This is a genomic window from Streptomyces sp. NPDC058246 (assembly GCF_042881985.1).
In the GTDB taxonomy this organism is placed as follows: Bacteria; Actinomycetota; Actinomycetes; order Streptomycetales; family Streptomycetaceae; genus Streptomyces.
The window spans coordinates 176,141-231,209 of record NZ_JBHVWZ010000008.1; the positions used below are offsets into that span (position 1 = coordinate 176,141).

Consider the following 55,069-nt stretch of genomic DNA (forward strand, 5'->3'; position numbering starts at 1 on the left):
CCGCTGACCTTCTCCCACTCCGCACTCCGCCGCGAGGCACGTGACTTCCTGCACGACCTGATCTCCGACCTCACCGACCTGCACGACGACCTCGCCGAGAACCCGGCGATCTGGAGCCTCCAGGCCCGCTTCCCCCGCGTGCGTTGACGTGGGCTGACATGCGCTGACGTGCGCCGACCACCCGGCCTACAGGGACTCGGCCACGACCTCCTTGAAGAGCCCCTCGGTGACACTCAACATGGTGTTTCCTCCTCGTGGTTGGGAGAGCCCGCGGGCCGCACCGCCCCGCCCAGCAGGGCCAGTTCGTCCGCCGACGTCCCGTGGGGCAGGTCCCCCATGGACGTCGGGGTCGGCGCCGACGGGCTCGGGCCACTCCCCCATGACCCCGACCGCCCGCTCCACCTCGGCCGCCGCCGCGAGCAGCGGCACGACCTCCTCGTACGCCCGCGCCACCAGCACGTTCCCGTAGAACGAACCCACTTGCCTCACCCCTCTATCGAACCGACGTACGACGCCCCCCACGCCTCGCCCCTCACCCCTCCGCCGTACCGCCGTCCACCCGAAGCCCGATCTCCGCCGCCAGCACCGGCGCCAGGTCCAGCAGCTGGGCCGGGCTGATCACGGCGCCCGTCAGACGGCCCACCCCCCGCGCGATGTCCAGCTCCGCGGCCCGGCGCAGGTCCACGTCCGTGAGGGTCGCGTCGGTGAGGTCCGCGCCCTTCAGGACGCAGTCGACGAACTCCACGCGCTCCAGACGGGCGCCCCCGAAGTCCGGCTCGACCAGGACGCAGCCCTCGAAGACGACGTCCTTGAGGCGGGCCGCGCGCAGGTTCAGGTAGTCGATCTTGCCTCCGCGGATCAGGACCCGCTCCATGACGGAGCCGTGCAGCTGCACTCCGCCCAGCCGTGCGTCCACCAACTCGACGTCGCGCAGGGTCGACTCGGCGAGGTCCGTGCCCACGCCCCGGATGCCCGTCAGGACGGAGTCCAGGAAGCGGGCGTGGTGCAGCCGCGTCTCGTCCAGGGCGCAGCCCGTCAGCGCGCAGTCCATGAAGCGCGCGCCTGCGCCGTCCTGCCCGGCGAAGTCGGCCTCCCGGAACTCCAGCCCGTCGTAGTCCCCGTCCGGCTCGAGGCCGAAGCCGTCGTACGGCTCCAACGGCGGCAGCCGCACCTCCGGCCGTCGCGCCGCCTTCACTCCCGCCCCGGACCCCTTCACCCCCGTCCCGGTCCCCTTCACCCCCGTCCCGCCACTCGCACCGCGCCCACCGGTCCCACCCGCCGCTCGCCTCGCCATGACCCCATACTGCCCGCCGCCACTGACAATCCCCCTGACCTGCGAAGACACCGCCGACGTCACATTTCGGGGCCCTCGACCGGTCGTACTCGCAGAAAGGCGACCCCCGCAGGGCCGCGAGCACGACCCCAAGCACGGCCCGAAGCACGACCCCAGGCACCGCCCGAACCACGGCCCGAACCACGGTCCCAAGCACACCCCAACCCGAGGGAGACCGCCCGACCATGCACCGCATGCACCGCATCACCGTCATCGGCGGCGGCCTCGCCGGACTCACCGCCGCCATCACCGCCGCCGAGGCGGGCGTCAAGGTCACCGTGCACGAGGCGCACGACACGCTCGGCGGCCGGGCCCGCACCGCCGACGGCCCGTACCGGACGAACGAGGGCCCGCACGCCCTCTACAGCGGCGGCCCGCACTGGACTTGGCTCAAACAGCGGGACCTGATCGGGCCGCTCGCCCCGATCCCGCCCCTGGAAGCCGCCAGGCTGCGGCTGCGCCACCGGGGCGTCCTGCGCCGCACCCCGCCCCTGGCGATGCTCAAGCTGCTGCGCCGCTCCTCCCAACAGGCGCCCGTGGACGTCGACTTCCTGACGTGGGCCACCGAACAGGCCGGAGAGGAAGGGGCCCGGGCCGCCGCGTTCTACTCGGCGGTCGCCCTCTTCCACCACGACCCCGGTTCACTCTCGGCCGCGTTCGTGCAGGAGCGGCTGCGCCGTGCCACGAAGCTGCCCCCGGAGGCGCACTACCCGAGGGGTGGCTGGGCGAGTGTCATCGACCGCATGGCCGCCCGGGCATGGAATCTCGGCGTGCGCATGGAGACCCTGGCCAGGGTCGACACGCTGCCCCGGAACGGCCCCGTCGTCGTCGCCACCTCCCTCGCCTCCGCCCGCCGCCTCCTCAAGGACGACTCCCTCACCTGGACCGGCGGCCGTACCGCCCTCGTCGACCTGGCCGTCCGCACCCGGCGCGGCGACGCGTTCGCCGTCGCCGACCTGGACGCGCCCGGCTGGATCGAACGGTTCACGGCGCAGGACCGCACCCTCGCCCCGGCCGGCGAGCAGCTCGTCCAGGGCCAGTTCCCGATCGCCCCGCACGAGTCCAAGGCCGACGGCGTCGCCCGCGCCGAGCGCCTGCTCGACCTCGCGTTCGAGGGCTGGCGCGAGCGCGTGACCTGGCGGCGGGAGGCTGTGGCGCAGGGGCGTACCGGCGCGGTGGACCTGCCGGGGACCAGCTGGCGCGACCGGCCCGCCGTCGACCGCGGCGACGGCGTCTACCTCGCGGGCGACCAGGTCGCCGCCCCCGGCGTGCTCTCCGAGGTCTCCTTCAACAGCGCCCTCGAAGCCGTCGCGCTGGCCCTCAGGAGCCGGGAACGCCCCGACTTCAGGATCCGGGAAGACCTTGACCTCAAGCAAGCTTGAGGTTGAATCCTGGGCTTCTCACACCGCGCCGACGACGACTGACGACGACCACTGACAACGACGACTGACAACGGCCACTGACAACGGCCACTGACGACGGGGGAACCCACCATGCACGCCATCCGCCTGCACGCCTTCGGCCCGGCCGAGAACCTCACCTACGAGAAGGTGGAGGACCCCGACCCGGGCCCCGGCCAGGTCCGTATCGCCGTGGCCGCCGCGGGCGTCCACCTCCTGGACGCGGCCCTGCGCGAGGGTGCCCAGGGACCGGCCCCGGCACCCACACCGCTGCCGACGGTCCCCGGCCGCGAGGTCGCCGGCACCGTCGAGGCGCTCGGCGAGGGCGTCGCCGGACTCTGGCTCGGCAAGCGCGTGGTCGCCCACCTCGGCTTCGCCCCGGGTGGATACGCCGAACTGGCCGTCACCGATGTCGACCGCGTCCACGAGATCCCCGAGAACCTGGACTTCGCGCAGGCCGTCGCCATGATCGGAACGGGTCGTACGGCTCTGGGGATCCTGCAGTTCGCCGAGCTCGGCCCCGATTCCGTGGCCGTCGTCCCCGCGGCCGCCGGCGGCATCGGCACCCTCCTCGTGCAGTACGCGAAGCACGCGGGCGCCACCGTGATCGGCCTCGCGGGCGGCCCGGAGAAGGTGGCCCGGGTGCGCGAGACCGGCGCCGATCTGGCCGTCGACTACCGCGATCCCGGGTGGCCGGAGCGGGTCCGCGACCGGTTCGGGGACCGGCCGGCCACCGTTGTCTTCGACGGCGTCGGCGGCGAGGTCGCCCGCGCCGCCGTCGCCCTCCTCGCCCCCGGTGGCAAGCACATCGTCTTCGGCTGGTCCGGCGAGGGCATCCGGGACGGCTCCCCGTACCTCGTCGACGGTGTGTCGGAGCAGGTCCTCGGCCCCGTGATGATGCGGAAGGCGGGCGGCCCGAACCCCGTACGCACGCTGGAACTTCGGGCCCTCAGCGAAGCCGCCGCGGGCCGTCTCACCCCGGCCGTCACCCGCTTCCCGCTCGCCGAGGCGGCCGCCGCGCACCGGGCCCTGGAAACCCGCGGGACGACCGGAAAGGTGGTACTGGAGCCATGACCGGAAGCCCGAGCGGTAGCCCGACCGGAAGCCCGAAGGGACCGGCACCCCCAGGCACGCCACCCGAAGATGCGATACGACCCGTTTCATGGTCTTCTGGCCGGGTGAGTGTCACCCGAACAGGTGAACCCGAGGTCCGCGTCGGCGCCGATCCCCACCGTTGGTGGGGCCTGGTGATCATCGCTCTCGCACAGCTGATGGTGGTGCTGGACGCGACCATCGTGAACATCGCGCTCCCTTCCGCACAGCGCGATCTGGGCATGTCCGACGGCAACCGGCAGTGGGTCATCACGGCGTACACGCTGGCCTTCGGCGGGCTTCTGCTGCTCGGCGGCCGGATCGCCGACCTCGTGGGCCGCAAGCGCACCTTCGTCTTCGGCCTCGTCGGCTTCGCGGTCGCGTCCGCGCTGGGCGGCGCGGCCACCAGCTCTGGCATGCTCTTCGGCGCCCGCGCGCTCCAGGGCGCCTTCGCCGCGGTGCTGGCCCCCTCCGCGCTCAGCCTGCTCACCACCAGCTTCACCGACCCGAAGGAGCGGGGAAAGGCCTTCGGCGTCTACGGTGCGCTGGCGGGCTCGGGTTCGGCGATCGGCCTCATCGCGGGCGGTCTGCTGACCGAGTACCTGAACTGGCGCTGGTGCCTGTACGTCAACGTGCCCATCGCCGTCGTCGCGGTCGTCGGCGCGTTCGCGCTGCTGCGCGACCGCCCCGGCACCTCCGGCGCCCGGCTCGACGTACCGGGGGCGCTGCTCGGCTGCGGCGGACTGGTCGCGATCGTCTACGGCTTCAGCGAGGCGGAGCCGCGCGGCTGGACGGACCCGCTGGTGCTGTCGCTGTTCGCGATCGGCGTCGTCCTCCTGACCGTCTTCGTCCTCTGGCAGGCGAAGGCGCCGAGCCCGCTGCTGCCCCTGCACATCGTCAAGGAGCGCAACCGCGCGGGCTGCTTCCTGACGATGGCGCTCGCCGTCATCGGCATGTTCGGCATGTTCCTGTTCCTGACCTACTACCTCCAGGTCATCCTCGGCTACTCGCCCGTGCGGACCGGCCTGGCCTTCCTGCCGCTGACCGTCGCGATCGTCATCGGCTCGACGCAGATATCCGCCCGGCTGCTGCAACACGTCGCACCGCGCATGCTGATGGTCCCGGGCATGATCCTCGCGGCCGGCGGCATGCTCGTCTTCACCCGGCTGACCACCGGCTCCGACTACACGGGGCATCTGCTGCCGGGGATGATCCTGATGGGCCTCGGCATGGGCCTGACCTTCATGCCGGTCTTCGCCACCGCCACCGCCGGGGTCGCCCCGCGGGACGCGGGCGTGACCTCCGCGACCGTCAACACCTCACAGCAGGTGGGCGGTTCGATCGGCACGGCCCTGCTGAACACCATCGCCACCACCAGCGGCACGGCGTACATCGCCGCCCACCTCCACAACCCCGCCCAGCAGGCGCAGATCGTGAAGGAGGGCGTCGTCCACGGCTACACCGTCGCCATCTGGTGGGCCGTCGGCATCATGCTGCTGGCCGCCCTGATCGCGGGCCTGATGGTCACGGCCAAGGCCCCGAAACACGCACCGAGGGGCGCGCCCGTGCCCGAGTCGGTGCCCTGAGCCCGGGCTCACGGCAGCGGGAGTCGGCGCCGTGAGCCCGGCCCACACACGGACGGACTCACCGAGCGACCGCCTTCGTCGCCTTGCTCACCGCCGACCCGTCCTGGTGACCGGTGCGGTGCGCGATCACCTTCACGGTGATCTTCTTGCCCGCCTGGGCCGACTTCAGCACCAGCGTGGACTTGGTGGCACCGGTGATCGCCTTGCCGTTCGCGTACCACTGGTACGCGTACGAAGTGGCGGCCGGGCTCCAGGTGCCCTTGCTCGTCGTCAGTGTCCTGCCGACCTTCGCCGTGCCGCTGATCGCCGGCGCCTTCGTCGCCTTGGGGGCCGTCCCCTTGGCCACGGTGACCGCCGCCGAGGTCGCCGTCCCGCTCGTCCAGCCGCTCTTGACGGCCGTGACGGTCACGGTCAGCTTCTTGCCGAGCAGCGCGGCCGGGATCTGGTACGTCGAGGCCGTGGCGCCCGCTATCGCGGTGCCGTTCGCCTTCCACTGGTAGGTGTACGAGGACGGCGCCGCCGACCAACTCCCGTTCGCCGCCGCGACCTTGACGCCGACAGCGGCCGTGCCCGTCACCTTGGGCACGGCGGTGTTCGTCAGCTCGGGCCGGGTGACGGTGAAGCTGCCGCGCTGGTACTCCGTGCCGCCCTGGATGACGCTGACGCTCCAGGTGCCGGCAGCCACGCCGGTCAGGTGAGGGAGGCCGTCACGGTCCGGTTGTCCGCGGAGACGGACAGGGTCTTCGCGGTGAGGGTGCTGCCGCTCTTGGAGAGCCGGACGGTGGCGCCGGTGCTGAGGGCGGTGCCGGTGATGGTCAGCGTCGGCTTCGTCCCGCCCACCGCCGTGGTGGGACTGATCGCGGTGACATCGACGCGGTCGGGACCGCACAGCACGGACGAGCACGCCAGCCGCGCGCTGTAGGAGGTGCTGGACGCCTTCTCCGGCAGTCCGAGGACGAACACGCTCGGGCTGCTCCCGGCGGACGAACCGCCCGACGAGCAGCGGTAGCCGCTCGGGATGTACAGCGAGCAGCCGTTGGTCCAGGAGCTGTTGTAGAGCGCCGGTACCGCCGTGGTGGAGGTGCCGGTGGTGTCGGTGATCTCGGCGTCGAAGTGGTCGAAGCCCGCGGTGGGCAGCACCGCGCACACGGCGGTGTGCGACTCGTCGAGCGTGCCGGTGATCGGCCCGTACCCGTACGCGACCGAGGGGACCCTGGTGCACTCGGGCGCCGGCCCGTCGGCGCCGGCGATGCGCAGGGCGTCCAGGTGGTACTCGGGCGCGGCCTTCAGATTGACCGGGGTCTGCACGAGCACCTGGTGGGTGGTGGAGCCGGTGGCCGCGCAGGAGCGGTTGCGGAAGGAGCACTCGACGGTGCCGTCCCCGCCCAGGACCGCGATGTTGGCGGTGCCCAGCGCGTCCCGGACGTCGATGTGCACGACGTCGGTGGCGGCGCCGGTGGTGACCTGGTGGCAGCGCAGGGTGCCGGGGGTGTCGTACGCGCCGGTCACGGAGGGACCGCCGACCTTCGCGGCGGCCGTCCTCGCGCAGCCCGCCGAGTCGGCGCTCGCGGTCACGTCACGCCGGGTCAAGGTGTACGTGGCGGCCTGGTCCCGGCCGGTGACGAGCACCGTGTGGGCCTTGCCGGGGGTGAGGCCGCACACGGTCCAGCCGTTGGTGGTGGCGAAGCGGTCGCAGACCTTCCTGCCGGTGGAGTCGACCACCGAGAACTTCGCCGCGACCCCGCCGGAGGTGGCGATCAACTGGAAGACCTCCGTGCCCGTGTGGGCGCCCGCGGGAATGCTCAGGCAGTGCGCGAAGACGCCGTCGCCGGTGGCGAGCGTGGCCTTGGCCCCGCCGTCGGCGAAGCTTCCGGCGGGCAGCGCCGGGCAGTCGCTCTCGGCGTCCGTGCGGCGGAAGTCGACGGCGTACGTCCCCGTCGCGTCCTCGCCGCCGTCGTCGGTGTGCACCAGCGCCCGGTAGGGAGCGGTACCGGTGAGCGCGCAGTCGCCGTTCGCGAGCTTCTCCGCGTCGCACTGCGCGGTGCCGTCCCGGTCGAGGACCTCCACCTCGGCGTGGACCCCGGCCGAGGAGAGCGGGGTGAGCGCGGCGACCGAGGCGCCCCGCGGCGCGGACAGCGTCAGGCAGTCGTACTGCCCCGCCGAGCTCAGCTCCCCCTTGTGGAGGCCCATCCCGGTCGCCACGCAGCCGGAGTCGGAGGCGCGGTCGAGGACGATCAGCCCCTGCGGGGAGCCGGGGTAGGGGTACGAGCCGTCCAGGACCGCGGTGTACGTGCCCGCGTCCGGGATTCGGCACGGGTCCTCGGCCCAGCACACCGTCCGGCCGGAGGCGTCGTACACACGGACCGGGCCGGTGTTCCCGTCCTGGTCCACGGCGTGGACGAGGTACGAGCCCGCCTTGCCGGCGGTGAAGGTGTGGCAGGGGTTGGTGGTGAAGTCCTGCTGCTCCAGGGGACCGTAGGGCCGGACCGGCGCGGTGCGACAGCCCTGCGGGTCGTTCAGGCGGCGCACCTTGACGGCGAACTCGGCGGGGAAGCCCTTCTCGCCGCCCGAGACCTGGGACAGCACCCGGTAGGGGCCGTCGCCGGGCAGCACGCAGCTGTCCTCGCCGTCCTCGGGGAAGTGCGGGCAGATCCGGGAGCCGGACCCGTCGGTGATCCAGGCGACGTCCTCGCCGTACACCTTGGTGCCGTGGGTGAGCCGGATCCGCTCGCCGGGCTTCGCGTCGAACGGCTGGCAGTCGACCTCGACGGGCGTCACGGACGTCCGGCTCACGGTCGGCAGGTCCCAGCCGGTGCCCGTCCCGTCCGCGCAGCCCCTCGTGGAGCCGAGCGGGACGACGCTGACGGCGGTGTCCTCGTCCTCCCAGCCGCTGTTGCTCACCTTGACGGTGTAGGTGCCGGCGGCGGCCAGGTCGCACATGCCCTGTGTGGCGAACTCGCTTCCGTAGCAGTCCACTTCGGTGCCGTCGGCGGCGTAGACCTGCCGGTGCGCCTCGTTGTGGCTGTCGTCCAGCGACACCAGGTGCAGGCCGGGCTCGGTGACCGCGACGGTGAAGCAGGCGCTTCCCTCCGGCGCGACGGTGGCCTTGCCGATCGCGTCGCCCGGATCCCCGAACGGCGCGAGCGCGAGCGGCGCGCAGTCGGTGTCGGCGGCCGGTTGTGCCGCGGCACGGGCGGTACCGGCCGACGACGTCAGCAGCGCGACGAGGAGGGTGAGCGCGAGCAGCACCACCAAGGCGGGCGTGCGTCTCACGCGCGGACAGGCGTCAGGCATCGCAGGCATCGAGTCCCCCCGGACCAATGGTCAACGAATGGTCAATGAGGCGATGTTCGCACACAGGTCTGACACAGCACTCGTGGCCTTGGGCGGGGCCGCGAGCCAAACGTGCCGCATGCCTCGAGCCGTCAGTGCCGCCCCGCCACCCGGTCCGCCACCTGGGCCAGCCTCGACGACTCCGCGCTGTGCGTGGTCAGTTCGCGGCGGTCGGCCGTGCGATAGGTGGCGTACATGCCGTGTACGCCGATCCAGCGGAAGGGTTCCGGCTCCCACTTGCGGACCTTGTGGTTGACCCAGGGGAGGGCGGTCAGGTCGGTCGGGCCGGACTGGCCGGAGTCCTGCTGGATCAGGTCGCGCAGGGTGCGCGCGGCGAGGTTGGTGGTGGCGACGCCGGAGCCGACGTAGCCGCCGGCCCAGCCGAGGCCGGTCGAACGGTCCAGGGTCACCGTGGCGCACCAGTCGCGCGGGACTCCGAGCACACCCGACCAGGCGTGCGCGACCTTCACTCCCGCCAGCGAGGGGAAGAAGCGGACGAGGATTTCGTGCAGCGCGTCGATGGTGGCCTGCTGGGTGCGGCCGTCGTTGTCGGTGCGCGAACCGAAGCGGTACGGCACTCCGCGGCCGCCGAGCGCGATGCGGTCGTCGGCGGTGCGCTGCGCGTACATGTAGGCGTGCGCCATGTCGCCGAGGGTCTCGCGGCCCTCCCAGCCGATCGACTCCCACTGCTCGGGCGTCAGCGGCTCCGTCGCGATCATCGAGGAGTTCATGGGCAGCCAGGTGCGCTTCTGGCCCTTCAGGGATGCCGTGAAGCCCTCCGTGCAGCGCAGCACGTACGGCGCGCGGACCGTCCCGTACGGCGTCACCGCGTGCTTCGGCCGGATCTCCGTCACCGGCGTCTGCTCGTGGATGGTGACGCCGAGCGCCTCCACGGCCGCCGCGAGGCCCTTGACCAGCTTCACCGGGTGCAGGCGCGCCCCGTGCGGGGTCCACGTCGAGCCCACCGCGTCCGCGACCCGGATCCGCTCGGCCGTCTCCCGGGCGCCGTACAGCTCGCGGTCCTTCTCGCCGTACGCCAGCTCGTGCGCGTGGAAGGCCTTCAGGCGGGCCAACTGAGCCGGTGTGTAAGCCACTTCGAGGACGCCGCCCTGGTGGATGTCCGCCTCGATGCCCTCCTCGGCCGCGACCCGCACCACCTCGTCGACCGTCTCGTTCATCGCCTGCTGAAGGCGGACCGCGGCCTCCTGGCCGTGCAGCTTCGCGTACCGGTCGCGGCCCGCGATGCCGTTGTAGAGCCAGCCGCCGTTGCGCCCCGAGGCGCCGTACCCGCAGAACTTCTGCTCCAGGACGGTGATACGGAGGAAGGGGGCCGCCTTCTTCAGGTAGTACGCGGTCCACAGCCCGGTGTAGCCACCGCCGACGATGACGACGTCGGCGGACGCGTCGCCGGGCAGCGGCTCCCGCGTCCCGGGGAGACCGTCGTCCGCGTACCAGAACGAGATGCCGCCGTTGACCGTGCCGCTTCCTGTGCTGCTGCTCATGGCCGGGACGTTAACCCCTGAGAGCGGCCACTGTCTCCTTCGGATTCCATGCTTTTCCGCGCCCTCTGACCAGCGGATAGCAGGCCAGACCGATCAGCACGGAGGTGAAATGTCCGAGATCGGTGAAGGTGCGGCCGGTCGCGAGCGGCACCCCGTACACCGCGAGCACGACCACCAGGTACGCATAGCGCCAGGGCAACGCGATCCGGTACGTGAGCACGGCGATCACACCAGCCAGCGCGTAACTCACCCCGATGTCCAGCGTGTTGACCGCCGATCGCGGCGCCACCTCGTGCTGGATGGCCAGCAGCAGCGCCCCCTCGCTGATGAGCGTGGCCAGGACGTGCGCGGCCACGCACACGGCCAGCCAGCGCGCGGTGCCCAGCCAGCGCTCCGCCGGCGCGTGGAAGACGGTGTAGAGAACGGCGTACGGCAGCCAGAAACCGCCGTCGATCCACATGGCACTGGCGATCAGCACCCGCACCGGGGTGTTCGACAGCTCGTGGATGTTGGTCGAGCGCTGCCGCAGGAAGTCCTGCTCGAAGTCCGGAGACATGTGGTGCATGGCCACCGTGGTGACGAAGAGGATCGCCAGCCAGACGTACGTACCCGGGGCGCTGCGCACGTACCTCCACACCCTGTGGATGCCCCGGTCAAATCGCATGAGCCGATTCCCTCACGCCCGTAGTGTCCCGCATGTGATCGACATTCCCGATGAACTGGCCGCCTCGCAGCTCAAGTACAACGGAGAAGCCGGTCGTGCCTTCATCACCGCGCTCCCCGCACGGGCCGCGGACTTCCTCGACCGCTGGGAGCTGCGCCCCGACGGCCGTTCCCTGCACGGTGTCACGGCCCTGGTCCTTCCCGTGCGCCGCCGCGACGGAACCCGGGCCGCCCTCAAACTCCAGCTGCTCGACGAGGAGAGCGAGGGCGAGCCCCTCGCTCTCCGCGTCTGGGACGGGGACGGAGCGGTGCGGCTGCTCGACCACGACGCCGCCACCGGCACGATGCTCCTCGAACGCCTCGACCCGGCCCGCATGCTGTCGCACCTGCCCGACCCCCACGAGGCCGCCTCGGTCATCGCCCGCCTGCTGGCCCGCCTCACCTCCCTACCGGCGCCACAGGGCATGCGACGACTCGGCGACATCGCGCAGGCCATGCTGGAGCGGGTCCCAAGGGCGCTGGAGCGAGTCCCGGACCCGGGTGCCCGTCGCCTCCTCGCCGACTGCGCGGCCGCCGTGAGCGAGGTCGTGGCCGAACCCGGTGACCGCCTCCTGCACTGGGACCTCCACTACGAGAACGTCCTCGCCTCCGACCGGGCCCCCTGGCTGGCCATCGACCCCAAGCCGCTCGCCGGCGACCCGGGCTTCGATCTGTGCCCGGCCCTCCACAACCGCTTCGACGCCGACGACATCCAGTGGCGCTTCGACGCGATGACGGACGTGCTGGGTCTGGACCGGGAGCGGGCACGCGCCTGGACGCTCGCCCGCGTCCTGCAGAACTCCCTCTGGGAGCTCGAGGACGGCCGCCCCCTGGAGGCCGAGCAGCTGGAGATCGCCCGCAGGCTCCGCGCCGAACGCGGTCGGACGCGGAATGCGCCCGCAAGCTAGCCTCGCCACATGATTCGCACCGCGACGCCCGCCGACCTCCCCGTCATCCACGCCCTGATCCGGGAACTGGCCGAGTACGAGAAGGCCCTGGAGGAGGCGAGGGCGACACCGGAGCAACTGCGCGAGGCGCTCTTCGGCGCGCATCCGGCGGCGTACGCGCACCTCGCGGTCGACGACACGACGGGCGAGCCGGTCGGCTGCGCCCTGTGGTTCCTGAACTTCTCGACCTGGCGCGGCGTCCACGGCATCTACCTGGAAGACCTGTACGTCCGCCCCGAGGCGCGCGGCGCGGGCCACGGCAAGGCGCTGCTGACGGAACTGGCGCGGATCTGCGGGGAGCGCGGATACGAGCGCCTGGAGTGGTCCGTCCTCAACTGGAACCGCCCGTCGATCGACTTCTACGAGTCGCTGGGCGCGCGGCCCCAGGACGAGTGGACGGTGTACCGGCTGACGGACGAGGCGCTGCGGGCACTGGGCGACGGGCGCCGAGCGGATCTCTGAGCCGTCGCAGCCCGCAGTGCTGCTGTGACACACCGCGCGGACACGACGGTGCCGGCGCGGACGGTGTTGTCGTTGCTGCGGGTGGTGCGGCGCCGCACGGGCCCGTCGTGGCGGCGGGGAGGGGCGACACGTCGCGGCGGTCCGGCCACGACATCGTCCGCAGGAAGCGGGAGTTGACGCCCGTACCCGGTGAGTGCGGCCACACGGCCCGCGCGATGGAGGGGACGGGGGCGCGTCCACGGCGCCTCTCGGGCCCGGTGACACGCCCCAGGTCATCCGATCGCCAGGGGAGCGGTCATGCCGGGCCCGGAGGCCGACGGCCCTCTTGCGGGACCGCGAAGAAGGATCGTGGAGCGTGGCTGTTCAGAACGCCTTGCTGTTGCAGCCCATGTCCGAACCGAGGTGGGTGCGCTGCGCGCCCGGGTCCCCTTCGCCGTTCAGCAGGTTGCCCGCCAGGCCGTTGATGGCGCCGACGCTGCCGAGCACGTCGATGTTCATGTCGTGCGAGCGACACTCGATGCCCTGCGTGACGTCGAAGTCGTCGTGGCCCCGGTCACCGTGTGCGAAGGCGGTGCCGACGCCGAAGGAGCCGACACTGCCGAGGACGGCGCCCACGAGGACGACCTTCTGAAGCTTGCGCATTTCTTCTCCGTTGGTCGAGCGGATGCGATCTGAAGCAGATCGAGTTGGGACGGCGGACAACTGCGGGGAGGTATCAGCCGAGTCGGGGCAGACCCAATTGGCCCACGGGAGGCGCCGCGACCTGTCCGAGGCCGAGCCCGGGTACCTGCGGGGGGCCGCCCGGCGCGATCAGCGGGTTGATGAGCGGGTTCACTGCAGGGTTCACCTGCGGGTTCACCTGCGGTGCGACACGCGGCGCGGGCTCCGGGTTGAAGACCTGGGGCATGGCCACCTGCGGCGCGACCTGCGGAGTGACCTGCGGAGTGACCTGCGGCGCCGTCTGCGGCGCGACCTGCGGCACGACCTGCGCCGGCTGCTGCTGGGGGGCGGTCTGCTGCGGGGCGTACGGCGAGCCGGAGGCCTGCGCGACGCCGCCCGACGAGGCCCAGGCGGAGGCCTGACCACTCTGCTGCGGGGCAGGCGCCGGGGGTGCGTACTGGGGCGCCGGCTGGGAGTAGGACTGCGGAGCGGAGAACTGGGCGGTGCCCGTCGAACGGGACGTTGCCGTGGCCTGCGGAGCACTCTGCTGGGGTGCCTGGTACTGGGGAGCGGGGGCCGCGTACTGGGGCGCCTGGTACTGGGGAGGGGGCGCCGGGGGCGCGTACTGGGGCGCCGGATACTGGGGCGCGGGGGCCGCGTACTGGGGTGCCGAGTACTGAGGAGGAGGCGCGGGGGGCGCGTACTGGGGCGCCGGGTACTCGGGAGCGGGCGCCGGAGCACCGCTGTACCCGACGGGGGCGTCGGCATAGCTGACGCCGGCGCCGATGGCGGACAGACCGCCGGCCGCCGCTACGACGATCGCGGCTTTGTGAAGCTTTCGCATGGAACCCTCGGCCCTTCAATACCTGTACAGGGAAATCCGTTGTATTCAGTGCAGTCTTGCGTGCGCTCAGTCTGATATTCCTACTGCGCCCCGACAGGGGTAATCCTGGGCTGTCGTGTGGACTTCACGCCGGAGCCGACAGCGGATCCCGTAGCCCCTCTCGCCGATGCATGATCGCTGCCCTTTCCCAGCTGGCAACGACATTTCCTCCGATCCGGTCACGGCATCCAAAATTCCGTCACCCATTTGCCATCGATCGGATTACCGGCCCTTCGTGCCACGGATGAGTGAGGACGTGTCGCCCCGTCAAGAACGAGTGCGCGACCCGTACTCCCCCGCCGATGATCCACACCTCTGGCAAATGGGTGACCGCACCCCGGATCCCGTGACTGGCCCCGCACTCATCTCGTTCCCCACGGGCCAGAACGATGGCCCATCGCAGCCGCACAGGGCAGCGAACGCAGCCTCACAGAGCAGCGAAATCAGCAATAGCCGCAATGGCTCATCAGCATTCCAGTACGTTCCATGCACAGGTCAATGAAGGGCCGAGGGTTCCATGCGCAAGCTTCAGCACGTCGCGCTCATCGTCGCAGCAGCCGGCGGTCTGTCCGCCGTCGGCGCCGGCCCCAGCTTGGCCGCCGCTCCCGTCGCGTACAACGGTGCTGCTCCGCCCCCCGTTGCGCAGCCGGACGTCCAGGCCGCCTCGTCGACCACCACGCAGGCCAGCACGCGAGGCTACGGCTCGCCGGCCGCGCAGCAGCAGGGGGCCCCGCTACAGCCCGCTGAGGTCAGCCCGCAGGTCAACCCACAGCTGAACCCGCAGCTCAGCCCGCAGATCTCCCCGCAGTCGGCACCGGCGCAGGCGCAGGCCGCCCCGCCGAACCAGAACAACCTCTTCCACCCGGACCAGGAGTGCAGCCCGCAGTCCCTGCTCAACGCGAATCTCCCCGTCGCCCTGCTCGCCGCCGCGGAGACCAAGGGCGTCAACTGCACCCAGGCCAACAGCCAGGCGAACGCCCTCGCCAGCGCCCGCTAGGGCCGCCGGACGGCCGGACATCGACGCCCGGCACGGGTCCTTCGGGGATCGCGCCCCCGAAGGGCCCGCTCGTAGGCGTTGCGGCTTCAGGATGATTCCGCAACAAGATCACGGAACCCGGCGCGTCGCCGGGCTGATTTCTGGATATTTCGTATTAATCTCCGTGACTGTACGAAGTCGATCTGTTGCAGATCGCATCCACTCACTCCACCGGAGATGACATGCACAAGCTTCGCAAGGCTGCCGTCCTGGTCGCTGCCCTCAGCAGCGTCGGACTCCTGGGTGCCGGCACTGCCCACGCCGACGGCGGCCACGGCGACAAGAAGGACGGCGGCGACCGCTACAACGTCCTTCAGAGCTCCAACTGCAAGTCGCACGACCTGAACCTCGACCTCCTCGGCAACGTCGGCATCCTCAACGGCCTGCTCGGGCTCAACGACGAGGGCAACCCTGGCGCACAGGACACCCACGTCGGCTCGACCCAGGGCTGCAACAACAGCGCCTGGTAGGCACATGACGGCCGCACAGGCGGCCGAAAGCGGGAAACAGGTCCCGGCACCGAGCCCCAGGCCCGGCGCCGGGACCCCTTTTATGTCGCAGTGGCCATTTTTATGTCGCAGTGGCCATCCGATCGGCATAGGCGGCGAGCCGACGGGCCAGGTGCCGACGTCGCGATTCACTCACGGAGCGGGGTATTTCCCCGCCATCGGCCAAGGCGGTGAGGATTCCCTGAATGCGGCGTGCCGCCCGTTGTTTTGAAGATATTTCGTATTAGCGTCCATAACTGCACGAAGTTGATCTGTCACAGATCGAATCCCTTTACACTCCACCGGAGATGACATGCACAAGCTTCGCAAGGCTGCTGTTCTGGTCGCTGCCATCAGCAGCGTCGGACTCCTGGGTGCCGGCGCCGCCCACGCCGATCAGGGCGGCTGGGGCAAGGGCGGCGAAGACGGCAAGAGCTTCAGCGTCCTGCAGAGCAGCACCTGCAAGTCGCACGACCTCAACCTCGACATCCTCGGCAACGTCGGGCTTCTCAACGGCCTGATCGGGCTCAACGACGAGGGCAACGCGGGCGCACAGCAGACCTCCCTGGGCTCGAGCCAGGGCTGCGACAACAGCGCCTTCGGCAAGAAGTAAGTCAGAACCTCCCTCGGTGCCCCGGCCACAGGCCGGGGCACCGAGGCATTTATGTCGCCGGAAAGCCCTGTCCCAACGGTCGAGATATCGGGTAACTCCGTCAGGCCACGGCCGACCGACGCCCCAGAAGGCCGAAATGCCGGATCGGGAGTGATCCCGGTCCGGCATTCGCCGATCGCACCTCAGAACTCGAAGTGAGGCCGCTTGAAGCCCTTGGGCAGCTGCACCTTGTTGGAGCAGTCCACAACCGGCCCTACCTTCGTGGACCCGGGGGTGTTCAGCATTTTGTCGTCGAGCCCCGCCAAGCGCGGCCGGTCGATCGTCTCGCAGTCCTGCGTCTGCTTGACGACCAACCTGCCGTCCTCGTCGATGTGGACGGTCTCGCTCTTCCGAATGCAGGTGGTTTCACCCGCGGCGGAGGTCTTGCAATCACCCCGGGGGTCATCGGCCTGCGCCTGCGGGGCACCGACGTAGATCACGGCGAGACTTCCGAGAAGCCCCGAGACGGTTGCGATCTTCTGCCGACTGAACATGTGCTGCGCTCCTTTGCGATCGAGGCCCGGGCGCCTGTGCCGTTGATCGGCGTGCGCCCGAGCCTGGGAGAAGGTCAAATACGGGACCCGGCGTCCGACGCGTCTTCAACCGCGTCCGGCGACGGCGTGGGTGCAGCCCGGGCGCGCACCCTGATGGGTTTGTTGCGCGACCGGGCTGCCACTGCCGTTGAGGGTGTTGTCCAGCACACCGCTGAGCAGACCGAGCCGATCCAGGACATGGACGTCCAGATCGTGCGGCTTGCCTACGGTGCCTACGGTGTTCTGACGGATATCGATGCGCCTGCCGTGGCGCTCCGAGGCGATGTGCGACGCGATGGTCCGCGAGGCGACCGGTTGCTGGGCCGACCAGGGTGCGGGCTGCGGCACGACCACCTGCGAACGACCTAGGGGGCCCACTGCGGCGTGGAGTACGGGGTCGCTCGCCCCGCGACCGCCGCGGCTACGACCGCGGCCCGCCGAAACGTGCGCATCGAGCCCTCGGCGCTTTTCTACTTGGAGCCGTACGGAGCGGAGTACTGGCCGTAACCGCCCTCCGGCGCGCTGTACTTGGGGCCGTCCTCCTGCGCACCGTACTTGGGGCCGTACTCCTGCGCACCGTACTTGGGGCCGCTCTCCGGCGCGGAGTACGGAGCCGCCTGCTGGCCGGAGTACGGCTGGCTGTACGGGGCGCCCCACGTGGCCACAGCGTTGGCCGTCGAGGTAGCCACCGCGGTGACCTGCGGAGGAGCGTCGTAGCCCCCGGCGAAGCTGACGCCGACGCCGAGCGCTGACAGCCCCGCGACCGCTGCGGCTACAACGGCGGCCCGCTGAAACTTGCGCATATTTTGACCCCTTCTTAGCTGGGCTCGAAGCCCTTGATTGACTACCTAATGTGAGCATATACACACTAAAAGTAGTCATTTGGGATCTAGGACCCTTCTGCGCGCCGTGTCGGCTGAGGGCGAGACCCCCTTCCGTCCACCCCGCAGGGACTTGAAGGGAGATGAGAAAGCGGGTGATGCGGCCGGTCGTGCGCTCACCGTTCTCCCCCTGAAACGACCCTTCCCCGGGGACGAGTCACGGGCAGGGACGGGCGGTCACCCGTTTGCCCGCCGACGCGCGTGAGCTGCGCGACTGTGCGGGGGCGCAGACGCGGAAGCAGCGGATGGCCGACCCAGGTCACCCCGGTCCGGCCATCCGCTGCTTGAAAGGTGAGGGAGGTGTCGGAAGGTTCCGCCCAGGGCTCAGCCCAGCAGTCCGCCCAGCGCCAGGGGACCCTTGTCACTGTCGTCACTGTTGTCGGCTCCCGGCGCCGCGTCGGGGGCACAGGTCACCTCGGGCCCGATCCGCGTGCTCCCATTGTTCAGAACGGGGATGACGGGCAACGAAAACGGCTTCGTCGGCACGCAGCTCTGTGCCTGGCGGAAGGCCAACCCGTCACCACCGTCGCGCATCGCGGGCATGGCGCCGACGATCCGTTGCACGCAGGTGACGTTGCCCTCAAGGTCGACAGTGCAGGTGCCCGGGCCTCCCGCGGCATACGCCTGGGTGGCGCCGGCGCAGGTCACGGCGAGGCCGCAGAGAAGCCCCGAGAGGGCCGCGATCTTCTTCCTACTGAACATGCGATGCTTTTCCTTTGTGAGAGACGCCCGGACGTCGTGCGCCGCGAACCGGCCGCGCCGGGCCCTGGGAATGTCGGAGAGACGGGCTCCGGCGTCCGACCCATGTCCGGAACGTTCGGGTCCGTTTCGCTTACGAAGTGAGGGCCGGACTGCCGAAGGCACTGTTGCCGCAGTCCATGCCCGAGCCGACCGGTGCGGCCTGGGCACCCGCCGGACCCTCACCGCTGAGCACATTGCCCAACACACCTTTGAGCAGCTCGACCTCACCGAAGAACGTGCCGCCGGGGGCGGCTGCCGCGACGCCCACGTGCGAAGCATGCGTCGCATCGTCTTCAGCGGTGTGAACGAACGGGTGCGAGCGACCGGCCCCTCGTGGCTCGGCGAGCCGGTCCGAAGCGCCGGAGACCGCCCATCGACGCGCCGGGTTTCAAGCCGGCGCGAACGCACGCGGGCCGCAGGAGCGGCCTCGCGCTTCGGCGGCCGCACGTGAACGGGCCCCTTCGGGGGTGACCCCGAGGGGCTCGCGGAAAGCGTCGCGCACGATTACGCCGCCGACCTCAGCCAGTGAAGGCGTTGTTGAACTGGCCGCAGGTGGTGTCGAAGGTCTCGGAGAGACCGAGGACGGCGATCGGGAGGTCGCTCTCGGCCACCGTCTGCGGACTGCACTCCTGGTAGGGGCGGTAGTGCTCGTTCACCTTCGGCACATCGTCGTGGGCGTAGGCGGTACCGGCGGCGGCACCGATAGCGGACAGACCGCCGGCCGCCACTGCTGCGATCATGGCCTGCTGGAACTTACGCATGGAACCTCGGTCCTTCATTGCCTGTATAACGAGGCTGATTGCCTACTGTGACTGAACGAACACTAACAGTAGCGATCCGAGGTATTCCACACTGGCGGATATCCCGTGTCCCAGCGGGGACATGGGCGCATGCGCGGTCGCCGGGGGCCGGCCGGACCAGCCCGTGGCGCCCCCTCGGCCCGAGCTGACGACGACTCAACCCGGCCTGGTACAGGCTTACTTGGCGCTGAATATCGACCTACCGGCCACTGGTCGGGAGGGCCCGCTCGGGAGGATTCGAGCCTTCGGCCACGTGTCGAGAGGTCGCTCACTCCCCGTATTCCATCCCAACTCGTCCGCACCACAGCCCCGTTCACCGAGCCGTACCGGGCGTGGCGGAAGAGCGTCCCGGCGGGGCCGTCGTCTGCCCTGTCACCGCCTCGCCGGCGATGACAACCGCGAGGCGACCGACGAGGCACCGCTCGGCGCGTCCCCTCTCTCTCCTCCCCGGTGCGGGCTAAGATCCCCAAGCCGCTCCTCGACGTGCTCCCCGAGTACCTCAACTCCGGGTTCGACGAGGTCCATGCGCAGTAAGGCTCCTTCTCCGCGTACGAGAAGCAGGCCCTCGGCCTGGACTCGAAGAACTCCGCGCCCGCAAGCGCGAGCTGCTCGTGGGACGAAACGCCCGGGCTGACGCCACCGGATGCCCGGCGGACCGATTGGCCCACAACCGCCGATCACTCAATCCACTCAAAAGTGGGAACAGATCATGTTCCGGGTGCCGTCGTTCGCGGTCGCGGCATTCCCTTGATCGGGTCCGCCCGATCCGGGCTCGCAACTGTGAACGGAGACGCCCGTGCGAATGACCGACATCCAGCGTTGCGAGGTCCGGCCCGGACGGCTCGTCGAGTGGGCGCTCAGTCCGGCGACCGTCACGGCGGCGGCGGGCCTTCCGGAGGACCCCCGGCCGCCGGCGTACGTCCAGGAATCACACATCAGGACCGCCCGATCCGTGCAGGAGGACGGCCTGTTCGTGCCGACCTGGCTCGGCACGGCTTTCGACATCCCCGGCAGGGTCGACCTCGACGCGCTGCAGGACGCGCTGCGCAGCTGGACGCTCCGGCACGAGACGCTGCGCAGCGGATTCCGCTGGGACGGCGACGAGATGCGCCGGTTCACGCTCGACACCGAGGCCGTGTCGCTCCACCGCGAGGTGGTCGGCGACTTCCCCGACGCGGCCCAACTCGTCCAGCGCCTCCAGGACCGCTTCGACGCCGCAGCGAACGCGCTGCGCTGGCCCAACTTCCTCTACGCGGCGGTCACCAGGGACGACGACACCAGCGTGTACATCGCCTTCGACCACAGCAACGTCGACGCCTACTCCATCCAGCGCATCCCCGCCGAGATCCACGAGCTCTACGCGGCAGCCGTCGAGGGCCGCTCCTTGGAGGAGTCGCCGGTCGGCAGTTACGTCGACTTCTGCGAGATCGAGCGGGCGGACGCGGACCGGATCGACGACACCCACGCGATCGTCGACCGCTGGCGGGAGTTCATCCGGCGATGCAGCGGGAAGCTGCCCAACTTCCCCGTCGACCTGGGTCTGAAGCCCGGCGGCGCCCTGCCCACGCAGAAGCTCATGCGCGAGATGCTCGTCGACGCGGACGCCGCCGCGGCCTTCGAGTCGTACTGCCGGCCCTCCGGTGGCAGCCTCGTCGGCATCCTGGCCGCCACCAGCCTCATCGTCCACGAGATCGGCGGGGGGCCCGTCTACCGCGCTGTCGTGCCGTTCCACACCCGGGTGAAGTCCAAGTGGTCCGACTCGGTGGGCTGGTACGTCGGCGGCGCGCCGATCGAGGTCCCCATCGACCGGGCACCTGATTTCACCGGCGCCCTGAGGACCGTACGTGCCGAGCTGCAGGCCAACAGGTCGCTGGCGCGCATGCCCCTCGCCCGAGTACTGCGTCTGCTCGGCTCCGACTTCCGCCCGACCTCGCCCGACCTGTACTCGATCGTCTCGTACGTCGACGCGCGAGGCATCCACGGCTCGGAGCGCTGGGCCGAGCTGACGGCGTACGGACTCGTCAGGGTGTCCTACGGCGACCAGGTGTGCGTCTGGCTCAACCGACTCCACGAGGGCCTGTGGTTCACCTGCCGCTACCCCGACACGGACATCGCGTACAAGAACATGCGGCTGTACGTCGAGCGGCTCCGGGACGTCATCCTCACCGTGGCCGGCGAGCAACGCGCCCGCGAACTCGCACCGCACGAGCTTGCCGGGTGAGGGGCACGGCCGACGCCGTCATGAGTCGCGTGAGAACGTCCCTTGGGGCTCCTCGGCGGCCCTCGTCGAGGCTCGCCGCGCTGAGGACCACCAGTCTTGGCCGACTGCCCCCACGCGCGTGGAGCCGCCGACCCAGTTTCAAGGGCCGGCGGCCGGCCTCGCCTGCGGCGACAGAACCACCAAACGCAAAAGATTTGCGGCGGTTCAGTTGACGACGGGTCCGGGGTTGGGGTTGGTCCAGGTGCCGTAGTCGATGTTCTGGTCGGGCCCGAGGTCGCTGCCGGCAGCATTGCTGTCATTGGTCTGGCCGGTGGGGGGCTGGGTGTCGCCGCCCCTGGCGTCTTCAGGGCTGCCGTTGCCACCAATCTGGGTGTCGCCACCCGTGGCTGCGACGTCAGGGTTGCCGTAGCCACCGGTCTGGGTGTCGCCACCCCTGGCGTCTTCAGGGTTGCCGTAGCCACCAAACTGGGTGTCGCCACCCGTGGCTGCGACGTCAGGGTTGCCGTAGCCACCGGTCTGGGTGTCGCCGCCCCTGGCGTCTTCAGGGTTGCCGTAGCCACCAATCTGGGTGTCGCCACCCCTGGCGTTCTCAGGGTTGCCGTTGCCACCGCTGGCGGCCTTGTCGGTGAAGATGGGGCCGGGGCGCGCGTCTCCGGTCCGACTCTCGGCGACCATGAGGGAGCCCATGTCCACCTCATCGGAGTTGGGCTCAGGATCCATCCCCGGCGCCACGACGCCGCCGTTGGCAACAGGGTCGTCTGCTGGGATCTTTGAGATCTTTTGGTAATCCCTGTGCCTGCTGTAGGCATCGAGGAGGGCGGAGCCAGGGTCGTCGGTGCCGGTGGTGACGCCGGTGGCGCTGGCGGTCGTGGCGGCGAAGGCGGAGGTGGTGGTGAGGGAGACGCCTCCAGTAGCGAGTGTGGTGGCGATCAGCAGGGGGGCGAGGCGTCGGGTGTTGATGATGGCCATGAGAAGGGCTCCTTAGGGCGGCAATGGGGTTCGGACGAGGCAGTCGGCGGGTCCGCGTTCGTGCCGTCGTCCGTGTCTCCATTACGCCCCGCGCCCGGAGCGGGGGTCATGGCCCGGGAAGTCGGGACTTGACACTGCGGCCCCGCGGCCGTCCCTTGTGACCGTCTTCTCCCAGCCCCTCCAGCGGTACGGGGTCCCGGCCCCGCCCCCGATGGCGGTGACGATGAACGTCTACACGCACGTGAGCGACGGGGAACGGCGGGAGACCATGGGGCACATGGATCGCCTGCTCAGGCGCCGCCGATAGCGGGACTGCCGTCAAGAACTACCGTCAACGCCCCCGTGATCGACGATCGCGGGGGCGTTGTCCCAGGTAGGGATGGAGCCCCCTGTCGGATTCGAACCGACGACCTTCGCTTTACAAGAGCGGCGCTCTGACCAGCTGAGCTAAGGAGGCCTGCACGCGCGCGTGTGGCGTACGTGCCCGTGCAGTGTACCCAGGTCCCAGCGGCGCCCGATCGAAAATTTCCGCGAGGTTCACTGGTCCCGGAGTACTGACAGAGCAGGTGAACGCCAGGTAGCGTCCTGACCCAGTTCACTCTTGTGGACTACACCACAACGGAACCGTCCGTCGTGGACACCACCTTTACTCGGATCGTCCGGCACGTTCCTGCCGGTGAAGGGGGCCTATCACCATGGCCACTGTCTCGTTCAACAAGGCGACCCGCATCTACCCGGGTGGCGACAAGCCCGCCGTCGACCAGCTCGAGCTCGACGTCGCGGACGGCGAGTTCCTCGTCCTCGTCGGCCCCTCCGGCTGCGGAAAGTCCACCTCCCTGCGCATGCTCGCGGGTCTCGAGGACGTCAACGCCGGCTCGATCCACATCGGTGACCGCGACGTCACGCACCTGCCGCCCAAGGACCGGGACATCGCCATGGTGTTCCAGAACTACGCGCTCTACCCGCACATGACGGTCGCCGACAACATGGGCTTCGCGCTCAAGATCGCCGGTGTCCCGAAGGCCGAGATCCGCCAGAAGGTCGAGGACGCGGCGAAGATCCTCGACCTCACGGAGTACCTCGGCCGCAAGCCGAAGGCCCTCTCCGGCGGCCAGCGCCAGCGTGTCGCGATGGGCCGCGCCATCGTGCGTGAGCCCCAGGTCTTCCTCATGGACGAGCCGCTGTCGAACCTCGACGCCAAGCTCCGCGTCTCGACCCGTACGCAGATCGCCTCGCTCCAGCGCCGCCTCGGCATCACCACCGTGTACGTCACCCACGACCAGGTCGAGGCCATGACCATGGGCGACCGCGTGGCCGTACTCAAGGACGGTCTGCTCCAGCAGGTCGACTCGCCGCGCAACATGTACGACCGCCCCGCGAACCTGTTCGTCGCCGGCTTCATCGGCTCACCGGCGATGAACCTCGTCGAGGTCCCGATCACCGACGGCGGCGTGAAGTTCGGCAACAGCGTCGTCCCGGTCAACCGCGAGGCCCTCAAGGCCGCCGCCGACAAGGGCGACCGCACGGTCACCGTCGGCGTCCGCCCCGAGCACTTCGACATCGTCGAGCACAACGGCGAGGCTGCCAAGACGCTGTCCAAGGACAGCGCGGACGCCCCGGCCGGCCTCGCCGTGTCGGTGAACGTCGTCGAGGAGCTCGGCGCCGACGGCTACGTCTACGGCAGCGCCAAGGTCGACGACAAGCTCACGGACCTCGTCGTCCGCGTCAGCGGCCGCGCGGTCCCGGAGAAGGGCGCCACGCTGCACGTCGTGCCGCGCCCGGGCGAGACCCACGTGTTCTCGACCTCGACGGGCGAGCGCCTGTCCGACTGAGACCGGTCCCCGGGAGAGTGCTCCCACACCCCGTAAGGGTGGAATTCACCCAAGTTGACGAAGAGGGCCCCGCAACCTGCTGCGGGGCCCTCTTCGTTGTCGACAAATACCCCGGCAGACCGGTCATTTCGATACGTGTACGTCAACGCGCTACCCAAAAAAAGCCGCTTCCCCGTCCCCCGAACCGGTGACTAAATGTCGCCAAATCATCACCCCGCGCTACTCTCACTCGCGTGAAGCACTCCACCACTAACCAACGGACCCGGCGTGGCCGTGGCCCCGCCCGCCGGATCGGCCGCACCCTCGCCCTCGTTCTGCCTGTCGTCCTGGTGCTCTCCGGGACCCTCGCGGTCACCCGAGTCAACTGGTCGGGGAACCCCTCGAGCTCGGTGCTCACCGCGTCCTCCGAAGACGTCTCGACACGAGCCGTCTCCCGCGCCCCGCAGGACGTCCTACGCGACAAGCTCCTGCTGGAGCTCCAGGAGAAGGACCCGGGCGTCGCGCTCACGCACCTCCAGGAGGCGGTGAACGGGCGGCCGTCGCTCGCGAAGCACTGCGTCTCGATCGCCCGCGCCCTGGGCCGCGCCGCGGTCCGCAAGTACGGGCCGACGCGCGCCCAGTCCTTCGCCCGCCCGGCCTGCGACACGTCCTTCGCCTCGGGGGTCGCCACCACACACCTCTGAGCGGTCCCCCGTGACTCTCAGGTAACAGCTCATTAAGGGAACGGTTGCCAACAGAAGCCGCGAGCGGGGCGCCACGTACAGTTCGGGCATGACCGATCCGAACGCCGCGTCGCGCCCCGTTCAAGCCGTTGTCCTGGCCGGCGGCCAGGGCTCGCGGCTGCGTCCGTACACCGACGACCGGCCCAAGCCGATGGTCGAGATTCCCGGCACCGGGACCCCGATCATCGGCCACCAGCTCACCTGGCTCGCCGAAGAGGGCGTGACCGACGTCGTGGTCTCCTGCGGCCACCTCGCCGAGGTCCTCCAGAAATGGCTGGAGTCGGCCGACCTGCCCGTCAACGTCACGACGGTCGTCGAGACGGAGCCCCTCGGCCGCGGCGGCGGCCTCAAGTACGCCGCCGCGCACCTCCCGCACCCCGACAAGCCGTGGTACGCGACGAACGGCGACATCTGGACCCGTTTCTCGCTGCGCGACATGGCGGACTTCCACACCGAGCGCGACGCGGCCGCAACCCTCGCGCTCGCCCGCCCCCGCATCCCGTGGGGCGCCGTCAAGACGGACGGCTTCGGGCGCGTCACGGACTTCATCGAGTCCCCGCCGACCACGTACGAGATCAACGCGGGCGTCTACGTCTTCTCCCCCGAGTTCGCCGGCATGCTCCCCGAGCGCGGCGACCACGAGCGCACCACGTTCCCCCGGCTGGCCCGCGAGCGCCGCCTGGCCGGCTTCCCCATCCCCCAGGGCGCGTACTGGCGCGCCATCGACACGGCGAAGGACCTGAGGGAAGCCGCGAAGGAGCTTGCGGCGCTGGGGCGTTAGACGCCATTCCCGTACGCCGAAGGCTCTGGGGTGTGGGAGCCCTTCCGATGCCTCGAAAGCCCTGTTCCGGTACGTCGAAAGGGGTCCCGCACGTCGACCGTGCGGGACCCCTTTTGACGTCAGCGTCGTCTTCGTCGTCGAGTCAGCCGGTGGGGTGCTTCAGGATGCCTCCCACCGGCCCGCCTACCCCAACAGACCACCCACCAGCCCCGACTGCCCGGAGGAGCCGTCGCCGCCGGAGCCGCCACCCGTCGAGCCTCCGCTCGACGTGCCGCCGGTGGATGTCGGGCCCGCGCTGGTGCTCGGGGCCTGGTGCGCCGGTGAGGACTGCTGGGGCGGGGCCTGACCGCCGCCCTGGGTCTGGCTGGGCCCGCTGGTGACCGTGCCGGTCTCGCGCGCCGCACCCGGCGTGGCGGCCGCGCCCGACGGGGACGAGGAACTGCTGTGGCTGGGCGCCTCGGAGGCCGACGGGGTGGCCTTGTAGTGGCGCTTGCCCGGCGTCTCGGGGAGCGGGGAGCCCGGCAGTTCGTTGCGTGGGGCCTCGCCGGGGCCGGGCACGACCACCCGGTCGGCGTCGCGCACGGCGCCGCCGAGGAGCGAGCCGATGAGCAGCGTGAGCCCGACGACGATGGCGGAGACGAGCGCGCCGCGGCGCAGCACCCGGTGCCGCAGCTCCCAGATGTCGGCGCGCGGCCCGAGCGTGCGCCAGGCCTCGCTCGCGAGGCGTCCGTCGATGGAGTAGACGGGGGCGCCCGCGATGATCAGCGGGGACCAGGCGGCGAGATAGATGATGTCGGGCGCGTCGTAGGCGGGGACCGTCTTCCAGCTGACGGTGACGATGAGCGCGGCCGAGAGCATCGCGCCGACGATGGCGGCGACCCGCTGCCACAGCCCGAGCACCGTGAGGACGCCCACGATGACCTGGAAGAAGGCGATGACGAGACCGGAGCCGACGGGGTGCTGGAGCGCGAACTGCCGCAACGGCTCGGCGACTTCCCAGGGATGCAGCGTGTTCAGCCACTTCACCATGGAGCCGCGCTTGCCGCCGTCGAAGTAGACGGGGTCGCAGAGCTTGCCCATGCCGGCGTAGATGGAGATGAACCCGAGGAAGACGCGCAGCGGGAGCAGCACGACGCCGAGGTTCATCCGGCGACCGGGGTAGTAGGCGTGCCGGACAGGTTCCGCGCCGTGGCGCTTGAGCGGCGCCTCGCCGTCCTCGTCCTCCTCGAAGGCCTCGTCCGCGAACTCCCCGCCCGTGTAGGCCGGTTCGTCGTACGCGCTGCCCACCGTGCGCATGTGCGGCAACAGGCGGGTCTCGCCGGAAACGGGGGTCCCGCCCGCTCGCGCGGAGTCGTGAGCTCGGGGGAGGCCGCGCTGGCTGCCGACGAGGGGCGTCTCGACGGTCAGATCGCCCTCGTACTCGCGGTGTTCGTCGATGCGCGGGATGACCTGGGTCGCGCCGGCGTCGCCCGTCGGGTCGGCGGAGCCGTGCCGCTGGCTGGTGCTCCGCACGGCCTGCAGCAGCCGATGGGCTCCGGTGTCGTCCGGCGCGGACTTCCCGCTCCACACGACGGGGGCGCGGCGGCGGGCCCCGGCGGCCGGACCGGCCGCGCCCGCTCTGCCCGCCGCACCGACGACGGGACTCCGCGCGGTGTCGCCGGTGGAGCTCACGTACCTTGCGATGCGCGGGGATTGGGTCCGCGGAGCGGTGTTGAGCTGCACGCGGAAGCTCGCATGATTGACGATGACCTGCGCCGGATCGCTCGGCACCTTCACCATGCTCAGCGCGGGAGCGTCGTCGAATCCCGACGAGCGGTCCCCCGTGGGTGTGCGGGGTGTTCTGGTGTCCACACTCATCTAACCGAGTGACGTGTGCTTAGGACACTGCTTTGACCGCCCCGATCTGTCCGGACCGCGTCAAGGTCATACCGAACATCCCGATTACCCCATGGGGAGTGAATACGCGCACAACTGTTCAGCCGCGCCAGGCATGCCCGGCGCGGCTGTTCAGGCACTTCAGGCGCGACGCCGCGAAGCCTCGTACAGCACAACTCCCGCGGCCACACCGGCATTCAGCGACTCTGCGCCGCCCGGCATCGGAATCCGTACCCGGAAGTCGCAGGTCTCGCCGACGAGCCGCGACAGCCCCTTGCCCTCGCTCCCGACGACGATGACGACCGGGCCCTCCAGGGCCTCCAGCTCGCCGACCTCGACCTCACCGTCGGCGGCCAGGCCCACCACCGCGATGCCGGACTTCTTGTACGCCTCCAGGGCGCGCGTCAGGTTGGTGGCGCGGGCGACGGGCGTACGGGCCGCGGTGCCGGCCGACGTCTTCCAGGCGCCGGCGGTCATGCCGGCCGCGCGCCGCTCGGGCACGAGCACACCGTGCCCGCCGAAGGCGGAGACGGACCGGACGACGGCACCGAGGTTGCGCGGATCGGTCACGCCGTCGAGGGCGACGATCAGCGGGTCCTGGCCCTCGTCGAACGCGGCGTTCACCAGGTCCTCGGGGTGCGCGTACTCGTACGGCGGGACCTGGAGGACGAGACCCTGGTGGTTGAGCCCGTTGGTCATGCGGTCGAGCTCGGGGCGCGGGGCCTCCATGAGGTGGATGCCGCCGCGCTCCCCGGCGAGCTGGAGGGCTTCGCGCACCCGCTCGTCGTTGTCGATGAACTGCTGCACGTACAGCATCGTCGCGGGCACGCCCTCGCGCAGCGCCTCCACGACGGGGTTGCGCCCGACGACCATCTCGGACGTGCCCTTGCCGCCACGCCCGCGAGGCGCGGGACGGCGCGCGGTCTGCTTGGCCTTGGAGCCGGCGATGCGGTTCTTCTTGTGCCCCTTGCGCATCTCGGCGGGCGGGGTGGGGCCCTTGCCTTCCAGGCCCCGGCGCCGCTGGCCGCCACTGCCGACCTGCGCGCCCTTCTTGCCGGACATGCGGCGGTTGTTAGCGGCCATGACCTACCTGTCTGTGTGCGGCATGCCGTTGCTTTGCATGCTCTGGGAATACGTACGTATATGAAGTGTGCCGCCCGGAGGCCCGGGCGGCACAATCGATCAAGGCCGACGAGGGCCGCTCAGCGCGGGCCGAGCGTCCAGCGCGGCCCCTGCGGGCCGTCCTCGATGACCAGACCCGACTGGTTGAGCTGGTCGCGGATGGCGTCCGCGGTGGCCCAGTCCTTGCGGGACCGGGCGGCCTCGCGCTGGTCGAGGACCATGCGCACGAGGGTGTCGACGACGCCGTGCAGATCGTCGCCCCGGTCGCCGTCGCCGGCCCAGTGCGGGTCGAGCGGGTCGAGGCCGAGGACGCCGAGCATGGCCCGGACCTCGGCGAGCCGGGCGACGGCGGCTTCCTTGTCGTCGGCGGCGAGGGCGGAGTTCCCCTGCCGCACGGTCGTGTGCACCACGGCGAGCGCCTGCGGCACGCCCAGGTCGTCGTCCATCGCCTCGGCGAAGGCGGGCGGCACCTCAGCCGCGGGCTCGACGGCTCCCCCGGCCTTCTCCACCACCCGCTGCACGAAGCCCTCGATGCGCGCGAACGCCGACTCGGCCTCGCGCAGGGCCTCTTCGCTGTACTCGATCATCGAGCGGTAGTGCGGGGTGCCGAGGTAGTAGCGCAGCACGATGGGCCGCCACGTCTTGACCATCTCGCTCACGAGCACGGAGTTGCCCAGGGACTTGGACATCTTCTCGCCGCTCATGGTGACCCAGGCGTTGTGCACCCAGTACTTGGCGAACTCGTCGCCGAAGCCCTTGGCCTGCGCGATCTCGTTCTCGTGGTGCGGGAAGATCAGATCGATCCCGCCGCCGTGAATGTCGAACGCGCTGCCCAGGTACTTGTGCGCCATGGCGGAGCACTCGAGGTGCCAGCCGGGACGGCCCCGCCCCCACGGCGTCTCCCAGCTCGGCTCCCCGGGCTTCACGGCCTTCCACATGGCGAAGTCACGCGGGTCCCGCTTACCGGTCTCGCCCTCGCCCGACGGCTGGAGCAGGTTGTCCAGCTCCTGGTTGGAGAGCTGCAGATACCCCTCGTACGAACGGACGTCGAAGTAGACGTTCCCCTCGGCCTCGTAGGCGTGACCGCGCTCGATGAGACCGCGCATCATCTCGACCATCTCGGTGATGTGGCCGGTGGCGCGCGGCTCATAGGTCGGGGGGAGGCAGCCGAGCGCGTCGTAACCGTCGTTGAAGGCGCGCTCGTTCTCGTAGCCGATGGACCACCAGGGGCGGCCCTGGTCCGCCGACTTGGTGATGATCTTGTCGTCGATGTCCGTGACGTTCCTGATGAACGTCACGTCGTAGCCGCGGTAATCGAACCAGCGGCGCATGATGTCGAAGTTGAGGCCCGAGCGGATGTGCCCGATGTGCGGTGCGGCCTGCACGGTGGCGCCACACAGGTAGATCGAGACACAACCCGGAACGAGCGGGGTGAAATCACGAATCTGCCGGGCGCTGGTGTCGTACAGGCGAATAGTCACCACTCCAGGGTAGTGGCCCCCGACCACTGCCCCGCGACCCTCCGCCCCAAGGGCCACGTATTCGTGACATACGGGAGCCGCGGCTGACGCCGGACGCGTGCCGCGCGGCCGGCGGAGGGTTCTTTCGCCCCGCGAAAAGACCTTCCGCTCAGCCCGCCCGCGCCACCAGCGCCGTAGCCACCGCCATCAGACCCTCGTCCCGCCCCGGGAAGCCGAGACCGTCCGTCGTGGCGCCGGAGACCGACACCGGCGCCCCCACCGCCTCGGAGAGAATCTTCTGCGCCTCGTCCCGCCGCTTCCCGATCTTCGGGCGGTCCCCGACGACCTGCACGGCGACGTTCCCGATGGTGAAACCGGCCGCCCGCACGATCCGCGCGGCCTCCGTCAGGAGCGTGACCCCCGACGCCCCGGACCACTCCGGCCGCCCGGTCCCGAAGTGCGCACCGAGGTCACCGAGTCCGGCGGCCGAGAACAGCGCGTTGCACGCCGCGTGCGCGACGACATCCGCGTCGGAGTGCCCGGCGAGCCCGGGCCCCTCCCCCTCCCACAACAGCCCGGCGCACCACAGCTCCCGCCCTTCCTCGAAGGCGTGGATGTCCGTGCCGACACCGACCTGCGGCAGCAGGGGGGCGGGCATGGGCGCGGGCGCCGGCACATCGGGCCGCTCAGAAGCCATCGTTCAGCCTCCGGCGCGCGAGAACCGCCTCGGCGAGGACGAGATCCAGTGGCCGTGTCACCTTGAACGCCTCCTCGTGCCCGGGCACCACCACCACCCGCAGCCCCAGCTGCTCGACCATGCTCGCGTCGTCGGTCACGTTGTCGGTGACGGTCTCGTGGGCCCGTACGAGCGTCTCGCGGTCGAACCCCTGCGGCGTCTGCACGGCCCGCAGCCGCGCCCGCTCCGGTGTGGCGACGACGGGCTCGGGCGTCCCGGCGACGGCGGCGGGCTCGACTTCCTTGACGGTGTCGGCGAGCGGCAGCGCCGGTACGACAGCGACGGCCCCGTCCCGGACGGCCTCGATGACGGCGTCCACGGTGTCCACGGGCACGAGCGGCCGGGCCGCGTCGTGCACGAGGACGATGTCGATGCCGGGCGGCAGCGCGTCGAGGCCGTACTTCACGGACTCCTGGCGGCTGTCACCGCCGGGGACGACCAGGAAGTCGGTGCGCTCGGGCAGCGCGTGCGCGTCGAGCAGTGTCTTCACCTCGGCCGCGCCCTCGGGCGGGGCCACGACGACGACCAGCGAGACGGCGCGGGACGCGGCCATCGCGCGGACCGCGTGAATGAGCATCGGGGTGCCGTTCAGCGCGCGAAGCGCTTTGGGGGCGCCCGGGCCGAGGCGCACGCCCCTGCCGGCGGCCGGAATCACGGCGGCGGTACGGGTCCCGGCACGGGCCTGAGACGGCGAGGGGCGCGAATCGTCAGACATCGGTTCCTGTCAGGTTTGTGTGCTCGGCAGGGATGGGTATGGCCTGGGGGTACCCCCGGGCCGACGGCTGGGGGAGTGCCGGGCGCGACGCCTTGACCGGGGACCCTTCCGTGACATCCGGTCGAGCCAGCTGCCCGGGCCCGGCACGCCAAGTATCGGACACGCGGATATACGCACAGCGAGCGCGGGTCCGGTATTTCGAGTGGGCGTGCGCTGCACCACATGGGCGGCGCCGGCAGTATCGAGCAGGTGCGGGTACGAACAATGCCGCACTGACAAGGTGCGGGTACGAACATGCCGCAGCGCCCGGCGACACAATTGCGTCATCGGGCACCGCGGCATTTCATTGCGCAGCTGCGCGGGCTTGTGCGTACGTCAAGACGGCTGCCGTCTCGGCGACTGTGTACGTCGGGACGATCACCGTCCCGGCGACTGCCTGCGTCAGGACGCGAGAACCTCGTCGAGCAGGGCCTCGGCCTTGTCCTCGTTCGTGTTCTCCGCGAGGGCGAGCTCACTTACCAGGATCTGCCGGGCCTTGGCGAGCATGCGCTTCTCACCGGCGGAGAGTCCACGCTCGCGCTCACGACGCCACAGGTCACGTACGACTTCCGCGACCTTGATGACATCGCCGGAGGCGAGCTTCTCCAGATTTGCCTTGTAACGACGCGACCAGTTCGTGGGCTCCTCGGCGTACGGCGCGCGCAGCACCTCGAAGACCCGGTCCAGCCCGTCCTGACCGACCACATCACGCACGCCGACGAACTCCGCATTGTCCGCTGGCACACGTACCGTCAGGTCGCCCTGGGCGACCTTCAGCACCAAGTAGGTCTTGTCCACGCCTTTGATCTGGCGAGTTTCGATGGCCTCGATCAGCGCGGCCCCGTGATGGGGATAGACCACGGTGTCGCCAACCTTGAACGTCATGTGACAGGTACCCCTTCCGTGGCTATCCAGGGTAACACGGATACGGCGTCTTCTGAATGGCGTTTTCGCAGGTCAGGGCATATCTCGGGGCTTGACAACCGCAACAGGAACGTGCTGCGAGGGGCGAGCGGAAGGGGGAATTCGCAGGTCGGAGCGGCTGTCCAGGGCAAGTGAAACGCGTACGTTACACACAACGAAACCCCCTGACCAGGGTCTGAACGTACCGGTTTGTCCGGCTGCAAGCGCGCCACTCGCGCTACTCCGTTCGGTGACCGGAGTCGAGTACGAGACGAATCCGGAATTGATCACGGTCATCGATCTCGGCCCGATGATCAGCCGCTTGATCGCCTGCTGGATCAGCTACCAGATCGGCCGTCCGATCAACCGGTGATCCATTTTCCGGACCGCCACGCATTCCTTGCGTGAAATCTGCAAGTCGGTGCCGGGGAACTTATGTGAATGGCGGACGAAGGCGTCGCCGAAGTAGCCGATGGAACCATCGCGAAGTGCGCGACGACGGGGCGCACGCGGGGGCGCAGCGGTGCCCGAGAGCGCGAAGGGGCGGGTCGGGTGCGGTGGCGCGGGAACGGCTCGGTAACCTAAGGCCGCTGACAGACCCTTAGGGCGGCTTTACAACGAAGTCGCTCTGCTTCGCCCACGTTCAAGGAGTTGCCGCCGCCGTGAGCAGCAGCCTTCGACGCGGCGCCCTCGCCGCCGCCATCGCGTTCTCGATCGCCTCGCTCGCCGCGTGCGGCGCCGGCAACAACGCACAGACGCTGGAGGTCAAGCCGGACAACGCGGCGACGACCGTCGGCGACATCAAGATCCAGAACGCCCTCGTCATCACCCAGCCCGACCCGAAGGCCACGGGCCCGGCGGTGATCTCCGCGACCGTGTTCAACAACGGCCGCACCGCCCAGACCCTCGACGCGATCAAGGTCGGCGGTGACGGCACCGCCCAGCTCACGCCCGCCAAGGGCAAGGGCAAGCTGACCATCCCGGCCGGCGGCTACGTCACCCTGGGCGGCAAGGGCGGCGCCTCCGCCGCGCTGTCCAACCCCGGTGCGGCCGTCAGCGACGGCAACGCCCAGCCGGTCACGTTCACCTTCAGCACGACCGGTGACGTGACGCTGCGCGCGTTCGTGGTGCCGGCCGAGAGCTACTTCTCCAAGTGGGGCCCGACTCAGCTCCCGGCGGCGCCGGGGGCGCCCGCGAGCGCCACTCCGTCCGGGTCGGCCTCGGGCTCCCCGACCGGGTCCGCGGCGGGCACGCCCACGGACGCGGCGTCGGCGAGCGCGACCGCCACGGCAACGGCCACCGGCTCGGCGTCGGCTTCCGGTCACTGACCGGACACGTACGACACGCACGAAGGGCGGGACCCCCGAGGGGGTGCCGCCCTTCGTCGTACGTGCGGGGGTGTTTACGGCTCGAACTTGTAGCCCAGGCCGCGCACCGTCACCAGGTACCGCGGCGCGCCCGGGTCCGGCTCGATCTTCGCGCGCAGGCGCTTGACGTGGACGTCGAGGGTCTTGGTGTCCCCGACGTAGTCGGCGCCCCACACCCGGTCGATGAGCTGCATACGGGTCAGCACGCGGCCGGCGTTGCGCAGCAGCATCTCCAGCAGGTCGAACTCCTTGAGGGGGAGGTCGATCTTCGAGCCGGAGACGGTGACCACGTGGCGGTCGACATCCATACGGACGGGCCCGGCCTCCAGGGCGGCCGGAGTGACCTCCTCGGGCTCCCCGCGGCGGCGGAGCACGGCGCGAATGCGGGCGACGAGCTCACGCGACGAGAAAGGCTTCGTCACGTAGTCGTCGGCTCCTATTTCCAGCCCGACGACCTTGTCGATCTCGCTGTCCTTGGCGGTGACCATGATCACCGGGACGTTGGAGCGGCCGCGCAGCTGGCGGCAGACCTCGGTGCCGGGCAGCCCCGGCAGCATCAGGTCGAGGAGCACGAGGTCGGCGCCGTTGCGCTCGAACTCGTCGAGTCCGTCGGGCCCGGTGGTCGCGATGGCGACCTCGAAGCCCTCCTTGCGGAGCATGTACGACAGGGCGTCGGAGAAGGACTCCTCGTCCTCGACGACGAGCACACGGGTCACGGAAGGACCTCCGGGGCAGGAAGCGGTTCGAACGGGGATGTGACGGTGGTCGTCCCGTCGGGCTGCTCGGTCTCGTCCTCTTCGTCGAGGCCGGGCATGTGGTGATCGGTCACGCGGTCGCGGGCCGCACCCGCCTCCGGCAGCCGCAGAGTGAAGGTGGAGCCCTGACCCTCGGAGCTCCACACCGTGACCTCCCCGCCGTGCGAGGCGGCCACGTGCTTGACGATCGCGAGACCGAGGCCCGTACCGCCAGTCTGGCGGGATCGGGCCGGGTCGACGCGGTAGAAGCGCTCGAAGACGCGCTCCCGGTCCTTCTCGGAGATGCCGATGCCCTGGTCGGTCACGGCGATCTCGATGAGGTCTCCGCCCGGCGCGGTCACCCGGCGCGCGGCTATGCCCACGCGGGTGCGGGCCGGCGAGTAGTTGACGGCGTTCTCGACGAGGTTGCCGAGGGCGGCGGCCAGCTGGCCCCTGTTCCCCCAGATGCTCAGGTCCGCGGTGCCGCCGGCGGCCATGGTGATCTGCTTGGTGCCGGCCTGGTGGCGGCACCGGTCGATGGCCTCGGCGACCAGCTCGTCCACGCGGACGGGCTCGGCGTCCTCGAGGGGGTCGTCGTTCTGCACCCTCGACAGGTCGATGAGCTCCTGGACGAGGTTGGTGAGGCGGGTGGCCTCTATCTGCATGCGTCCCGCGAAGCGCTCGACGGCCTCCGGGTCGTCCGAGGCGTCCATGACAGCCTCGGAGAGCAGGGAGAGCGCGCCGACGGGGGTCTTGAGCTCATGGCTGACGTTCGCGACGAAGTCGCGCCGTACGGCCTCGATGCGCCGGGCCTCCGTCAGGTCCTCCACGAGGAGAAGAACGAGCCGGGAGCCGAGCGGCGCCACGCGCGCCGAAACGGCGAGGGCCTCTCCCCTTCCCGTCCCGCGCCTCGGCAGATCCAGCTCCACCTGGCGTATCTCCCCGTCGCGACGGGTGTCACGCGCCATCTGGAGCATCGGCTCGACGGCCAGTTTGCCGCCGCGCACCAGCCCGAGGGCGTACGCGGCGGAGCTGGCCTTGACCACGGCGTCCGCCTCGTCGAGTACGACGGCCGAGGAGCGGAGCACGGACAGCACCGTGTCCACACCGGGCGGAAGCACCGCTTCCGTGTGCAGTGAGGTGCGGGTGGGGCGTTTCTGGTCGCGCTCGCTCCAGCGGAACGCCAGCATGGCGATGACACCGGTGAGCACTCCGGCGATCGCTGCCGCTGCGGCGACCGCCGCGTTCACGTCCATGCACCCAGGTTAGGCATGTCGTCACCGCTGGCCACAGCCATCCGGGTGCGACCTCGAACACTCGTCGCCCAGAGTTCACCCAGGAGCCAGTGATGGTTCATTTGGGGTGACGGAAACGGACGCGTACGGCCCGGAACGTGGGAGCGTGGGGTTCACGGGCCCCTGAGAACCCCAGGATGACGTATGAAGAGAGGGACAACCTGATGCGGGACGCGTACCACGAGGAACTGGACTCGATCGGCGAGGGCCTGGTCGAGATGGCCCGGCTTGTCGGGTCGGCGATCGGGCGCGCCACGACGGCCATCCTCGACTCCGACCTGAAGCTGGCCGAGAGCGTGATCGCGGGCGACCAGAAGGTCGACGATCTTCAGCACGAGCTGGAGGCCCGGGCGATAGCCCTGCTGGCCCGCCAGCAGCCGGTGGCGACGGATCTGCGCATCGTCGTCACCTCGCTCCGTATGTCCGCGGACCTGGAGCGCTCCGGCGACCTGGCCCAGCACGTGGCGAAGCTGGCCCGGCTGCGCTTCCCCGAGCGGGCGGTCCCGCACGACCTGCACGCCACGATCCTGGAGATGGGCCAGCTCGCCCAGCGCCTGATGGCCAAGGCGGCCGAGGTCGTCATCACCAAGGACGTCGACCTGGCGCTCCAGCTGGAGCAGGACGACGACGAGATGGACCTGCTGCACCGCACGCTCTTCCAGCACCTGCTGGACGACCGCTGGAAGCACGGCATCGAGACGGCGGTCGACGTCACCCTGCTCGGCCGCTACTACGAGCGCTTCGCCGACCACGCGGTCGCCGTCGCCAAGCGCGTCGTGTTCCTGGTGACGGGCGAGCACGCGGACGAGCTGCAGGCGGACATCCAGCCGGTGACCGGGGTGGAAGGGGCCTGACCCGCTCCGGGCGGCTCCTCGCTCACTTCGCGCCCGCTCCTCGCGCCCGCTCCTCGGCGCCCACTTCGGGTCCGCTCCCTGCCGTCCGCTCCTCGTCCACTTCTCGCCACCCGCTCCTCGTCCACTCCCCGTCCGCTCCCGGGGGCGCGCGGAAGCCTCAGTGCGCCGAGTGTGCGCCGTTGATGCGGGGGCCGCAGTGGGCATCAAATGGGCGACAGGAGCTGTGCGGTGCAGTGTGCCTCGCACACCTTCACGCCTGAAGGAGGGACCCATGGCCGAATCCCCCAGCACGCCCGACCCCACGCAGGACCGGGACACCGAACAGCCAGCCGACATCAAAAGCCTCCCGTTGTTCGGCGCCTGCGGCTGCGGCTCCGGCTGCGGGTGCGGCTGCCAGTCCGGCAATCCTTGCCAGTGCGGCTGACTCCGTACGAAACCGAAGGGCCCCGCCATTCCCGGCGGGGCCCTTCGGTGCCTTACGCCTGCCTTACGCCTCGTGCGGCCGTTCGGCCTGGCCCGTCTGGTTCGCCTGGCCCGTCTGGTCCGCCTGGTCCGTCTGGTCCGCCTGTTCGCCGGCTCAGGGAACTTCCAGTCCTGCTGAGCCTGCCCGTCGCCGTACAGCTGTCGCTGGAACATGTCTGCGGCTGCTGATCTCGGGGAGCGCCACCCGGAAGGAGTCCCCCTGTAGGGGGCTTGAGTAAACGTCAGGTGCCCGGCGCGTAGGTCTGAGCGGTGGCGCAGGGGGCGCGCAGAGAGGCGCGCGTTGTTCGCGAGTGCATCGGCCTCAATGTCGCGATCTGGAAACAGAGCTTCCGCTCGGCAGCAGATCCTTGAAGTCTTTACCAAGCAAGGGAACAGAGGGGTTCGTGAAGATCTCTTCGGGTGGGTCGGGGCGTCGACGCCGAGCGATTCGCGGGCAGTTGACCATCGTCAAGATGCCCCAGTCGCATATCGAAGCCCAGTCGCGATCACCCCAATGTGCCTGCAAGGGAAGCGACTTGATGATGTGGCATCCCGCTGCCGGACGGCCTCAGAGGTGATTTCAGGTTTTGAATCGGTAAAGAGGGTTCCGCATGGCGAGGCTTTCTTGAACTCTTGAGGTCCACAAATAAGGGGGGTTTGTGAAGATCACCGGGCGCGGTTCGCGCACGCCCAGGCAGGGGGCCTGGACAGGTCGGTGACGCGGTGATGGTTCGACGTAGGCGTTTGCTGCAACCCGACGGGGGATGCAGCGCGACGCTCCCACACCGCTTCATGCAGTACCCGACGCCGCGACTGCCTGCTTCAGGAACAGGCAGCTCGCATTTCAGGGGCGCCGTTTTCCAGTTCGCGCATGTCCGCGGACTGGCTGAAGGGGAGGAAACCACCATGCACGTTTGCGTGCTCGGGCAGGGCTATGTCGGCCTGCCCCTGGCCCTGAGGGCCGCCGAGGCCGGACACACCGTGACCGGCTACGAACCCGACCGGAAGCGCTGCGAAAGGCTGGCCGCCGGATCGTCCTACATCGAGGACATCGGCTCCGCCCGCCTGCAGCAAGTGCTGCGTTCGGGCGCCTACACCGCCAGTTCGGATCCGAAGGACCTCAAGGGCTTCGACGTCGCGGTCATCACCGTGCCGACCCCGCTGACCGATCGTGCTCCAGACCTCAGCTGTGTACGAGAGGCCGGGGGCGTGCTGGCCGGGTGGCTGGAGCCGGGGGCCACCGTGGTGCTCGAGTCGACCACGCATCCGGGCACCACCCGCGACGTGCTCATTCCGCTGCTGGAGGAGGGCTCGGGCCTGGTCGCCGGGCAGGACTTCCATGTCGGCTTCAGCCCCGAGCGCATCGATCCCGGCAACGCGGACTGGCGGCTGGAGAACACGCCCAAGATCGTCGCCGGGCTCACGGATGCCTGCTTGCGCCAGGTGAAGGTCTTCTACGACTCGGTCACCGAAGTCACTGTCCCGGCATCGGGGCTCGAAGAGGCCGAGCTGGCCAAGGTGTTCGAGAACACCTACCGGCACGTCAACATCGCACTGGTCAATTAACTCTCCCGGATGGCTCACACACTTGGCGTGGACGTGTGGCACACCCTGGAGTTGGCAGCGACCAAGCCGTTCGGGTTCACCAAGTTCCTGCCTGGACCGGGCGTCGGCGGACACTGCCTGCCCATCGACCCTGTCTACCTCAGCCATCACGTCAAGGCGCGGCACGGGCAGACCTTCCGGCTCATCGAGCTGGCTCAGGACATCAACGAAAGTCAGCCCGACTACGTGGTGCGCCGCTTGCAGGACTCGCTCAGCCGCCGCTTCCGCCGCAGCGTGCACGGTGCTCATATCCTCGCCCTGGGTGCCGCATACAAGCCGGGAACCGCGGACGCCCGCCAGTCGCCGGCCGTCCAGGTCATCGACCGGCTGCGCACCATGGGGGCCGACGTCACCGTCGTAGACCCCTACCTGCCGGACGGCGGCTCCAGGGAGATTCCCTTTGCCGCGGTGGAGACCGGCATGAGCGTCGCCGACTTCGACGCGGTCGTCCTGCTCACCCCGCACGGCGAGTTCGATCTCACCCAGCTCGCTGCCGAGGCCGCTTACGTGCTCGACACACGTGGCGTCATGGTGACAGCTCCGCACGTCGAGCGGCTCTAGAGCACAGAAGGAACAGCGGCTCTAGAGCACAGAAGGAACAACAGCCGTAGCTCGGCCGTGCACATGGGCGGTGACATGCCGTCGAGCTTCCCAGTCGGCAGCTTCGGCCATCGCCGGGGAATCAGAGGGCGGTTGTGGACGCCCCGACCTCCGCTCGGACGACAGGGACGAGGGAGCGAGACCCCATTCCGGTCGAGAACCAGGACGCCGTGGGGCGGCTGACGGCCCATGACTCATTCGACGACACGAAGGTCGCCGACGAGGCGGCCAGGTGCTGGACATGCGCGGTGCCATACCGACCCGCGACAACGTCGGGCGTCTCTGACGCTCAGGAAAGAAGCAAACATGTACGGACAGAATGGTGTGGGTGCCGCGATCGGCACGGCCACTGGGGGAGCAGCGTTGGCCGCTACGGGCGGCACGGCTCTGGGATGGATCGTGCTGGGGGCCATGCTCTTCGTGATCAGCGGCGTGGCGGTCTTCCGCACGGCGACCCGCGGTAAGCGGGTGACCGCTTGAGCATTTCATCACGGGCCCGGTTCACCGTGGTGACTGCTGTGGTGGTGGCGGCTCTGGCCGCCGCCACCGTGGTGGTGCACCTCCAGTCGAAAAGCCCGATCCTGACGTTCTACTGGTGGCTGGGCATGATGGTGATCGTGCTCTGCCTGGTCTCGTTCCTGAAGGGCCGGTCCTTCACGCACCTGCCGGTGGCTCCTGGCCGGACGGTGGCCATCATCCCCGCCTTCGAAGAGCCCACGGAGAACCTGCACCGAACGGTGTGGTCGCTGTTGGCCCAGACGCATCCGGTCGATGAGATCCACGTGATCGACGACGGCTCGCGGCAACACCCCGTGGAGCCCTTCGAACACCCCCGGGTCTTCTGGCACCGGCAGGAGAACAAGGGCAAGCGCGGTGCCCAGGTCACGGTGCTCCGTCACCTGCAAGCGCAGCACAAGCACTTCGACTTCGTTCTCACCATCGACTCGGACGGAGAGCCCTTTCCAGATGCGCTGGAGCAGCAGCTCCGCGCCATGAGCAATCCGAAGATCCAGGCCACCACCGGGATGATCTACATCCGCAACTTCGAGGAGACCTGGGTCTCCAGGGCTGCGGACATCGACATCGGCACCTCGTGCGTGATGATGCGGTCCTCGCGCTCCATGCTCGGAGCGCTGGAGACCACGTCGGGCGCACTTGCCCTCTACCGGGCCGAGCTGCTTTACGACCACCTGGACGCCTACGAGGTGGAGTGCGGAACGGGCGACGATCGCTGGCTGGCGCTGCGGGCCCTCATGCGCGGTGAGGTCGTGGCCGTCAACGAGGCCGGCGTGATCACCGACATGCCGACCACGCTGAAGAAGACCTACCGTCAGCGCCTGCGCTGGGCACGCTCGTGGTGGTGGATGCTGCCGTTCGTGTACTCGCGGCTGTCCCTGAAGCAACTCATCTCGCCGACCTTCGGTCTCCTCCAGCTCGTCATCACCCCTGTGATGCTGGCCTGGACGGTCGTGATGACGCTGCTGACCCTGGGCGGCCGGTACCACAACCCCGGCGTGGCCTTGGTGTACCTCGCCGTGTACCTCATCGTCAGGTACGGCCAGTCAGGTCTGTACGTGCTCATGCGGCCGGACATGACCACGCGCCAGCGGTGGCGCTCGTGGCTCGTCGGAACGCCGACGGCTGTGTTCATGAACATCGTGCTGCTGTGCCCCACCCGCTACTGGGCTCTGTTCAAGCTTCGTGACAACGCATGGCAGTCGCGAGGGCTGACGGCCAAGACGGCTCTGCCGAAGGGGCGCCACCGAGCCGAGCCGAAGGATCTGATGAACGCGTGAGTGCCAACGAGGTGAGGGTGAACGGGCCGCCGAGGTCCCTCACGGCCGCCGATCACAAGCCCGAGCGGCGCTGACCGGACCGGCGGTCGCGCCCGCTCGGCGTCCATGACGACGAGCGGGCGCCGGCACGCTACCGGTGGGCACCGATGCCCTCCTCCGCTGCCTCCCCTCTCCTTTCCCGTACAACCCTTCAGGCTCACCAGGGGTCCTCTCTGAGCCCATACGTATGTCCTGGAGAGGAACTCATGTCCCGGCCCCATCACAAGCGCTCCCGGCGTCCCGTCGTCCTGGGCGCCACCGCCGTCGCGGCCGTCCTGGCCGGTGGCCTGCTCATCACCCTGCCCGGCGGCGCGAGTGCCGCCGCGTCGGGCCTCGCCGACGACTTCAACGGTGACGGCTACCGCGATCTGGCGACCGGCGCCCCGGGTGCTGTCGCGGGCGGGAAGGCGAAGGCGGGTGCCGTGGTCGTCAACTACGGCTCGTCGAGCGGTATCAGCGCCGCCCGCCACAAGACCACATCGCAGAGTTCCTCCGGCGTGCCGGGCGCCTCGGAAACCTCGGACCGCTTCGGCACCGAACTCGCGCACGGCGACCTCAACAGAGACGGCTACGGCGATCTCGTCGTGGGCACACCGCTGGAGGACGTCGGCGGCGATGTCGACGGCGGTTCGGTCACGATCCTGTGGGGCGGCTCGTCCGGCCTGTCGGGCGGCACGACGATCAGCGACCCGAACGCGTCGGGCCACGACCGGTTCGGCCAGTCCCTCGCGGTCGGTGACTTCACCGGTGACGGAAAGGCCGATCTGGCGGTCGGTTCCACCGGCAAGGACGTGTGGATCTTCAAGGGCGGCTTCACCAAGTCCGGCGGCGCGGTCGGGAAGCTGCGCTTCGACGCGCAGATCGAGTCCGGCGCGTACCCCAAGGGTGCCGTCCAGCTGGCTGCCGGGGACTTCGACAACGACGGGGCGGACGACGTGGTGGTCGGGTCCTCCGCGGGCAACTTCGTCTACCGGGGGGCCTCGACCGGGCCCACGCTGCAGACCGAGGCGGGCACGGGGTACGCGGGCGCGCTCACCGTGGCCGACTTCGACCGCGACGGGCACGACGACCTGGTCGTCGGCTCCGACTTCGTCTCCGTCACGGACCAGACGGCAAAGGGCGGCTATGCCACCGTGTTCTACGGCGGTACGGCGGGCGTCGACACCACCCGCAGCGCCGTCTTCAGCCAGGACACCCCGGGTGTGCCGGGTACGGACGAGTCCGACGACTCGTTCGGTGGCGCACTCGCCGCGGGCGACGTCAACGGCGACGGCTACCCGGATCTCGCCGTCGGCGCGAACTTCGAGACCATAGGCTCCGCGACCCACGCAGGGAACGTCTGGGTGCTCCGTGGTGGCGCCTCCGGTCTGACGGGGACCGGCGCCCAGTCCTTCAACCAGGGCACCGCGGGTGTCCCGGGCGCCAACGAGTCGTCGGACATGTTCGGCGACGCCATCCACCTCTGCGACCACAACAAGGACGGCCGCGCCGATCTGTCGGTGGGCGCGGGCGGCGAGAACAGCGACGACGGCGCCGTGTGGGTCCTGCGCGGCTCCACGGGAGGCGCCACGGCCTCCGGCGCGGTGAGCTTCGGTGTGTCGTCCGTGGGCATCGGGAACTCGGGGGACGACCCCATGTTCGGGGACACCATGTCGGGCTCCTGAGCATGTCGGACACTCACCTGGTGGCCCACCTGATCAGCCACGGTCCAGAGAGGGCCCAGGCCCACCAGAAAGCCCCCTGCCCGCGGAGAACCCGCGGGTAGGGGGCTTGCTGGTGTCGTGTTACTTCTTCTTGCCCTGGGTTTCGACCGCCCGTTTTTTGGCGCTGATCAGCGGGGTGCCCACCTCAACTGACCTGCGGTTGGGCGGTTGTTCGTGGTCGTTGCCTGTCGTTGCTTGTCGACCTCGGAGGTTCCAGACAGGTCCCGGCTCCAGGGCCCCTCATGGCCTCTAGCGCTAGGAGCCATCGCCCCCGCCCCACCCTGCGCTGGGCTGGCCTGGGGAGTATCAGGAGCCTTGTAGCGGGTCGTGCGTGGACGAGGCCACGTCAGGCGACGGAGACGGGATCGGCCGGGTGCCTGACATGCTGCTGCCGACGCCATGGTCCAGAGAAGCATTGAGAGTCGGAGTGGAACGAGATACGGCACGGCCACCCGGCGCGGACGGCACGTCGAAAGTCTTCAACGGAGGCCTGAAGCCCGGAGAACGACGTGAAAACACAGCCAGGACACGGCCTACGAAGGACTCGGCCGCAATCGTCACGACGCACCTCCTCCGCCCGTCATGTCCGGTTCTGCGGGAACGCCCGTGTCTGGCAGAGGATCCTCCACAGAGTGACTACCCGTCTGTGGCCTTGGTAGATGACCATTCGACAGTCGAAGGTCAGACTCCGCCTTGAGCCGGGCTTCCTCCTCCGCCTTGAGCCGGGCTTCCTCCTCCGCCTTGAGCCGGGCTTCCTCGTCGGCACGGGCCCTCTGCTCCGCGAACTCGCGCAGTAGACGCTCGTGCTCGGCGCGGAACTTGGCGTACTGCTCTTGCAACTCGCTTCGGTGAGTCTCGATTTGCGCCTGTTGCTGCGCTTCCCCTACCACACCGCCCAGTGCTGCGCGTCCCACGCTCTTGACCATCAATGGCACCAGAGTGGTGGCCTGTTGGACAGCCGAAAGCGCACCCAGGCCGACGAGAAACGCCACCAGCGGATTTGTGCTCTGTGGGTAGGTGGCTGCCGCAACACCAGGCAGGGCGCCGCTGACGAACAGCCGCAACATCCCAGCAACGCAGTACGCCTTCCAGCCAGGTGCAGGCAGGCCTTCCTCACCGGGCCGCAGATCAGCGCTGCGTCGCGGAGGGTCGATGGTGTCTGACTGAACGTTCCACGGCATCTGACGGTGCCACTTGACGGCCTTGACGATGTCGACGGCCTCCATGGAGGCACCTCCAGCCGACCCCACCGCCGCCGCCATGAGCCATTCCATGCTCGGAGATTAGTGGGAATCGTGCGGCAAGTATGTGGTTTTGCGTAATCAATGTCTTCACGTGGGCGAAGGCATGCTCGACGCGGGCCGGAACCTGTTTGTGCGAGCGATTGTGCTCCTGTTTCCACTCGGCGAGTTCCTCGCCGGCCCGGCGACGGTGCGGCATCACGAGTCTGAGCCGCTATCGATAGCGGCAGGGGTCGCTAACGATAGCGGCCCTGCTAGCGACCAAAACCGCAGGTGCCCAGTGCGTTAGCAGATAGCGGCTGATCATCGCAGATCCGAAAAGCGGCCCGATATGGGCTTCCGAGAGGGTGGCCCGCGCTGCTATCGCTCCCGCCAGAGGCCATCAGGTTCCCCGACCGCTCAGGCATCGCTCTCTGCTGCCCGGTATGCCTCGTACTGAGTCCAGGCGCGTTCGAGCGTCTCGATAGCCGCATCAATGGCTCCGCACTCTTCGAGATAGTCAAGCTGGCCCTGCCTTCCCTTGCGTGAGGGCCAGTCTGGATCAGCGGAGACGTCCCGAGCGAGATCCCCGATGGCGTTGTGCTGATCGGTATGGGTCTTCAACCACGCAGTGAAGCTCTTTGGCTTGGGCATGTCGGCATCCTTCCGCCGCCGTGTCAGAACTACTGAGGTTTGATGCGTGATGTCGCTGGGCCGACGTCTTGAACTGCGAAGAGGAGGGCCCGCACCGCGGCATCATGCGAAGATCACCAGTAACACCCCGATGTCCCCAACCGTGACCAAGATCGTAAATCGCGGAAGAGCCCGTCATTCAGGTGCCCCCTCCCGACCGCCCTGGTAGCGTGCGCCGGCATGTCATCGGAACTGGAACGCCCCCCGCGCCAAGCGGACGAACGCACCGCGCTCATCGGCTGGCTGGACCTGCAGCGGCAGATCCTGCGCTGGAAATGCGAAGGGCTGAGCGACGAGGACGCGCGCCGCCCGGTCATCCCGACCTCACCGGCCATGACGATGGCCGGTCTCATCTCCCACATGCGCTGGACCGAGCACATATGGCTGGAAGTGCTGTTCCTCGGCGGCGACAAGAAACAGAACCCCGCATTCGACGAGTCAAGCGAGAACGCCGACTGGCACACCGACGGCCGCCCCCTCGCAGAGCTCCTCGCGGAGTACGAGGCCCAGTGCGCCCGCAGCAACGAGATCGTTGCCGCGGCCGACCTGGACGACGCCGGCCGCCACCCCGACTTCCGCGACGGCAGCGCCAACCTCCGCTGGATGCTGATCCACCTCGTCGAGGAGACGGGGCGACACGCGGGGCACGCGGACATCGTCCGGGAGCTGCTCGACGGCACGAAGGGCTACTACTAGCGCAGCTCCGCGAAGCGGGCCCTTCCCTCAGGAGCCAGGCCAACACGCCTCACGACCAATGCGGGAGAGCTCGTTATTGGTGATCTTCGCATGATGCCGCGCGGCGAACTCTCGTCTTCGCAGTTCAAGACGTCGACCCAGCGACATCACGCATCAAATCTCAGTAACCCAATGAGGAACGGCCTACGGCCGTGCGCCCGTTGGCGCTCGATGCGCTCACGCGTCGGCCGGCTCCGGGCTCGCACCGTGCTCGAACTGCGGCGCCTTTCACGAGAAGAGGCCACCCTCCCCCGGCGCGGGGCCCGTGGTTTCTTCTGCTCCCGGCGAGATGACGTTAGGGCCACAACTGCCGCCCCCTAGAGCCTTCCAGAGGGAGTCTGGCCGAGCACAGCAGCGGGTTCGCCCGCTCCGATACAGTGCGCCATGACCGAGCGCGACTACGACATGTTGTTCAACATCGTCGTCCCTGTGATGAAAGTCCGGGTCACGTCCGAGACCACCGTACGCAACGAGGGTTTCGCCGGTTCCGCCTTCCTACTCAAGCACGCCGGCGGTCACACCCAGGCCCTGGCGATCACTGCCCGCCACGTTGCCGAGCAGCTAACCCCTGGGGAAGCGGCAGTCCTCTTTCGAGGCGCAGATGGTGCTTGGCAAGACCGTCCGCGTCAAGACCGACCGGTACGGCACGGGAATGCGCTACCAAGCCCGCTACCTCACGCCCGACGGCAAGCGAAAGAACAAGTCCTTCCCCGACGGACAGAAGCGCATCGCCGAGCAGTGGCTGAGCGCCATGCAAGCGGACGTGGCCCGCGGCGACTTCATCGACCCGAACGCGTCCCGTACGACGTTCCATGAGTTCGCGGAAAAGTGGCTCGCGAGCCAGAGCGGCGACCCCAACACCCGAGCCTCGATGGAGTCCCAACTCAAGCTGCACGCCTTCCCGCGCATCGGATCGCGTCAGCTCGGGTCGTTCCAGCCGAGCCACATCCGCGAGTTCGTGACACAGCTCGAAGAGACCGGCATGTCCGGCTCGTACGCCCGCGTCATCTTCTCCAACGTCCGCGCCGTGCTCTCCGCCGCCGTGGAGGACGGATGCCTAGGGCGGAACCCCTGCAACTCGCGCACGGTGACCCCGCCGGCCATCGGTGCGCGCCGTGTCGTCCCCTGGGAACCTGAGCGCGTCTTCGCCATGCGCGCCGCCATGGTCGAGCGCCTCCGGCCCATGGTGGACGTGGGCGCCGGATGCGGACTCCGCCAAGGCGAAAATCCTCGGTCTGTCCGTCGATAACATCGACTTCGAGAGCGGCACCGTGCACGTGGTGCAGCAACTCAAGCTGAGCCTGAGCAAGGCCGTGTTCGCGCCCCCGAAGGGCGGCAAGCTCCGTGACGTGCCGCTGCCCGATCCCGTGGCAGAGGCGCTACAGGAGCACATCAAGCGGTTCCCGCCCGTGGAGATCAAACTCCCGTGGATGCGGGCGAACGGCCAGCCGGTGACCCGGCGGCTCATCTTCACGGGCCCCAACGGTGGGCACGTACGTCTGGCGTACGTCGCTGAACGAAGACCACTGGAAGCCCGCGCTCGCCAAGGCCGGTGTCATCCCCAGGCCAAGAGCCGCGAGCACGCCGCCGCCCGCGAGCACGGTATGCACGCGCTCCGGCACTTCTACGCGTCCGTGCTTCTGGACGCAGGGGAGAGCATCAAGGCCCTCGCGGAGACCTCGGACACTCCGATCCGGGCCTGACGCTGAAGGTGTACGCGCACCTCATGCCGAGCAGCCGGGACCGGGCCCGGAAGGCTCTCGGTAAGGCGCTCAGGCCCCAAGATCACAAGGGCTGAGGTTCCAGAGAGGTTCCGGATCATGAAAATGCCTCCCATCCGCGCTCTATGCGCAGGTGGGAGGCATGATCACAAAACCTACTTCTTCTTGCCCTGGTTCTTGACCGCCTCGATGGCGGCCGCGGCGGCGTCCGGGTCGAGGTACGTGCCGCCGGGGTTGAGCGGCTTGAAGTCCGCGTCGAGTTCGTAGGAGAGGGGGATGCCGGTCGGGATGTTCAGGCCCGCGATGTCGGCGTCGGAGATACCGTCGAGGTGCTTGACCAGGGCGCGCAGCGAGTTGCCGTGGGCCGCGACCAGGACCGTGCGGCCGGTCAGGAGGTCGGGGACGATGCCGTCGAACCAGTACGGAAGCATGCGGACGACGACGTCCTTCAGGCACTCCGTCTGGGGGCGCAGCTCCGGCGGGAGGGCCGCGTAGCGCGGGTCGGAGTACTGGGAGTACTCCGCGTCGCGGGCCAGCGGCGGCGGCGGCGTGTCGTACGAGCGGCGCCACAGCATGAACTGCTCCTCGCCGAACTCGGCGAGCGTCTGTGCCTTGTCCTTGCCCTGGAGCGCGCCGTAGTGCCGCTCGTTCAGGCGCCAGGAGCGGTGGACCGGGATCCAGTGGCGGTCGGCGGCCTCCAGCGCGAGCTGGGCGGTGCGGATCGCGCGCTTCTGGAGCGAGGTGTGGACCACGTCGGGCAGCAGGCCGGCGTCCTTGAGCAGCTCACCGCCGCGGACTGCCTCCTTCTCGCCCTTCTCGTTGAGGTTGACGTCCACCCAGCCGGTGAACAGGTTCTTCGCGTTCCATTCGCTCTCGCCGTGGCGGAGGAGGATCAGCTTGTACGGTGCGTCGGCCATACGCCCGAGCGTAATGGAAGCCTTCGACCCGCCGCTCGCCCGCCCGGAGGCCGGACACCCGGCCGCCCGGAAGCGGCGCACTCGCCTACCCGGAGGCCGGACACCCGCCCGCCCGGAAGCCGCGCACTCGGCCTCCCGGAAGCCGGTCAGTTGACGGTATCTGTTAATTGAGTGGCTCCCCCTGTCACCAGGTCGTAAGTTGTGATCACCGCCTGAGCCACTTACATCCGTCAGGCCGAAAGCACCTGTGGGGGATCCAGCCATGCCACTCGCCGTCATGAGACGTGCTGCCCGAGAGACCGTCTCGGGGCTCCCCCGCGAGTTCTGGTGGCTGTGGACCAGCACCCTCGTCAACCGGCTCGGGGCGTTCGTCGCCACCTTCATGGCCCTCTACCTGACCCTCGGCCGCGGCTACTCCGCCTCGTACGCCGGTCTCGTCGCGTCCCTGCACGGCCTCGGCGGTGTCGTCTCCTCGCTGGGCGCGGGGGTGATGACCGACCGGCTCGGGCGGCGGCCCACCCTGCTCGTGGCGCAGGTGTCGACGGCCGTCTTCGTGGCGCTGCTGGGATTCATGCACCACCCGGTGAGCATCGCCGCCGTCGCCTTCCTGGTGGGCATGGCCAGCAACGCCTCGCGGCCCGCCGTGCAGGCGATGATGGCCGACATCGTCCGGCCCGAGGACCGCGTCCGCGCCTTCTCCCTCAACTACTGGGCCATCAACCTCGGCTTCGCCGTCTCCTCCATGGCGGCCGGTTTCATCGCCGAGTTCAGCTATCTCGCGGGCTTCCTCATCGAGGCCGGCATGACCCTCGTCTGCGCGCTCGTCGTCTTCACCAAGCTGCCGGAGTCCAAGCCCGTACGGCTCGCCAGGGAGACCGAGCCCGCCGTCGGCCTCGGCACCGTCCTGCGCGACGGCCGCTTCATGAGCGTCGTCGGGCTGTCCTTCCTCGTCGCCCTCGTCTTCCAGCAGGGGTCCGTCGGACTGCCGGTCGCGATGGGCGAGGCCGGCTTCACCCCGGCCGACTACGGCACGGCGATCGCCGTCAACGGCGTACTCATCGTCGCGCTCCAGATCCCGGTCACCCGTTTCATCGAGCACCGGGACCCGAAGCGGCTGCTGGTCATCTCGTCGCTTCTCGCCGGATACGGCTTCGGACTCACCGCCTTCGCCGGCTCCGTCGGCGTCTTCGCCCTCACGGTCTGTGTGTGGACCCTGGCCGAGATCGTCAACGCGCCCACCCAGACCGGGCTGGTCGTCCGCCTCTCCCCCGTGCATGGCCGGGGCCGCTACCAGGGCATGTACACCCTGTCCTGGGCCCTCGCCGCGCTCGTCGCTCCCCTGATGTCCGGCCTGGTCATCGACCGGTTCGGCGCGGAGTGGCTGTGGGGGCTGTGCGCGGTGGTGGGTACGGCGGCGGGGCTCGGGTACGGGGTCCTGATGCGGCGGCTGCCTGCGGAGGGAGCGGAGGAGAGGGTGGAGGAGAGAGCGGAGGAAGCCGCGTCTGCCGCTCCGACGCCCGCCTTCCCGGAGAGGGCCGAGAAGACCGGGAAGATCGAGAAGGCCGAGAAGACCGAGGTCGGAGCGTCCTGAGCTCGGCCTGAGCTCGCCCAGGCACCGGCCATGCCTCGGGCATGCATCAACCCGACGTCGGCCTCCACCCCCTCACGGATGCATCCGCGCCCCCTTCATCACCTTGTCCACCGCGTTCCGCGGCCCGTACACCGCGAGCCCCACGAGATCCAGCTCCCCCGTCGGTACGGCCCGCACCGCCGCACGGTTGTCGCGGTCGTTGCCGGTGGCGAAGAGGTCGGAGGTGAAGAGGGCGCGCGGCAGGACCCGGGACAGCGCGCGGCCGTGCGCGGCGGTCAAGGTCTCCTTCGAGCCCTCGAAGATCAGCACGGGCTGCCGGAACATCGGGAGATACGGGGTGCCGTCGGCATCCTCGTACGGCTCACCGATCACCTCGGGAACGGCCGTCCCCAGGCCGCTCACGAGAAAAGCGGTCACATTGAGGCGCTGCCAGGGCTCCAGGTCGTCCCGCAGCAGGACGGCGATCTTGGTGTCGAAACGCACGGGTTCAACGGGTTCAGGGGTGGAGGTGCTCATACGGCGAGACTGCCGAACGCCGTACGGCACCGTCTTGTACGTTGTTTGCATGGCCTCTCAGGGCCGCCGGGCCCCCCGGGCTCCCCAGGCCCCTCAGCGCGAGATCTCCGCCTGGCGCCCACGTGTCCCGGGCGTCGTGGAGGTCTTCCACGCGCACTACACCGAGTACGCGTACCCCATGCACGTACACGACGCGTGGACACTGCTGATCGTCGACGACGGCGCCGTACGGTACGACCTCGACCGGCATGAGCACGGCACCCCGCACGACACCGTGTCGCTGCTGCCGCCGCATGTCCCGCACAACGGCTCCCCCGTCACCGAGCACGGCTTCCGCAAGCGGGTGCTGTACCTCGATCTGAGCCGGCTCGACGAGAGTCTGATCGGGCCCGCGGTGGACGGGCCCGACCTGGTGGATCCCGTACTGCGGTATCGCGTCGGGCAGTTGCACACGGCGCTCGGGCACCCCGGGGACGAGCTGGAGGCCGAGAGCAGGCTGACGCTGATCGCGGAGCGGCTGCGCGGCCGGCTGAGCCCCCGGCTGACCGCGGAACCCCCGCGCCCCGACCGCCCGCTCGCCCACCGTCTCCGTGAACTCCTCGACGAGCGGCTGGAGCAGGGGATCGCGCTGGACGAGGCGGCGCGGCTCGTGCACGCCCATCCCGCCCATCTGGTACGGGCGTTCAGCGGCGCGTACGGCATCGCCCCGCACCAGTACCTGATGTCCCGCCGCGTCGACCGCGCCCGTCGGCTGCTCCTGGACGGCGGGAAGCCGGCCGAGGTGGCCACCGCGACCGGCTTCTACGACCAGTCCCATCTCACCCGCCACTTCAAGCGGTTGGTGGGAGTGACCCCGGGGAGCTACCGCGCGAGCTCGCGCTGAGCCTCGTACAGATCGCGCGGTCGTACGACGTCCGTGGTGCCGTACAGCTCCAGGCGGGAGTGCAGGTCCCCGGTGAAGTCGGGTACGTCGATCTGGTCGAACTCGGTGACGTCGTTGACGCCGACGGTGGCGCTGTAGGGCGCGAGGCCGTCGATCTTCATCAGGCCCGCGCGGGCGTTGGTGACGCGGATGTTCCAGTGGGTGAAGCGGGCGCCGAAGAGGGGTCCGGCGCTGGCGTCGCCGCCGTGCCGGCCGTCGTTGTTCACCGTGATGTCGGTGCGGACGTTGGCGAAGGGCAGGCCGCGGTGGGAGTCGAAGGTGCCCATCCGCATGTCGCCGCCCGACCAGACGTTGTACGAGGACAGGCCCTCCACGTTGATGCCGTGGAGCTGGGTTCCGGCGGGGGCCGGGACCGTGCGCTGCTCGATCGTGAAGTCCTGGACGAGGTTGTCGTGCGAGCCTTCGCGGCAGAAGTACGGGTGGTGCGAGCCGCGGCCCGCGACCTTCGTACGGCGCAGGGTGCAGGCGGAGGCGGCGACGAGCCCGAAGCCGTTGTCCACATGACGTACGACGATGTCGTCGGCCCAGCAGTCGTACGCGCACTGGAACACGACCCCGTTGTAGCCCTTGTCGAGGAGGTGCGGGGACTGCGGGGTCTCGACGGCCTCCAGGGTGAGTCCCTCGACGCCGGAACCGGTCAACTCCGTCACGTGGGTGGTCAGGCGCGGGTCCCACTCGGGGCGTACGTCGAGCGGCAGAGGGCGTTCGAAGGTGACCTTCGTGCCCTGCACGCGCGCGATGCGGACGGGCCACTCGTAGGGGACGTACGACGTCAGCTTCGTCTTGTCGTCCCAGTAGTACGCCTCGGGGCCGGGGCCGCCGCCCGCCATGTGCTCCAGGAGGGTGTGGCCGGCGTCGTCGGCGAGGCGGAGGAGGACGAGGCGGCCGGGCTTCAGCCCGCCGGCGTCCGCGACCCGCACCGACCAGGATCCGCGGGTGGCGGGCTCCACGGTGGTCAGCGTCTGCCATTCGTCGCGCTTGTTGCCCGTCCAGCCCTCGAAGGGCCACGCCTTCGCCTTGATGGCCGCCGTCAGCGTCGTGAAGCGGTCGGCCGGGCAGAGCCAGATGAGGCCGCCCGCCCAGGACCAGGACGACTTGTCGCCGCCGTAGCGGGAACCGTAGACGCCGATCAGCTCGGTGAGGTTCTTGGTCGCGTACAGCTTCGTACGGTCGCTGCCGGCACCGCGCAGGACGACGTTCGAGTATCCGATGCGGATCAGGTCGTCGATGCGGAAGGTGCCGGGCGGGATGAGAACCGTGCCACCGCCGGCCCTTCCGGCGGCAGCGATGGCACGGTTGATCGCGGGGGCGCAGTCGGTCGTGCCGTCGTCCACGACGGCGCCGTGGTCGCGTACGTCGGCCACGACGGGGCGGCGCGGGAAGCGCGCGGCGCCGCCGGCCCGGCCGGACCTGCCGACGTAGGGGATCTGCGGGTGGGTGAAGGGAGTACGGGTGAACTCCCGCCAGAGGTCGGCGACTTGGCCCGCACGCTGGTCGGAGGCTTGACCCGCAGGCTGGTCGGAGGCTTGGCCCGCAGGCTGGTCGGGGACTTGGCCCACCGGCTGGTCCGGTGTGGCGGCCGTCGCGGTTCCGCCGGTCACGGCGACGGCCGCCACGGCTATGGCGCTGCCGAGCAGGCCGCGTCTGGTGATGCCGGTGTACCCGTTGCTCATACCCGTCCGCCCTCCATCGCCTTCCCCTACCACCCATGAAATTTCATGGATGTGAACGACGTTCAGATGTGCGTCGGCGGTGAGCATGCCACGGAGACCCCCGGCACGGAAGGGGTCGTGCAACAGCTGATTGACGGAGGAAAGAGGTCAGTTGGCGGGACGCTGGGTCAGGTGGGTGAACGCGTCCAGGTTGCGGGTCGATTCGCCGCGGGACACCCGCCAGGCGTACTCCTTGCGGATGGCGGAGGCGAATCCGAGCTCCAGGAGGGTGTTGAACGAGCCGTCGGCGGCCTCCAGGACCGAGCCGAGAAGGCGGTCGATCTCCTCGGGGGTGACCGCGGCCAGCGGCAGTTTCCCGGTCACATAGATGTCGCCGAGGGAATCGACCGCGTAACTCACCCCGTACAGCTTGAGGTTGCGCTCCAGGAGCCAGCGGTGCACACCCGGCTGGTTCTCGTCGGGGTGGCGGATCACGAAGGCGTTCAGCGACAGCGAATGTCTGCCGACGAGGAGTGAGACGGTCGTCGACAGCTTCCGGGTGCCGGGGAGCTTCACCACGAAGTTGCCCGGCTCGGGGCTCTCCCACTCGAGTTCGGCGTCCTTGAGGACCCCCTCGATGACCTGCGCCGCCTGCTGTACGTCAGCCATGGTGGGAGCGTACGCGACGCCTGTGGGCCTGCATCGCCGCCGTGTACACGTCCGCCGTGGCCGCGGCCGCGGTGTCCCAGCCGAAGCGCTCCGCGTGGCGGGCGGCGGCCGCGCCCATCCGGGCGGACAGCTCCGCGTCGTCCGCGAAACCGCGCAGCACGCGCGCGTAGTCGACGGGATTGTGGCCGGGGACGAGGAAGCCGGTCTCCTGGTGGCGCACGGCCACCGGCAGCCCGCCGACCTCGGCCGCGACCACCGGCGTACCGGCCGCCTGCGCCTCTACGGCGACCAGCCCGAAGGACTCGCTGTACGACGGCATGACCAGTACCGAAGCCGCCCGGAACCAGTCCGCGAGCTGCTCCTGTCCGACGGGCGGCCGGAAGCGCACGACGTCGGCGATGCCGAGCCGTGCGGCGAGCTTCTGCAGTCCCTCGGGCTTGGCGAGACCGCTGCCGCTGGGGCCGCCCACTACGGGGACGACGATGTTGCCGCGCAGCTCGGGGCGCTCGTCGAGCAGGACGGCGACCGCGCGCAGCAGCACGTCGGGGGCCTTCAGGGGCTGTATACGGCCCGCGAAGAGGGGGATCAGGGCGTCCTGCGGGAGCCCGAGGCGGGCGCGGGCGGCGGCGCGGCCGTCGGCCGGGCGGAAGCGGTCCAGGTTCACGCCCGGGTGGACCACGGCGACCTTGCCGGGATCGGCTTCGTAGTGACGTACGAGTTCGTCGGCCTCTTCGGCGGTGTTGGCGATGAGGCGGTCGGCGGCGCGCACGATCTGGGTCTCGCCGATGACACGGGCGGCCGGTTCCGGGGTGTCGCCCTCGGCCAGCGCGGCGTTCTTGACCTTGGCCATGGTGTGCATCGCGTGCACCAGGGGCGCGCCCCAGCGCTCGGCGGCGAGCCAGCCGACGTGACCGGAGAGCCAGTAGTGCGAGTGCACGAGGTCGTAGTAGCCGGGGCGGTGACCGGCCCAGGCCTGCATGACGCCGTGCGTGAAGGCGCACAGCTGGGCCGGGAGGTCCTCCTTGGCGAGGCCCTCGTAGGGGCCCGCGTCGACGTGCCGGACCAGGACGCCGGGGGCCAGCTCGACGGTCGGCGGGAGCGCCGCGGTGGTGGCGCGCGTGAAGATCTCGACCTCGATGTTGATCGCGGCGAGGCGCTGGGCGAGCTCCACGATGTACACGTTCATGCCGCCCGCGTCGCCCGTGCCGGGCTGGTGCAGGGGTGAGGTGTGTACGGAGAGCATGGCGACGCGACGGGGCCTGCGGTGCAGCCTGAGCCGTGCGGACACTGCCGGGGAGCGTCGCCCGAGCCTGCTGACGTACTGGCTCACGTAGCGGTCCTCCTTGCTGCGGGCATGCCGGACGGAGGGTGTGGGGCACCCTCCAAAGAGGGGGAACGCCGGAACGGTCCGCCTCATTTCCTCTTTGCCGAATCATTACCGGGTGTCGCTCAACCGTTCGGGCTTGTGGCTGGCGACCGTGTGGCCCGTCGGGTCGGCACGTCCGGTTGGCCGCCGGGTCGGCACGTCCGGTTGGCCCGTCCGGTTGGCCC

General features: G+C 69.7%; 54 protein-coding genes, 1 tRNA gene and 2 pseudogenes (1 of these 57 only partly in view). 25 read left to right on the forward strand and 32 right to left on the reverse strand.

Translation table 11 applies throughout. The features are described from left to right. Positions 1-147 carry the 3' end of a hypothetical protein gene (locus ACFVXA_RS14770; protein WP_362016828.1) on the forward strand. Its footprint begins 354 nt before the window's first position, so 147 of the gene's 501 nt are visible here — the last part of the coding sequence; the start codon falls outside the window, past its left edge; its stop codon occupies positions 145-147. Positions 148-186: 39 nt separating this feature from the next. Here ACFVXA_RS14770 and ACFVXA_RS14775 read toward each other — a convergent pair whose 3' ends face one another. Together ACFVXA_RS14775 and ACFVXA_RS14780 are read right to left on the reverse strand one after the other, a co-directional pair. Next, positions 187-480 (reverse strand): hypothetical protein, encoded by a 294-nt coding sequence (locus ACFVXA_RS14775; protein ID WP_390025168.1) that lies wholly within the window; start codon positions 478-480, stop codon positions 187-189. 52 nt (positions 481-532) lie between these two features. After that, positions 533-1,294 carry a pentapeptide repeat-containing protein gene (locus ACFVXA_RS14780; RefSeq protein WP_383900692.1) on the reverse strand — a complete coding sequence of 254 codons (762 nt, stop codon included), beginning with the start codon at positions 1,292-1,294 and terminating at the stop codon, positions 533-535. 233 nt (positions 1,295-1,527) lie between these two features. On the opposite strand from ACFVXA_RS14780, the gene ACFVXA_RS14785 reads away from it, so the two are divergent. From ACFVXA_RS14785 to ACFVXA_RS14795, 3 genes are all read left to right on the forward strand, one after another. Next, a complete protein-coding gene (locus tag ACFVXA_RS14785) occupies positions 1,528-2,715 on the forward strand; it encodes an FAD-dependent oxidoreductase (RefSeq protein ID WP_383739028.1) in 1,188 nt (395 codons plus the stop codon). 111 nt (positions 2,716-2,826) lie between these two features. After that, entirely contained in the window at positions 2,827-3,807 is a 981-nt protein-coding gene (locus tag ACFVXA_RS14790; RefSeq protein ID WP_390025170.1) for a zinc-binding dehydrogenase, read from the forward strand. Between the two features lie 104 nt (positions 3,808-3,911). Beyond that, positions 3,912-5,411: an MFS transporter gene (locus ACFVXA_RS14795; RefSeq protein WP_384019660.1), complete on the forward strand. Its 1,500-nt coding sequence runs from the start codon at positions 3,912-3,914 to the stop codon at positions 5,409-5,411. 58 nt (positions 5,412-5,469) lie between these two features. On the opposite strand, the gene ACFVXA_RS14800 is transcribed toward ACFVXA_RS14795, so the two are convergent. From ACFVXA_RS14800 to ACFVXA_RS14815, 4 genes are all read right to left on the reverse strand, one after another. Beyond that, positions 5,470-6,096, reverse strand: coding sequence for a hypothetical protein (locus tag ACFVXA_RS14800; protein WP_390025172.1), 627 nt, complete (start codon positions 6,094-6,096; stop codon positions 5,470-5,472). A 5-nt stretch (positions 6,097-6,101) separates the two neighbouring features. After that, positions 6,102-8,684, reverse strand: a complete 2,583-nt coding sequence (locus ACFVXA_RS14805) for a Tat pathway signal protein (protein WP_390025174.1) — start codon at positions 8,682-8,684, stop codon at positions 6,102-6,104. 152 nt (positions 8,685-8,836) lie between these two features. Continuing rightward, positions 8,837-10,246 (reverse strand): FAD-dependent oxidoreductase, encoded by a 1,410-nt coding sequence (locus tag ACFVXA_RS14810; RefSeq protein ID WP_362016842.1) that lies wholly within the window; start codon positions 10,244-10,246, stop codon positions 8,837-8,839. Positions 10,247-10,256: 10 nt separating this feature from the next. Next, positions 10,257-10,910 (reverse strand): rhomboid-like protein, encoded by a 654-nt coding sequence (locus ACFVXA_RS14815; RefSeq protein ID WP_362016844.1) that lies wholly within the window; start codon positions 10,908-10,910, stop codon positions 10,257-10,259. On the opposite strand from ACFVXA_RS14815, the gene ACFVXA_RS14820 reads away from it, so the two are divergent. Then, entirely contained in the window at positions 10,909-11,856 is a 948-nt protein-coding gene (locus ACFVXA_RS14820; protein WP_390025176.1) for an aminoglycoside phosphotransferase family protein, read from the forward strand. The genes ACFVXA_RS14815 and ACFVXA_RS14820 overlap by 2 nt on opposite strands. A 9-nt stretch (positions 11,857-11,865) precedes the next feature. After that, positions 11,866-12,357 carry a GNAT family N-acetyltransferase gene (locus tag ACFVXA_RS14825; RefSeq protein ID WP_362016848.1) on the forward strand — a complete coding sequence of 164 codons (492 nt, stop codon included), beginning with the start codon at positions 11,866-11,868 and terminating at the stop codon, positions 12,355-12,357. Positions 12,358-12,720: 363 nt separating this feature from the next. Here the strand turns inward: ACFVXA_RS14825 and ACFVXA_RS14830 are convergent, their stop codons facing one another. Together ACFVXA_RS14830 and ACFVXA_RS14835 are read right to left on the reverse strand one after the other, a co-directional pair. Continuing rightward, positions 12,721-12,999, reverse strand: a complete 279-nt coding sequence (locus ACFVXA_RS14830) for a hypothetical protein (RefSeq protein WP_362016850.1) — start codon at positions 12,997-12,999, stop codon at positions 12,721-12,723. Between the two features lie 73 nt (positions 13,000-13,072). Then, on the reverse strand, positions 13,073-13,861 hold the full coding sequence (locus ACFVXA_RS14835; RefSeq protein WP_390025178.1) for a hypothetical protein: 789 nt from the start codon (positions 13,859-13,861) through the stop codon (positions 13,073-13,075). A 556-nt stretch (positions 13,862-14,417) separates the two neighbouring features. On the opposite strand from ACFVXA_RS14835, the gene ACFVXA_RS14840 reads away from it, so the two are divergent. The 3 genes from ACFVXA_RS14840 to ACFVXA_RS14850 all read left to right on the forward strand — a co-directional run bounded on the left by ACFVXA_RS14840 (position 14,418) and on the right by ACFVXA_RS14850 (position 16,037). Then, positions 14,418-14,897, forward strand: a complete 480-nt coding sequence (locus ACFVXA_RS14840; protein WP_362016854.1) for a hypothetical protein — start codon at positions 14,418-14,420, stop codon at positions 14,895-14,897. A gap of 221 nt (positions 14,898-15,118) precedes the next feature. Then, entirely contained in the window at positions 15,119-15,406 is a 288-nt protein-coding gene (locus ACFVXA_RS14845; RefSeq protein ID WP_362016856.1) for a hypothetical protein, read from the forward strand. 331 nt (positions 15,407-15,737) lie between these two features. Beyond that, positions 15,738-16,037 (forward strand): hypothetical protein, encoded by a 300-nt coding sequence (locus ACFVXA_RS14850; protein ID WP_362016858.1) that lies wholly within the window; start codon positions 15,738-15,740, stop codon positions 16,035-16,037. Between the two features lie 182 nt (positions 16,038-16,219). Here the strand turns inward: ACFVXA_RS14850 and ACFVXA_RS14855 are convergent, their stop codons facing one another. The 6 genes from ACFVXA_RS14855 to ACFVXA_RS14880 form a co-directional block, all read right to left on the reverse strand. Further along, entirely contained in the window at positions 16,220-16,570 is a 351-nt protein-coding gene (locus tag ACFVXA_RS14855; protein ID WP_362016860.1) for a hypothetical protein, read from the reverse strand. A 105-nt stretch (positions 16,571-16,675) separates the two neighbouring features. Beyond that, positions 16,676-16,963 (reverse strand): hypothetical protein, encoded by a 288-nt coding sequence (locus tag ACFVXA_RS14860; RefSeq protein ID WP_389466984.1) that lies wholly within the window; start codon positions 16,961-16,963, stop codon positions 16,676-16,678. A 116-nt stretch (positions 16,964-17,079) separates the two neighbouring features. Beyond that, positions 17,080-17,412 (reverse strand): hypothetical protein, encoded by a 333-nt coding sequence (locus ACFVXA_RS14865; RefSeq protein WP_362016864.1) that lies wholly within the window; start codon positions 17,410-17,412, stop codon positions 17,080-17,082. Between the two features lie 402 nt (positions 17,413-17,814). Next, complete coding sequence (locus ACFVXA_RS14870; protein WP_362016866.1) at positions 17,815-18,192, reverse strand: hypothetical protein; 378 nt, start codon at positions 18,190-18,192, stop codon at positions 17,815-17,817. A gap of 130 nt (positions 18,193-18,322) precedes the next feature. After that, the gene (locus ACFVXA_RS14875) at positions 18,323-18,499 is read right to left on the reverse strand and encodes a hypothetical protein (protein ID WP_390025180.1); all 177 of its coding nucleotides are present in this window, start codon (positions 18,497-18,499) and stop codon (positions 18,323-18,325) included. A gap of 250 nt (positions 18,500-18,749) precedes the next feature. After that, entirely contained in the window at positions 18,750-18,992 is a 243-nt protein-coding gene (locus ACFVXA_RS14880; protein ID WP_362016870.1) for a hypothetical protein, read from the reverse strand. A gap of 835 nt (positions 18,993-19,827) precedes the next feature. Here ACFVXA_RS14880 and ACFVXA_RS14885 point away from each other — a divergent pair. Then, positions 19,828-21,252 carry a condensation domain-containing protein gene (locus tag ACFVXA_RS14885; RefSeq protein WP_362016872.1) on the forward strand — a complete coding sequence of 475 codons (1,425 nt, stop codon included), beginning with the start codon at positions 19,828-19,830 and terminating at the stop codon, positions 21,250-21,252. A 204-nt stretch (positions 21,253-21,456) separates the two neighbouring features. Here ACFVXA_RS14885 and ACFVXA_RS14890 read toward each other — a convergent pair whose 3' ends face one another. Together ACFVXA_RS14890 and ACFVXA_RS14895 are read right to left on the reverse strand one after the other, a co-directional pair. Further along, positions 21,457-22,221, reverse strand: a complete 765-nt coding sequence (locus ACFVXA_RS14890) for a hypothetical protein (RefSeq protein ID WP_390025182.1) — start codon at positions 22,219-22,221, stop codon at positions 21,457-21,459. Positions 22,222-22,601: 380 nt separating this feature from the next. Beyond that, a tRNA-Thr gene (locus ACFVXA_RS14895) sits at positions 22,602-22,678 on the reverse strand. Between the two features lie 238 nt (positions 22,679-22,916). On the opposite strand from ACFVXA_RS14895, the gene ACFVXA_RS14900 reads away from it, so the two are divergent. From ACFVXA_RS14900 to ACFVXA_RS14910, 3 genes are all read left to right on the forward strand, one after another. Then, positions 22,917-24,053, forward strand: coding sequence for a sn-glycerol-3-phosphate ABC transporter ATP-binding protein UgpC (locus ACFVXA_RS14900; RefSeq protein WP_362016876.1), 1,137 nt, complete (start codon positions 22,917-22,919; stop codon positions 24,051-24,053). Positions 24,054-24,286: 233 nt separating this feature from the next. After that, positions 24,287-24,736 (forward strand): hypothetical protein, encoded by a 450-nt coding sequence (locus ACFVXA_RS14905; protein ID WP_362016878.1) that lies wholly within the window; start codon positions 24,287-24,289, stop codon positions 24,734-24,736. Positions 24,737-24,824: 88 nt separating this feature from the next. Next, positions 24,825-25,556 carry an NDP-sugar synthase gene (locus tag ACFVXA_RS14910; protein ID WP_383739071.1) on the forward strand — a complete coding sequence of 244 codons (732 nt, stop codon included), beginning with the start codon at positions 24,825-24,827 and terminating at the stop codon, positions 25,554-25,556. 183 nt (positions 25,557-25,739) lie between these two features. Here the strand turns inward: ACFVXA_RS14910 and ACFVXA_RS14915 are convergent, their stop codons facing one another. The 6 genes from ACFVXA_RS14915 to ACFVXA_RS14940 form a co-directional block, all read right to left on the reverse strand. Next, the gene (locus ACFVXA_RS14915) at positions 25,740-27,413 is read right to left on the reverse strand and encodes a DoxX family protein (RefSeq protein WP_383900726.1); all 1,674 of its coding nucleotides are present in this window, start codon (positions 27,411-27,413) and stop codon (positions 25,740-25,742) included. Positions 27,414-27,572: 159 nt separating this feature from the next. Continuing rightward, entirely contained in the window at positions 27,573-28,514 is a 942-nt protein-coding gene (gene rlmB / locus ACFVXA_RS14920; protein WP_362026645.1) for a 23S rRNA (guanosine(2251)-2'-O)-methyltransferase RlmB, read from the reverse strand. A 119-nt stretch (positions 28,515-28,633) separates the two neighbouring features. Further along, positions 28,634-30,034 carry a cysteine--tRNA ligase gene (gene cysS, locus ACFVXA_RS14925; protein ID WP_362026647.1) on the reverse strand — a complete coding sequence of 467 codons (1,401 nt, stop codon included), beginning with the start codon at positions 30,032-30,034 and terminating at the stop codon, positions 28,634-28,636. Positions 30,035-30,182: 148 nt separating this feature from the next. After that, the gene (gene ispF, locus ACFVXA_RS14930) at positions 30,183-30,710 is read right to left on the reverse strand and encodes a 2-C-methyl-D-erythritol 2,4-cyclodiphosphate synthase (protein ID WP_362026650.1); all 528 of its coding nucleotides are present in this window, start codon (positions 30,708-30,710) and stop codon (positions 30,183-30,185) included. Further along, entirely contained in the window at positions 30,700-31,464 is a 765-nt protein-coding gene (gene ispD, locus ACFVXA_RS14935; RefSeq protein WP_362026653.1) for a 2-C-methyl-D-erythritol 4-phosphate cytidylyltransferase, read from the reverse strand. Before ispD ends, ispF begins: the two co-directional genes overlap by 11 nt. Before the next feature lie 441 nt (positions 31,465-31,905). Continuing rightward, a complete protein-coding gene (locus ACFVXA_RS14940; RefSeq protein ID WP_003953493.1) occupies positions 31,906-32,388 on the reverse strand; it encodes a CarD family transcriptional regulator in 483 nt (160 codons plus the stop codon). Between the two features lie 268 nt (positions 32,389-32,656). Between ACFVXA_RS14940 and ACFVXA_RS14945 the strand changes: the two genes are divergently transcribed. Continuing rightward, a complete protein-coding gene (locus ACFVXA_RS14945) occupies positions 32,657-32,779 on the forward strand; it encodes a hypothetical protein (RefSeq protein WP_384019684.1) in 123 nt (40 codons plus the stop codon). Between the two features lie 289 nt (positions 32,780-33,068). Beyond that, positions 33,069-33,734: a DUF461 domain-containing protein gene (locus ACFVXA_RS14950; RefSeq protein ID WP_390025184.1), complete on the forward strand. Its 666-nt coding sequence runs from the start codon at positions 33,069-33,071 to the stop codon at positions 33,732-33,734. Between the two features lie 74 nt (positions 33,735-33,808). On the opposite strand, the gene ACFVXA_RS14955 is transcribed toward ACFVXA_RS14950, so the two are convergent. Together ACFVXA_RS14955 and ACFVXA_RS14960 are read right to left on the reverse strand one after the other, a co-directional pair. Continuing rightward, positions 33,809-34,489 (reverse strand): response regulator, encoded by a 681-nt coding sequence (locus ACFVXA_RS14955; RefSeq protein WP_383739084.1) that lies wholly within the window; start codon positions 34,487-34,489, stop codon positions 33,809-33,811. Continuing rightward, the gene (locus ACFVXA_RS14960; RefSeq protein ID WP_362026663.1) at positions 34,486-35,763 is read right to left on the reverse strand and encodes an ATP-binding protein; all 1,278 of its coding nucleotides are present in this window, start codon (positions 35,761-35,763) and stop codon (positions 34,486-34,488) included. The genes ACFVXA_RS14955 and ACFVXA_RS14960 overlap by 4 nt, the downstream gene beginning before the upstream one ends. 203 nt (positions 35,764-35,966) lie before the next feature. Between ACFVXA_RS14960 and phoU the strand changes: the two genes are divergently transcribed. From phoU to ACFVXA_RS14985, 5 genes and pseudogenes are all read left to right on the forward strand, one after another. Then, on the forward strand, positions 35,967-36,656 hold the full coding sequence (gene phoU / locus ACFVXA_RS14965; protein WP_362026967.1) for a phosphate signaling complex protein PhoU: 690 nt from the start codon (positions 35,967-35,969) through the stop codon (positions 36,654-36,656). Positions 36,657-38,024: 1,368 nt separating this feature from the next. After that, positions 38,025-39,284 (forward strand): annotated as a pseudogene (locus ACFVXA_RS14970) (nucleotide sugar dehydrogenase). A 345-nt stretch (positions 39,285-39,629) separates the two neighbouring features. Further along, positions 39,630-39,803, forward strand: a complete 174-nt coding sequence (locus ACFVXA_RS14975) for a hypothetical protein (protein WP_362026669.1) — start codon at positions 39,630-39,632, stop codon at positions 39,801-39,803. Beyond that, positions 39,800-41,119 (forward strand): glycosyltransferase, encoded by a 1,320-nt coding sequence (locus tag ACFVXA_RS14980; protein ID WP_362026672.1) that lies wholly within the window; start codon positions 39,800-39,802, stop codon positions 41,117-41,119. The genes ACFVXA_RS14975 and ACFVXA_RS14980 overlap by 4 nt, the downstream gene beginning before the upstream one ends. Positions 41,120-41,364: 245 nt before the next feature. Then, complete coding sequence (locus ACFVXA_RS14985; protein WP_390025186.1) at positions 41,365-42,822, forward strand: FG-GAP-like repeat-containing protein; 1,458 nt, start codon at positions 41,365-41,367, stop codon at positions 42,820-42,822. A gap of 596 nt (positions 42,823-43,418) precedes the next feature. On the opposite strand, the gene ACFVXA_RS14990 is transcribed toward ACFVXA_RS14985, so the two are convergent. The 3 genes and pseudogenes from ACFVXA_RS14990 to ACFVXA_RS15000 all read right to left on the reverse strand — a co-directional run bounded on the left by ACFVXA_RS14990 (position 43,419) and on the right by ACFVXA_RS15000 (position 44,735). Next, complete coding sequence (locus tag ACFVXA_RS14990) at positions 43,419-44,135, reverse strand: hypothetical protein (protein WP_390025188.1); 717 nt, start codon at positions 44,133-44,135, stop codon at positions 43,419-43,421. Positions 44,136-44,187: 52 nt separating this feature from the next. After that, positions 44,188-44,307, reverse strand: a pseudogene (locus ACFVXA_RS14995) (IS5/IS1182 family transposase); the annotation flags it as partial. 194 nt (positions 44,308-44,501) lie between these two features. Then, complete coding sequence (locus tag ACFVXA_RS15000) at positions 44,502-44,735, reverse strand: YozE family protein (RefSeq protein WP_390025190.1); 234 nt, start codon at positions 44,733-44,735, stop codon at positions 44,502-44,504. 219 nt (positions 44,736-44,954) lie between these two features. Here ACFVXA_RS15000 and ACFVXA_RS15005 point away from each other — a divergent pair, with 219 nt between their 5' ends. The 3 genes from ACFVXA_RS15005 to ACFVXA_RS15015 all read left to right on the forward strand — a co-directional run bounded on the left by ACFVXA_RS15005 (position 44,955) and on the right by ACFVXA_RS15015 (position 47,212). After that, the gene (locus tag ACFVXA_RS15005; RefSeq protein ID WP_190174342.1) at positions 44,955-45,470 is read left to right on the forward strand and encodes a DinB family protein; all 516 of its coding nucleotides are present in this window, start codon (positions 44,955-44,957) and stop codon (positions 45,468-45,470) included. Between the two features lie 640 nt (positions 45,471-46,110). Then, on the forward strand, positions 46,111-46,758 hold the full coding sequence (gene xerC / locus ACFVXA_RS15010) for a hypothetical protein (RefSeq protein ID WP_362026683.1): 648 nt from the start codon (positions 46,111-46,113) through the stop codon (positions 46,756-46,758). A 31-nt stretch (positions 46,759-46,789) separates the two neighbouring features. After that, complete coding sequence (locus tag ACFVXA_RS15015; protein WP_362026686.1) at positions 46,790-47,212, forward strand: hypothetical protein; 423 nt, start codon at positions 46,790-46,792, stop codon at positions 47,210-47,212. 173 nt (positions 47,213-47,385) lie between these two features. On the opposite strand, the gene ACFVXA_RS15020 is transcribed toward ACFVXA_RS15015, so the two are convergent. Further along, positions 47,386-48,147 (reverse strand): phosphoglyceromutase, encoded by a 762-nt coding sequence (locus ACFVXA_RS15020; RefSeq protein ID WP_362026688.1) that lies wholly within the window; start codon positions 48,145-48,147, stop codon positions 47,386-47,388. Between the two features lie 262 nt (positions 48,148-48,409). Between ACFVXA_RS15020 and ACFVXA_RS15025 the strand changes: the two genes are divergently transcribed. Further along, positions 48,410-49,738, forward strand: a complete 1,329-nt coding sequence (locus ACFVXA_RS15025; RefSeq protein WP_389745692.1) for an MDR family MFS transporter — start codon at positions 48,410-48,412, stop codon at positions 49,736-49,738. Between the two features lie 72 nt (positions 49,739-49,810). Here ACFVXA_RS15025 and ACFVXA_RS15030 read toward each other — a convergent pair whose 3' ends face one another. Next, positions 49,811-50,305, reverse strand: coding sequence for a DUF2000 family protein (locus tag ACFVXA_RS15030; protein WP_383739132.1), 495 nt, complete (start codon positions 50,303-50,305; stop codon positions 49,811-49,813). Here ACFVXA_RS15030 and ACFVXA_RS15035 point away from each other — a divergent pair. Further along, entirely contained in the window at positions 50,304-51,137 is an 834-nt protein-coding gene (locus ACFVXA_RS15035; RefSeq protein ID WP_362026697.1) for an AraC family transcriptional regulator, read from the forward strand. The genes ACFVXA_RS15030 and ACFVXA_RS15035 overlap by 2 nt on opposite strands. On the opposite strand, the gene ACFVXA_RS15040 is transcribed toward ACFVXA_RS15035, so the two are convergent. The 3 genes from ACFVXA_RS15040 to mshA all read right to left on the reverse strand — a co-directional run bounded on the left by ACFVXA_RS15040 (position 51,116) and on the right by mshA (position 54,848). After that, positions 51,116-52,870: a glycosyl hydrolase family 28-related protein gene (locus tag ACFVXA_RS15040; protein WP_389467003.1), complete on the reverse strand. Its 1,755-nt coding sequence runs from the start codon at positions 52,868-52,870 to the stop codon at positions 51,116-51,118. The two genes, ACFVXA_RS15035 and ACFVXA_RS15040, sit on opposite strands and share 22 nt — an antisense overlap. 147 nt (positions 52,871-53,017) lie before the next feature. Beyond that, positions 53,018-53,518 carry a YbjN domain-containing protein gene (locus ACFVXA_RS15045; RefSeq protein WP_362026703.1) on the reverse strand — a complete coding sequence of 167 codons (501 nt, stop codon included), beginning with the start codon at positions 53,516-53,518 and terminating at the stop codon, positions 53,018-53,020. Continuing rightward, complete coding sequence (mshA, locus tag ACFVXA_RS15050) at positions 53,511-54,848, reverse strand: D-inositol-3-phosphate glycosyltransferase (protein ID WP_362026706.1); 1,338 nt, start codon at positions 54,846-54,848, stop codon at positions 53,511-53,513. The genes ACFVXA_RS15045 and mshA overlap by 8 nt, the downstream gene beginning before the upstream one ends. Positions 54,849-55,069: the final 221 nt, after the last annotated feature.

What these genes read in the sequence shown, in the direction of transcription:
- ACFVXA_RS14780 (WP_383900692.1), bottom strand. Translation starts at nt 1,294, where the DNA reads ATGGCGAGGCGAGCGGCGGGTGGGACCGGTGGGCGCGGTGCGAGTGGC.
- ACFVXA_RS14855 (WP_362016860.1), bottom strand. Translation starts at nt 16,570, where the DNA reads ATGTTCAGTCGGCAGAAGATCGCAACCGTCTCGGGGCTTCTCGGAAGT.
- ACFVXA_RS14810 (WP_362016842.1), bottom strand. Translation starts at nt 10,246, where the DNA reads ATGAGCAGCAGCACAGGAAGCGGCACGGTCAACGGCGGCATCTCGTTC.
- phoU (WP_362026967.1), top strand. Translation starts at nt 35,967, where the DNA reads ATGCGGGACGCGTACCACGAGGAACTGGACTCGATCGGCGAGGGCCTG.
- ACFVXA_RS14975 (WP_362026669.1), top strand. Translation starts at nt 39,630, where the DNA reads ATGTACGGACAGAATGGTGTGGGTGCCGCGATCGGCACGGCCACTGGG.
- ACFVXA_RS14815 (WP_362016844.1), bottom strand. Translation starts at nt 10,910, where the DNA reads ATGCGATTTGACCGGGGCATCCACAGGGTGTGGAGGTACGTGCGCAGC.
- ACFVXA_RS15005 (WP_190174342.1), top strand. Translation starts at nt 44,955, where the DNA reads ATGTCATCGGAACTGGAACGCCCCCCGCGCCAAGCGGACGAACGCACC.
- ACFVXA_RS15040 (WP_389467003.1), bottom strand. Translation starts at nt 52,870, where the DNA reads ATGAGCAACGGGTACACCGGCATCACCAGACGCGGCCTGCTCGGCAGC.
- ACFVXA_RS15025 (WP_389745692.1), top strand. Translation starts at nt 48,410, where the DNA reads ATGCCACTCGCCGTCATGAGACGTGCTGCCCGAGAGACCGTCTCGGGG.
- ACFVXA_RS14870 (WP_362016866.1), bottom strand. Translation starts at nt 18,192, where the DNA reads ATGTTCAGTAGGAAGAAGATCGCGGCCCTCTCGGGGCTTCTCTGCGGC.
- ACFVXA_RS14790 (WP_390025170.1), top strand. Translation starts at nt 2,827, where the DNA reads ATGCACGCCATCCGCCTGCACGCCTTCGGCCCGGCCGAGAACCTCACC.
- ispD (WP_362026653.1), bottom strand. Translation starts at nt 31,464, where the DNA reads ATGTCTGACGATTCGCGCCCCTCGCCGTCTCAGGCCCGTGCCGGGACC.
- ACFVXA_RS14960 (WP_362026663.1), bottom strand. Translation starts at nt 35,763, where the DNA reads ATGGACGTGAACGCGGCGGTCGCCGCAGCGGCAGCGATCGCCGGAGTG.
- ACFVXA_RS14865 (WP_362016864.1), bottom strand. Translation starts at nt 17,412, where the DNA reads ATGCGCAAGTTTCAGCGGGCCGCCGTTGTAGCCGCAGCGGTCGCGGGG.
- ACFVXA_RS14850 (WP_362016858.1), top strand. Translation starts at nt 15,738, where the DNA reads ATGCACAAGCTTCGCAAGGCTGCTGTTCTGGTCGCTGCCATCAGCAGC.
- ACFVXA_RS14985 (WP_390025186.1), top strand. Translation starts at nt 41,365, where the DNA reads ATGTCCCGGCCCCATCACAAGCGCTCCCGGCGTCCCGTCGTCCTGGGC.
- xerC (WP_362026683.1), top strand. Translation starts at nt 46,111, where the DNA reads ATGGTGCTTGGCAAGACCGTCCGCGTCAAGACCGACCGGTACGGCACG.
- ACFVXA_RS14940 (WP_003953493.1), bottom strand. Translation starts at nt 32,388, where the DNA reads ATGACGTTCAAGGTTGGCGACACCGTGGTCTATCCCCATCACGGGGCC.
- ACFVXA_RS14990 (WP_390025188.1), bottom strand. Translation starts at nt 44,135, where the DNA reads ATGGAATGGCTCATGGCGGCGGCGGTGGGGTCGGCTGGAGGTGCCTCC.
- ACFVXA_RS15020 (WP_362026688.1), bottom strand. Translation starts at nt 48,147, where the DNA reads ATGGCCGACGCACCGTACAAGCTGATCCTCCTCCGCCACGGCGAGAGC.
- ACFVXA_RS14830 (WP_362016850.1), bottom strand. Translation starts at nt 12,999, where the DNA reads ATGCGCAAGCTTCAGAAGGTCGTCCTCGTGGGCGCCGTCCTCGGCAGT.
- ACFVXA_RS14900 (WP_362016876.1), top strand. Translation starts at nt 22,917, where the DNA reads ATGGCCACTGTCTCGTTCAACAAGGCGACCCGCATCTACCCGGGTGGC.
- ACFVXA_RS15045 (WP_362026703.1), bottom strand. Translation starts at nt 53,518, where the DNA reads ATGGCTGACGTACAGCAGGCGGCGCAGGTCATCGAGGGGGTCCTCAAG.
- ACFVXA_RS14845 (WP_362016856.1), top strand. Translation starts at nt 15,119, where the DNA reads ATGCACAAGCTTCGCAAGGCTGCCGTCCTGGTCGCTGCCCTCAGCAGC.
- ACFVXA_RS14785 (WP_383739028.1), top strand. Translation starts at nt 1,528, where the DNA reads ATGCACCGCATCACCGTCATCGGCGGCGGCCTCGCCGGACTCACCGCC.
- ACFVXA_RS14915 (WP_383900726.1), bottom strand. Translation starts at nt 27,413, where the DNA reads ATGAGTGTGGACACCAGAACACCCCGCACACCCACGGGGGACCGCTCG.
- ACFVXA_RS14840 (WP_362016854.1), top strand. Translation starts at nt 14,418, where the DNA reads ATGCGCAAGCTTCAGCACGTCGCGCTCATCGTCGCAGCAGCCGGCGGT.
- ACFVXA_RS14820 (WP_390025176.1), top strand. Translation starts at nt 10,909, where the DNA reads ATGAGCCGATTCCCTCACGCCCGTAGTGTCCCGCATGTGATCGACATT.
- ACFVXA_RS14880 (WP_362016870.1), bottom strand. Translation starts at nt 18,992, where the DNA reads ATGCGTAAGTTCCAGCAGGCCATGATCGCAGCAGTGGCGGCCGGCGGT.
- ACFVXA_RS14825 (WP_362016848.1), top strand. Translation starts at nt 11,866, where the DNA reads ATGATTCGCACCGCGACGCCCGCCGACCTCCCCGTCATCCACGCCCTG.
- ispF (WP_362026650.1), bottom strand. Translation starts at nt 30,710, where the DNA reads ATGGCTTCTGAGCGGCCCGATGTGCCGGCGCCCGCGCCCATGCCCGCC.
- ACFVXA_RS15035 (WP_362026697.1), top strand. Translation starts at nt 50,304, where the DNA reads ATGGCCTCTCAGGGCCGCCGGGCCCCCCGGGCTCCCCAGGCCCCTCAG.
- ACFVXA_RS14890 (WP_390025182.1), bottom strand. Translation starts at nt 22,221, where the DNA reads ATGGCCATCATCAACACCCGACGCCTCGCCCCCCTGCTGATCGCCACC.
- ACFVXA_RS15000 (WP_390025190.1), bottom strand. Translation starts at nt 44,735, where the DNA reads ATGCCCAAGCCAAAGAGCTTCACTGCGTGGTTGAAGACCCATACCGAT.
- rlmB (WP_362026645.1), bottom strand. Translation starts at nt 28,514, where the DNA reads ATGGCCGCTAACAACCGCCGCATGTCCGGCAAGAAGGGCGCGCAGGTC.
- ACFVXA_RS14910 (WP_383739071.1), top strand. Translation starts at nt 24,825, where the DNA reads ATGACCGATCCGAACGCCGCGTCGCGCCCCGTTCAAGCCGTTGTCCTG.
- ACFVXA_RS15030 (WP_383739132.1), bottom strand. Translation starts at nt 50,305, where the DNA reads ATGCAAACAACGTACAAGACGGTGCCGTACGGCGTTCGGCAGTCTCGC.
- ACFVXA_RS14835 (WP_390025178.1), bottom strand. Translation starts at nt 13,861, where the DNA reads ATGCGAAAGCTTCACAAAGCCGCGATCGTCGTAGCGGCGGCCGGCGGT.